This is a genomic window from Citrobacter sp. Cm046, from assembly GCF_030333065.1.
GTDB lineage: Bacteria > Pseudomonadota > Gammaproteobacteria > Enterobacterales > Enterobacteriaceae > Citrobacter > Citrobacter murliniae.
The window spans coordinates 114,404-171,084 of record NZ_JAOWGP010000032.1 but is presented as its reverse complement, the minus strand read 5'-3'; the positions used below and the strand labels follow the sequence as shown (position 1 = coordinate 171,084).

Genomic DNA, 56,681 nt, shown 5'->3' with positions numbered 1-56,681 from the left:
TTGGTATTGACGGCAGACAGCGGTACAGATAATCAGATGACTATTTCAGTATCTGGCGACAGTAAGCTGAATGATTTACTGGCCTTTGACAGCACTGCTGGCAGCGGCAGTATGAAACAGTTGGTGGGTGCCAAAAATGCGCAGTTAACAGTCAACGGCATCGATATTGAACGCCCCAGTAACACCATTACCGATGCCCCACAAGGTGTGACGCTGAATCTGACCAAAGAAGTGACCGATGCGCGCATTACTGTCACCAAGAGCAACGATAAAGCCACTGAAGCGATTAAAGGCTGGGTTGATGCCTATAACTCACTGCTGGATACCTTCTCTACGCTGACCAAATACACTGAGGTGGATCCAGGTGCCGAAACCCAAGATACGAATAATGGCGCACTGCTTGGCGACAGCGCCGTACGTACTATCCAGACAGGGATCCGCGCGCAGTTTTCTAACGGTGCCAATGACGGTGCGTTCAAAACGTTGGGTGAAATCGGTATTACCACCGACGGTACCTCAGGCAAGTTGAAAATTGACGACGCCAAGCTGAAAAAAGCGCTGGAGGATAACACGGCTGCCACTCGTCAGTTGCTGGTTGGCGATGGCAAAGAAACCGGAATTACCACCAAAATCGCTACCGAAGTGAAAAGCTATCTGGCTGATGACGGCATCATCGACAGCGCCCAGGACAATATCAACGCCACGCTGAAAAAACTGACCAAACAGTATCTGGCAGTGAGTAATAGCATTGACGATACCGTCGCACGCTATAAAGCACAGTTTACGCAACTGGACTCAATGATGAGCAAACTGAACAATACCAGTACCTACCTGGGCCAACAATTTACTGCAATGAGTAACTCCTGATAACACGAGGTAAGTATGTATACCGCGAGCGGTACCAAAGCCTATGCACAGGTCAGCGTGGAAAGCGCCGTAATGAGCGCCAGTCCGCATCAGCTGATTGAAATGTTGTTTGACGGCGCAAACAGCGCCCTGGTGCGCGCTCGCCTGTTTATGCAGCAGGGCGATATTGTCGCCAAAGGCGAGGCACTCAGTAAAGCCATTAATATTATTGATAATGGTCTGAAAGCTGGTCTGGATCAGGACAATGGCGGCGAAGTGGCAACTAATCTGTCTGCGCTGTACGACTACATGATCCGCCGTTTGCTGCAAGCTAATTTGCGCAATGATTGCCAGGCCATTGAAGAAGTCGAAGGGTTACTCGGCAACATCGCGGAAGCCTGGAAGCAGATCTCACCAAAAGCGTCGTCCCAGGAGTCCCGTTAATGACCTCAGCCGTGGAGTTTATCAACCGTTGGCAGCGCATCGCGCTACTCAGTCACTCGCTGCTGGAACTGGCGCAGCGCGGTGAATGGGACCTTTTACTGGAACAGGAAGTTAGCTATCTGCAAAGTATTGAAGTGGTCATGGAAGAAAAAACTCCACCAGGCATTACGCGAAGCGTTCAGGATCTGGTTGCCGGGTATATTAAGCAGACGCTGGATAACGAACAGTTACTCAAAGCATTGCTGCAACAGCGGCTGGATGAACTCAGCGGTCTGATCGGTCAGTCAACCCGTCAGAAGACGCTGAATAACGCCTATGGTCGTCTTTCTGGCATGCTGTTGGTTCCCGACGCTCCAACCACCCCATAATAATTTCCCGTCTCGCCTGAATAATCTTCCATACTCCAGAGGTCGGCCAATCGACTTCTGGAGCACGGAAGATGAAAAATCCCACGTTATTGCAGTACTTCCACTGGTATTACCCTGATGGTGGTCACCTGTGGTCCGAACTTGCCGCACGCGCTGGCGGACTCAATGATATCGGCATCAATATGGTATGGCTTCCGCCCGCCTATAAAGGCGCTTCAGGCGGGTATTCTGTCGGTTACGACTCTTACGATCTGTTTGATCTGGGCGAGTTCGATCAAAAAGGCACCATCGCCACTAAATACGGCGATAAAAACCAACTGCTGGCGGCAATAGATGCGCTGAAACACAACGATATTGCCGTCCTGCTGGACGTGGTGGTAAACCACAAAATGGGCGCGGATGAGAAAGAAGCAATCCGTGTCCAGCGCGTTAACGCCGAGGACCGCACGCAAATTGACGACGAGATCGTCGAATGTGAAGGCTGGACACGCTACACCTTCCCTGCCCGCGCGGGTCAGTATTCTCAATTCATCTGGGACTTTAAATGCTTCAGCGGCATCGATCACATCGAAAACCCGACCGAGGATGGCATTTTCAAAATCGTTAATGATTACACCGGTGAAGGCTGGAACGATCAGGTTGATGATGAATTAGGCAATTTTGACTATCTGATGGGCGAGAATATCGATTTCCGTAACCATGCCGTGACCGAAGAGCTCAAATACTGGGCACGTTGGGTGATGGATCAAACACATTGTGACGGCTTTCGCCTCGATGCGGTGAAGCACATTCCAGCCTGGTTTTATAAGGAGTGGATCGAACACGTGCAAGAGGTTGCGCCAAAGCCGCTGTTTATCGTAGCTGAATACTGGTCTCACGAAGTGGACAAACTACAAACCTATATCAACCAGGTGGAGGGGAAAACCATGCTTTTCGATGCCCCTTTGCAAATGAAGTTTCATGAAGCGTCCCGTCAGGGCCGCGATTATGATATGAGCCAGATATTCACCGACACGCTGGTTGAGGCCGACCCATTCCATGCGGTGACGTTAGTCGCCAATCACGATACCCAGCCGTTACAGGCGCTGGAAGCCCCCGTAGAGCCCTGGTTTAAACCGTTGGCCTACGCGCTGATCCTGTTGCGAGAAAATGGTGTACCGTCGGTTTTCTATCCCGATTTATACGGCGCGCACTACGAAGATACCGGAGGCGATGGCGAAACCTATCCTATCGACATGCCAATCATTGAACAGCTTGATGAGCTAATCCTGGCCCGCCAGCGCTTCGCCCATGGCATACAAACGTTGTATTTTGATCACCCCAACTGTATTGCTTTTAGCCGGAGCGGCACAGACGATGATCCGGGCTGCGTGGTAGTGCTGTCCAACGGTGATGACGGTGAAAAGACCATCGCGCTCGGCGTGAATTACGCCAATAAAATCTGGCGTGACTATCTTGGCAATCGAGAAGAAAGTGTGGTGACAGACGAAAATGGCGAGGCGACGTTTTTCTGCAATGGCGGCAGCGTTAGCGTATGGGTGATTGAAGAGGTGTTGTAATGCACAACCCCGGTGGCGCGGGCTACCGGGGCACAAAGCTTATGGCAGCGGTGTAGCCAGTGGCGTTTTCTTTAACACCTCAGCACACTCCTGCGTTGGGCGATCAACTCGTTGCAGCGTCATGCCGTCGTATTCCAGCGTATTGCCTTCGCGGTCAATTTCATACAGCTCGCGCTTCGCCGTCACGTTGGTGAGATCGCCGGAGATCATTGTCAATTTCCCCGGAACGGCAATCACCCGCTGCCACTGGCGACAATCCAGCGTATCCCCCTCTTTAGTAACCACCAGACTGGCGATGGCTTCCGGACTCACCAGCGCACGCTGCGGACCTTTTGACTGCCAGTACCCTTCCAGACCGGCGGGTGCTGGCGTTTTCACCACGTCGTTATAATTTTCTACCTCGGCGCATCCGGCAAGGGCCAGCAACGCACCAATGATTGCTAATTTTTTCATCATTCATCCTGCATGCGAAGAAAGTGGGATTGTGGCATTAAACCCCTGATGTCGCCAGCCTTTCGGGTGTGCGGATAAATATTGATCCAGGCAATAATACTTCTTATTACTAATAGTCAAAAATTCTGAACGGTGTACTATCCACAACTCTTGTTAAATACCTTCTGAGTTCAGAGGCAAAACGCATGTCATGGCAACACTTCAAACAGGCCTGGTTAATTAAATTTTGGGCCCCTGCCCCTGCGGTCATCGCGGCGGGTATTCTCTCCACTTACTATTTCGGCATTACGGGTACCTTCTGGGCCGTTACCGGTGAATTCACCCGCTGGGGTGGTCAAATCCTGCAACTGTTTGGCATTCACGCCGAAGAGTGGGGATACTACAAACTGATCCACCTCGAAGGCTCTCCGCTGACCCGCATCGACGGGATGATGATCCTCGGTATGTTCGGTGGCTGCTTTGCCGCCGCGCTGTGGGCCAACAACGTTAAATTACGCATGCCTCGTAGCCGGGTACGTATTATGCAGGCGATTATCGGTGGGATGATTGCCGGTTTCGGCGCACGTCTGGCCATGGGTTGTAACCTTGCTGCGTTTTTCACCGGTATTCCGCAGTTCTCACTGCATGCCTGGTTCTTCGCACTGGCTACGGCGATTGGTTCATGGTTCGGCGCGCGCTTTACCCTGTTACCAATGTTTCGTATTCCGGTCAAAATGCAGAAAGTGTCCGCGGCATCACCGTTAACGCAAAAACCAGAGCAGGCTCGTCGCCGCTTTCGCCTTGGTATGCTGGTGTTTATCGGCATGATCGGTTGGGCGCTGCTGACGGCAATGGATAAACCCAAGCTCGGGCTTGCCATGCTGTTCGGTGTTGGTTTTGGCCTGCTGATTGAACGGGCGCAAATCTGTTTTACCTCGGCCTTCCGCGATCTGTGGATTTCCGGGCGCACCCATATGGCAAAAGCGATCATCTTCGGGATGGCGGTCAGCGCCATCGGTATTTTCAGCTATGTACAACTGGGCGTCGAGCCGAAGATCATGTGGGCCGGTCCCAACGCAGTGATCGGCGGCTTACTGTTTGGCTTTGGGATCGTGCTGGCTGGCGGCTGTGAAACTGGCTGGATGTACCGAGCAGTTGAGGGTCAGGTGCACTACTGGTGGGTCGGTGTGGGTAACGTTATCGGCTCTACCATTCTGGCGTACTACTGGGATGACTTTGCTCCTGCACTTGCCACCAGTTGGGATAAAGTGAATCTGCTTAATACCTTTGGTCCACTCGGTGGCCTGCTGGTGACTTATCTGCTGTTGTTTGCCGCGCTGATGCTGATCATTGGCTGGGAAAAACGCTTCTTCCGCCGTGCCGGGCTGACGCCGGCTAAGGAATCCGCATGAAAAATATCGTCCCTGATTACCGCCTCGACATGGTTGGTGAACCGTGCCCATACCCGGCCGTTGCAACGCTGGAGGCGATGCCACAGTTGAAGAAAGGTGAAATTCTGGAAGTGGTGAGCGATTGCCCGCAGTCGATCAACAATATCCCACTGGATGCCCGTAATCACGGATACACAGTGCTGGATATTCAGCAGGATGGCCCAACGATTCGCTATCTGATTCAGAAGTAGATAGACACTCCCGTTGCGTCGTGCAGCGGGAGATTTTTCAGCTCACTACACCTGCATGCTCATCACTTCCTGGTACGCCGATACCAGTTTGTTTCGCACCTGAATGCCCATTTGCATTGAGACCGACGCTTTTTGCATATCGGTCATCACATCATTCAACGCAATACCGGGTTCGCCCAGAGTAAATTTTTCTGCCTGCACGCGAGAGGCAGTTTGCACATCGCTGATTCGGTCTAACGCCGCATGCAGCTGACCGGCAAAGCTCACGGTTGGTTGTGGCTGCATATCCTGCATTTTCGCTGACGTCGCCGTAGCCTGTAGCTGGCTGATGACCCCTTCAATCCCCTGTATTGCCGACATACTGATCCCCTGGATGTTTTTTTACTTAGCAGAGATTACCAGCTCGTCAATAAGATAAAGGCGCTAAATAACGATAAAAAACCTCGGTTTTTGGCGCATAGAAAAATGAGAAACCGCAAATAATGAGACCGTCAATTTTTCGAGTTTGCTGACCCGGGAGTGAGTCTTGTTCCACTTTGCAAAAAACGCCGTCCACGATAATCCACGAGGTGCGAGATGAGTGCGACAGCATCGACTGCAACCCAACTTAAACCTCTCGAGTGGTTAAATCGCCTGCGCGCGAATCCCAGAATTCCTCTGATTGTGGCGGGTGCTGCCGCCGTCGCTATTATTGTGGCGATGGTCCTGTGGGCCAAAGCGCCTGATTACCGCACACTGTTCAGCAACCTTTCCGATCAGGACGGCGGCGCAATCGTCACCCAACTGACGCAGATGAACGTTCCCTATCGTTTCACCGAGGGAAGCGGCGCTATTGAAGTCCCTGCTGATAAAGTCCATGAACTGCGTTTGCGCCTGGCGCAGCAAGGCCTGCCGAAAGGTGGCGCGGTGGGCTTTGAGCTGCTGGATCAGGAAAAATTTGGCATCAGCCAGTTTAGCGAGCAAGTGAACTACCAGCGTGCGCTGGAAGGCGAGCTGGCCCGTACCATTGAAACTTTGGGACCGGTCAAACGCGCCCGTGTTCACCTGGCGATGCCAAAACCTTCGCTGTTCGTACGTGAGCAAAAATCACCTTCTGCCTCTGTCACCGTGAATCTTGAACCGGGACGGGCGCTTGATGAAGGTCAAATTAGCGCGGTAACACACCTGGTTTCCAGTGCCGTCGCGGGTTTGCCGCCTGGCAACGTCACGCTGGTCGATCAGGCGGGTCATCTGTTAACCCAGTCGAATACCAGCAGCCGCGATCTGAACGATGCGCAGTTGAAATATGCCAGCGATGTTGAAAGTCGTGTTCAGCGTCGCATTGAATCGATCCTGTCCCCTATCGTCGGTAACGGTAACGTCCACGCGCAGGTTACCGCACAGCTGGATTTTGCCAGCAAAGAGCAAACCGAAGAGCAGTACAGTCCGAACGGCGATGAGTCGCAGGCGGTACTGCGTTCACGTCAGTTGAACGTCAGCGAGCAGATAGGTAGTGGGTATCCTGGCGGAGTTCCAGGAGCGTTGTCTAATCAGCCAGCCCCGGCTAATACCGCACCAATCGCTACGCCACCGGCTAATCAGCAAAATGCACAGAATGCACAAACGACGCAGACGGCCAATAACGCCAACACTAGCCCGCGTAATACCCAGCGCAATGAGACCAGCAACTACGAAGTCGACCGTACCATTCGTCACACCAAGATGAATGTGGGCGATGTGCAACGCCTCTCCGTAGCGGTCGTGGTCAACTATAAAACGTTGCCGGATGGCAAGCCCCTGCCGTTAACCGCTGATCAGATGAAACAAATTGAGGACCTGACCCGCGAAGCTATGGGCTTCTCCGATAAACGCGGCGATACCCTCAACGTGGTGAATTCACCCTTCACGGCGACAGACGAAACAGGCGGAGAGTTACCGTTCTGGCAGCAGCAGTCCTTTATTGAACAGCTGATGGTTGCCGGACGTTGGTTACTGGTTCTGCTGGTTGCCTGGATCCTGTGGCGTAAAGCAGTACGTCCGCAACTCCTGCGTCGCAGCGAAGAGGCGAAAGCCGCGAACGAGCAGACGCGAGTCCGTCAGGAAACCGAAGAAGCGGTAGAAGTTCGTCTCAGCAAAGATGAGCAGACCCAGCAACGTCGTACGAATCAGCGTCTGGGTGCAGAAGTCATGAGCCAGCGTATTCGCGAAATGTCAGATAACGATCCGCGCGTCGTGGCGCTGGTCATCCGCCAGTGGATAAATAACGAACATGAGTAATCTTAGCGGCACCGATAAAAGCGTCATTTTACTGATGACCATTGGCGAAGATCGCGCGGCTGAGGTGTTTAAGCACCTTTCCACGCGCGAAGTTCAGGCACTCAGTACGGCGATGGCCAATGTCCGGCAGATCTCCAATAAGCAATTGACGGATGTACTGGCCGAGTTTGAGCAAGAAGCAGAACAGTTCGCGGCGCTGAACATCAACGCTAACGAATACCTGCGTTCTGTCCTGGTGAAAGCGCTGGGCGAAGAACGTGCCTCCAGCCTGCTGGAAGATATTCTGGAAACTCGCGATACCACCAGCGGCATTGAAACGCTCAACTTTATGGAGCCACAAAGCGCCGCCGACCTTATCCGCGACGAACACCCGCAGATCATTGCCACTATTCTGGTACACCTCAAACGTGGTCAGGCTGCCGATATTCTGGCGCTGTTTGACGAACGTTTACGCCACGATGTGATGCTGCGTATTGCCACCTTCGGCGGCGTGCAACCTGCCGCACTGGCTGAGCTGACCGAAGTACTGAACGGCCTGCTCGACGGTCAGAACCTCAAACGCAGCAAAATGGGCGGCGTGAGAACAGCAGCAGAAATTATCAACCTGATGAAAACACAGCAGGAAGAAGCAGTTATTACCGCCGTACGCGAATTCGACGGCGAGCTGGCGCAGAAAATTATCGACGAGATGTTCCTGTTCGAAAACCTGGTGGATGTCGACGATCGCAGCATCCAGCGTCTGCTGCAGGAAGTGGATTCCGAATCGCTGTTGATCGCCCTGAAAGGTGCCGAACAGCCGCTGCGCGAGAAGTTCCTGCGCAATATGTCGCAGCGTGCCGCCGATATCCTGCGCGACGACCTCGCCAACCGCGGTCCGGTACGTTTGTCTCAGGTGGAAAACGAACAGAAAGCTATTCTGCTTATTGTGCGTCGCCTGGCAGAAACCGGCGAAATGGTGATCGGCAGCGGCGAGGATACCTATGTCTAACGAACTGCCATGGAAAGTCTGGACACCGGACGATCTCGCACCGCCAATGGCGGAGTTTGTACTGGCCGAACACAGCGATGATCCGCTGTCCGAAGAGGCAGAAGAGCCACAGCTATCTGCTGAGCAGCAGCTTGAACAACAGCTGGCGCAGATGCAGCTCCAGGCCCATGAGCAGGGGTATAACGCCGGTCTGGCTGAAGGTCGACAGAAAGGGCATGAGCAGGGTTATCAGGATGGTTTAGCACAGGGTCTGGAACAAGGTCAGAACCAGGCCCGCGCTCAGCATGCGCCGATTCATGCCCGCATGCAGCAACTGGTGAGCGAGTTTCAAAATACGCTGGATGCGCTGGACAGCGTGATCGCCTCACGCCTGATGCAGATGGCGCTGGAGGCAGCACGTCAGGTTATTGGTCAGACACCGATTGTCGATAACGCCGCGCTGATTAAACAAATCCAGCAGTTGTTACAACAAGAGCCGCTGTTCAGCGGTAAACCGCAGTTACGCGTACACCCGGACGATCTCCAGCGTGTAGAAGAGATGCTGGGCGCGACCCTTAGCCTGCACGGTTGGCGGCTACGCGGCGACCCTACTTTGCACCATGGCGGGTGCAAAGTGTCGGCCGACGAAGGCGATCTTGACGCCAGCGTTGCTACACGCTGGCAAGAACTTTGCCGCCTGGCAGCACCAGGAGTCGTGTAATGACAACGCGCCTGACTCGCTGGCTCAATACGCTGGATAACTTCGAAGAGAAAATGTCGCTGCTACCGTCTGTGCGTCGCTACGGACGCCTGACCCGTGCAACGGGGCTGGTACTGGAGGCTACAGGCTTACAACTGCCGCTGGGCGCAACCTGCGTCATTGAGCGTCAGGAAGGTACTGAAACTCAGGAAGTTGAAAGCGAGGTAGTGGGCTTTAACGGCCAACGGCTGTTTCTGATGCCGCTCGAAGAAGTTGAAGGCGTTCTGCCCGGTGCACGCGTTTACGCGAAAAACATTGCAGGTGAAGGACTGCAAAGCGGAAAACAATTGCCGCTTGGCCCGGCCCTGTTGGGGCGTGTTCTCGACGGAAGCGGTAAACCGCTCGATGGCCTGCCCGCTCCCGATACTACGGAAACCGGTGCGTTAATCACGCCACCGTTTAACCCGCTGCAACGTACCGCGATTGAACACGTGCTGGATACCGGAGTGCGACCAATCAATGCGCTGTTAACCGTTGGACGAGGTCAGCGTATGGGACTTTTCGCCGGTTCCGGCGTCGGTAAAAGTGTCCTGCTCGGCATGATGGCACGTTACACCCAAGCCGATGTTATCGTCGTTGGCCTGATCGGCGAACGTGGTCGCGAAGTTAAAGACTTTATCGAAAATATTCTCGGGGCTGACGGTCGCGCACGCTCCGTGGTGATTGCTGCTCCGGCGGATGTGTCCCCGCTGTTGCGTATGCAGGGTGCCGCTTATGCCACACGCATTGCCGAAGATTTTCGCGATCGCGGTCAGCACGTGCTGCTGATTATGGATTCCCTCACCCGCTACGCGATGGCGCAGCGTGAGATTGCTCTGGCTATCGGCGAACCGCCCGCGACCAAAGGCTATCCGCCATCGGTGTTTGCGAAATTGCCTGCGCTGGTGGAACGTGCCGGGAACGGTATTCACGGCGGCGGTTCAGTTACCGCATTTTATACCGTACTGACCGAGGGTGATGACCAGCAGGATCCGATAGCCGACTCCGCCCGTGCGATCCTTGACGGACACATTGTCCTGTCTCGTCATCTGGCTGAAGCTGGCCACTATCCGGCAATAGATATCGAGGCGTCAATCAGCCGCGCAATGACCGCGCTCATCAGTGAAAAACACTATGCGCGGGTGCGTAACTTTAAACAGCTACTGTCCAGTTTCCAGCGTAACCGCGATTTAGTCAGCGTGGGCGCGTATGCCAAAGGCAGCGATCCGATGCTGGATAAAGCCATCGCCTTGTGGCCGCAACTGGAAGCATTTTTACAGCAAGGCATCTTTGAACGAGCCGACTGGGAAGACTCCCTGCAGGCTTTGGATCTGATTTTCCCTGGGGTGTGATAAAGCAGGAGAACATAGGTCATGGCACAACATGGTGCGCTGGCAACGCTGAAAGACCTGGCTGAAAAAGAGGTAGATGACGCCGCGATTCTTTTGGGAGAAATGCGTCGTGGATGTCAGCAGGCGGAAGAACAGTTGAAGATGCTGATCGATTATCAGCATGAGTACCGTACCAATCTTAATAGCGATATGGGTCAGGGTATTACCAGTAACCGCTGGATTAACTACCAGCAATTTATTCAAACGCTGGAAAAAGCGATTGAACAGCATCGCCAACAGCTTAATCAGTGGACGCAGAAAGTTGACCAGGCGCTCAACAGCTGGCGCGATAAAAAGCAACGGCTTCAGGCATGGCAGACTCTGCAGGACAGACAGACCACGGCGGCCTTACTGGCTGAAAACCGACTGGATCAGAAGAAAATGGATGAATTTGCTCAGCGTGCAGCTATGAGGAAACCCGAATGATTACTTTGCCCCAACTGATCACCACCGACACCGACGTAGCCGCAGGTCTTCAGTCAGGAAAAGCGGTAGATTCACCCGAGGATTTTTTAGCTCTGCTGGCTGGCGCACTAGGCGCGGGCGACGCGCAGGGTAAAGATGCGCCACTGTCCCTTGCGGATTTACAGGCGGCAGGAAGCAAACTGCAAAAGGGATTGCTGCAAAAAAATGGCGACACCACGCAAACAGCAAAGCTAGCCGACCTCCTGGCACAAAAAGAGGTGCAGACAGATGCCACGCTGGGCGATTTGACTGACGCACAGCAACTGCTGTCAGCACTTACCCCGTCGCTGAAAGTCAATGCCCTGTCAACGTTGAGCAAGGCCGCCCAACAGGACGAAAAAACGACAACGCTGAGCGATGAAGATCTCGCCAAGCTGAGTGCGCTGTTCGCCATGCTGCCAGGTCAACCAGCCGTTACGCCAGCCGCTGACACACCGACTGCACCGGCCGATACCGCCCTGACCACCCTGTTACGCGGCAATGCGAACGGTGCTAATGTTGATAATACCGCGGCGCTCGCAGCAGGTGACATGAAAAAAGGTAAAACGGATACCGCAGTACACACCAGTGGCGTTGATCAGGCCAGTAATCCGACATTAACACCGTTGGCGGCTGCCGCTGCTGCCAGAACTGAGATCGAGAGCGCCCCCTCGCCAACGACCGCGAGTGTAGCAATAGCACCGCCAGTTGGCAGCCAAACACACGCGCAGCCACTGCCCACAGCCGCACCGGTATTGAGCGCGCCATTGGGTAGCCACGAATGGCAGCAATCGCTGAGCCAGCACGTTACGTTGTTCACTCGTCAGGGCCAGCAAAGCGCCGAACTGCGTCTGCATCCGCAGGATTTGGGTCAGGTACAAATTTCTCTCAAGCTCGATGACAACATGGCGCAGTTGCAAATGATGTCGCCTCATAGCCATGTTCGAGCGGCACTCGAAGCGGCATTACCGATGCTGCGCACTCAGTTGGCTGAAAGCGGGATCCAGTTGGGGCAAAGTAGCATCAGCAGCGAAAGTTTTGCCGGTCAACAGCAGTCATCTGCCCAGCAGCAACAGACTGGTCGTGCCCACGGGCAAGATCTTTTTGCCTCCGAAGATGAAGCAATGATGGCAGCACCGGCCTCGTTGCAAGCCATTGCGCGCGGTGATGGCGCAGTAGACATCTTCGCCTAACGCCAGAGGTAGCATGATTATCCGCGTCTTTTCCACGCTTTGTCGTGGACAGGACACGGGATAATCAGCCCATAAGCTGTACCGAAACAGGAAGCCCGTATCTGATGACTGACTCCGCGATTAACAAAAAGAGTAAACGCGCTATTTGGATCCCTCTGCTGGTGTTAATTACCCTCGCCGCCTGCGCAACTGCGGGATATAGCTACTGGCGCATGCAGCAGCAGCCGTCCGCCAGCGTCAAAGCGGAACCAGCCCCACCGCCGGCCCCGGTATTTTTTGCACTGGATACGTTTACCGTCAATCTGGGCGATGCGGATCGCGTGTTGTATATCGGCGTTACGCTACGCATGAAAGACGAAGCTACGCGCGCACGTCTTAACGAATATCTACCGGAAGTACGCAGCCGTTTACTGCTGCTGTTTTCTCGTCAGAATGCCGCCACGCTCTCCACTGAGGAAGGCAAGCAACAACTGATTGCCGCCATCAAAGAGACACTCGCGACTCCGCTCGTTGTCGGGCAACCAAAACAGGTTGTCACCGACGTTCTTTATACAGCTTTTATTCTGCGGTAAAGACATGGGCGACAGTATTCTTTCTCAGGCTGAAATTGACGCATTGCTTAACGGCGATAGCGAAACTAAAGACGAACCCATTTCCGGTATTGCAAACGAAAGCAATATTCGTCCGTATGATCCCAATACGCAACGCCGCGTAGTACGTGAGCGTTTGCAAGCGCTGGAGATTATTAACGAACGTTTTGCGCGCCAGTTCCGGATGGGGTTATTTAACCTGCTACGCCGTAGCCCGGATATTACCGTGGGTGCGATCCGTATCCAGCCATATCACGAGTTTGCGCGTAACTTACCGGTTCCGACCAACCTGAACTTAATCCACCTGAAACCACTACGCGGTACGGGTCTGGTGGTGTTCTCGCCAAGTCTGGTGTTTATCGCCGTCGATAACCTGTTCGGCGGTGATGGCCGTTTCCCGACAAAAGTGGAAGGGCGCGAGTTTACCCATACTGAACAGCGCGTGATCAATCGCATGCTGAAGCTGGCGCTGGAAAGCTACAGCGACGCATGGAAAGCGATCAACCCGTTGGAAGTGGAGTACGTTCGTTCCGAGATGCAGGTGAAGTTTACCAATATCACCACATCACCCAATGACATCGTCGTGAATACGCCCTTCCATGTTGAGATTGGCAACCTGACCGGTGAATTTAACATCTGTCTGCCATTCAGCATGATTGAACCTTTACGCGAACTACTGGTTAACCCGCCGCTGGAAAACTCGCGTAATGAAGATCAGAACTGGCGCAATAATCTGGTGCGTCAGGTTCAGCATTCTGAGCTGGAGCTGGTGGCAAACTTTGCCGACATTCCGCTGCGGCTATCCCAGATTTTAAAGCTGAAACCCGGCGATGTACTGCCGATTGAAAAACCCGACCGCATTATTGCTCATGTGGACGGCGTGCCTGTGCTGACCAGCCAATATGGCACCGTAAACGGTCAGTATGCGTTACGCGTAGAACATTTGATAAACCCGATTTTGAATTCGCTGAATGAGGAACAGCCCAAATGAGTGATATGAATAATCCGTCCGATGAGAACACTGGCGCATTGGACGATCTGTGGGCTGACGCGTTAAACGAGCAAAAAACAACCACAACTAAAAGTGCGGCCGATGCAGTATTTCAGCAGCTAGGCGGTGGCGACGTCAGCGGTGCTCTGCAGGATATCGATCTGATCATGGATATTCCGGTCAAACTGACCGTCGAACTGGGGCGCACGCGCATGACCATTAAAGAGCTGCTGCGTCTGACGCAGGGTTCCGTCGTTGCACTGGACGGCCTGGCGGGGGAACCGCTGGATATTCTGATCAACGGTTATCTAATTGCCCAGGGCGAAGTCGTCGTTGTCGCGGATAAATACGGTGTACGTATCACCGATATTATTACGCCGTCTGAACGTATGCGCCGTCTGAGTCGTTAATGATGAATACCCAGGCCACTGTTTCTCAGCCAGCCGCTGTATCCGGATCTCCGTTGGTACAGGTAAGTGGCGCGCTGCTCGGGATCATCGTGTTGATCCTGGCGGCAGCCTGGGTCATTAAACGTCTGGGATTTGCACCGAAAGGGACCGGTACGCGAGGGCTAAAAGTCTCGGCCAGCACTTCATTAGGTCCGCGCGAGCGCGTGGTCATTGTTGAGGTCGAGGATGCGCGCCTGGTGCTGGGCGTCACTGCATCACAGATAAACGTACTGCACACCCTCCCCCCTGCGCCCATTATTGCAGAAGAAAAACCGGCCTCCCCTGCGGATTTCCAGGCCATGATGAAGAGTTTGCTCAAGCGTCCCGGGAGATCCTGATGCGCCGTTTGTTTTCCCTCACGCTGGTAGGCTTGTGGCTGATCAGTCCTGCCGCCTTCGCCCAGCTTCCTGGCCTTGTCAGCCAACCGTTGCCCGGCGGAGGTCAGAGCTGGTCTTTGCCTGTACAAACGCTGGTGTTTATCACCTCCCTGACGTTCCTGCCCGCTATTTTACTGATGATGACCAGCTTCACCCGCATCATCATCGTATTCGGTCTTTTGCGTAACGCGCTGGGAACACCGTCCGCCCCACCCAACCAGGTTCTGCTCGGACTGGCGCTGTTTCTGACTTTTTTCATCATGTCTCCGGTGATCGACAAAATCTACGTTGACGCGTATCAACCGTTCAGCGAAGAGAAGATCTCCATGCAGGAAGCAATGGAGAAAGGTGCTCAGCCGTTGCGTGAATTTATGCTACGCCAGACCCGTGAAGCTGACCTGGCGTTATTTGCGCGCCTGGCAAACAGCGGACCGTTACAGGGACCGGAAGCGGTTTCCATGCGTATTTTGCTTCCCGCTTACGTCACCAGTGAACTGAAAACAGCATTTCAGATAGGTTTTACTATTTTCATTCCCTTCCTGATCATCGATCTGGTTATCGCCAGCGTACTGATGGCGCTCGGGATGATGATGGTGCCACCTGCCACCATTGCGCTGCCATTTAAGCTGATGTTGTTTGTGCTGGTTGATGGCTGGCAGTTGCTTGTCGGCTCGCTTGCACAAAGCTTTTACAGTTAGAGGCGCGAAATGACTCCTGAATCGGTCATGATGATGGGCACAGAGGCAATGAAAGTTGCCCTTGCCCTCGCCGCACCTTTGCTGCTGGTGGCTCTCGTCACGGGGCTTATCATCAGTATTCTGCAAGCAGCAACCCAGATTAACGAAATGACGCTGTCCTTCATTCCCAAAATCGTCGCCGTCTTTATTGCCATCATCGTTGCCGGCCCGTGGATGCTTAACCTGTTGCTCGACTACGTACGTACGTTGTTCGGCAATATCCCCTATATCATCGGGTAGACAACACTATGCTGCAGGTGACCAGCGTTGAGTGGCTCCACTGGCTGAATCTTTACTTCTGGCCACTGCTGCGCGTGCTGGCGCTCATTTCTACAGCACCAATTCTCAGTGAGCGTGCGATACCCAAACGGGTGAAACTGGGGTTGGGACTGATGATAACCATTGTTATCGCCCCGTCACTTCCCTCGATTGACGTCCCCATTTTTTCCGCCGGGGCGTTATGGCTGGCGATGCAGCAAATCCTGATCGGTATCGCGTTAGGATTCACTATGCAGTTTGCATTTGCCGCGGTTCGTACAGCCGGTGAATTAATCGGCCTGCAAATGGGCCTTTCCTTCGCCACCTTCTTCGACCCAGGAAGTCGTCTGAATATGCCTGTGCTGGCAAGACTGATGGATATGCTCGCAATGTTGCTGTTTTTGACCTTTAACGGTCACTTATGGCTGATCTCACTGCTGGTGGATACCTTTCATACCCTGCCCATAGGGGGCAATCCGGTTAACAGTAATGCGTTTCTCGCCCTCGCCCGCGCAGGCAGCTTAATCTTCCTCAACGGACTGATGCTTGCCCTGCCGGTAATGACCTTGTTGCTTACCCTCAACCTCGCACTCGGATTACTAAATCGTATGGCGCCACAGTTGTCGGTATTTGTGATTGGCTTTCCGCTGACCCTGACCGTGGGTATTTCATTAATGGCCGCCCTGATGCCATTAATTGCACCATTTTGTGAGCGATTATTCAGTGAAATTTTTAATTTGTTGGCAGATATCGTCAGCGAAATGCCTGTAAATAATAGTCCATAACTTTTATCCTGTTTTACTAAGGATTGTCCTAAATTTATAAACCAACAACATCCACCAGGATATATCTGTCGCGGTTTATTTGTTTTAGCCTCACTCACATATCGCAACATTTACTTTACTTTAAGATGTTTCCTGGCAAATTATACTCAACTTTACGGGATAGTAATTTCGCCTGAAAAACAGCGAAAGCGTCATCTTGGGTAGTTATTATTCCGTTTAGTTGTGATGCAATAATCAGGTAAGGGGAATTATCGTTACGCATTGAGTGAGGGTATGCCATGTCAACGATTATTATGGATCTATGCAGTTACACCCGGTTAGGGTTGACCGGGTATCTGGTAAGTCGAGGGGTGAGGAAAAGGGAAATCAACGATATTTCAACCGTTGACGAACTCCGCATCGCCTGCGAATCACTGCACCCTGCTGTGGTGTTTATTAATGAGGACTGTTTCATCCACGATCCAGATAACAGTCAGCAAATAAAGCAAATCATTAATCAACATCCCAGTACATTATTTATTGTGTTTATGGCAATTGCCAACGTACATTTTGATGAGTATCTCTTAGTAAGAAAAAATTTATTGATTAGTTCTAAATCGATTAAGCCCGATTCACTGGATGAACTTCTTGGCGATATTCTGAAAAAGGAAGTCGATATTGTCGTTGATGTAAAACTGCCGACATTATCATTAAGTCGCACCGAATCCAGTATGCTACGTATGTGGATGGCGGGTCAGGGAACAATTCAGATTTCCGATCAAATGAATATCAAGGCAAAGACGGTGTCATCCCATAAGGGGAATATAAAAAGGAAGATTAAGACGCATAATAAGCAGGTTATCTATCACGTCGTTCGACTCACCGATAACGTCACCAACGGGATCTTTGTGAATATGCGGTAAAACGTTCTGACTGGTGGGTCTTCCACCAGTCAGAATAAACCCGAAAGACTTACATCACTCCAGTTTTTCCACAAAGATACCATCCTGATGTCCTGACTCATTAAAGAACCAGATACCGAGCGGGTAGTCTTCCAGCGAAACCAGGTACATTGTGCCTTCACTAAACTCTTCGATTGCCAGTACCACGCCCGGTCGACGAGGTCCGCCGTCCGTTTTGACTGTAACCCGATCATTCACCTTCATAGTTTTCCTCCTGTGGCTTTGTGCCAGTGTAGAACAAATTCCTTTTTCTGGCAGCGCCTGGCGCGTGTGATTGCGGGTTTTCTCGACGGTCTATACTTAAGTAGCGTGCATCAGAGGTTTTGCGGCGCGCGCCCGATATCCGTAACGGTTGAGAGGTATGAGGATGAAAACCGCGAAAGAGTACAGCGATACGGCCAAACGCGAAGTCGGCGTCGATGTGGACGCTTTGCTGAAGGCAATCAACGAAATCTGCGAGAGCGAAATTCACCGAAGCCACGATGACCCGGAACGCGTTAGCGTTGACGGTCGTGATTACCACACATGGCATGAACTGGCTGAAGCGTTCGAGCTTGATATCCATGATTTCAGCGTGTCTGAGATCAATCGCTGACTATGGGCGAAAAAAATCCCGGCCCTTATCGGGTCGGGATCAAGCTTGCTTATGCAAGAAGCACTTGAAAATTCGTTACACCAGGAAATCTGATGTGTTGGCAACCTTATCTGCAATTTTTTTGTCTGACAAGTAAATAATTCTCACCAAAATGATAAATATAACTAATGATTGAGATATCACCGGGTTACGTTTGAGCGATATATTCAGATTTCCTGGCTAAGCGGTCTTCGTTCACCGGACACCAGTTCATCTTCGCGGAACGCCTCCCGCTTGACGCCAAAGCCGTCGTACCAGCGACACTCCACCATACCGCTGGCATACCCGGTAACGATCATACGTGGGCCGCCCTCTTTCGCGGTAACTTCCTCACTGACAGAAAAGACCATACCTGCCCCCTGTATCAAGAGAAACCTTTTCACCTTAGACGACAAAGAGCAGTTTTGCGTAACCAGCCACAGAACATTTAGTGCGAAACACCGCGCAATTTTGCCACCATTTTCACCAACAGCACCACGATACCGCCAATGATGAAACCGAGGACGAGGTTAAGCAGGGTCGGAAGCATCAGCGCGATAAATGCGCTTTGCTGCTGCGAAAAATGTTCAATCGCATGATGTAACGGCGCAATGCCGTGCACCACAATTCCGCCACCCACCAGAAACATCGCCAGAGTACCGACTACGGACAACGTTTTCATAAGCCAGGGCGCGACTACCAGCAGCCCTTTACCTGTTAACTGCGCGAGCGTACTGGTCTTTTCTACCAGCCAGTATCCGATGTCATCAAGCTTGACGATAATGCCAACCAGGCCGTACACGCCAATAGTCACCGCTAAGGCGATACCAGAAAGTACCAGCACCTGATTCAGCAAAGGTGCATCCGCCACAATACCTAAAGTAATCGCGACAATCTCAGCAGATAAAATAAAGTCGGTACGCACGGCCCCTTTGATTTTATCTTTCTCAAAAGTCAGTGGATCCTGCGCCGCAAGGGTGGCAAGACGTTGCTGACGTTCCACAGGGGTTTCCTGGTGCTTGCGGGCTTCCAGAGTATGAAGGACTTTCTCCACTCCTTCGAAGCAGAGAAACGCCCCGCCAATCATAAGTAACGGCGTGATAGCCCAGGGTATGAAAGCACTGATCAACAACGCCAACGGCACGAGGATAACTTTGTTGACGAAAGATCCTTTTGCCACGCTCCATACAACCGGAAGCTCGCGGTTAGCGCGTACCCCCGACACTTGCTGCGCATTGAGCGACAGGTCGTCCCCCAACACTCCCGCTGTTTTTTTCGCGGCCAGTTTTCCCATCATGGAGATATCGTCGAGAAGCGTGGCGATATCATCAAGTAAAGTGAGTAAGCTACTTCCTGCCAAAATTTTTACCCTCAATATTATTTTTTTGCAGTCGTAAGTATGAAGTAAAACACGTAATGCTGAAACCGGCCTTTCTGGTCAACAATTATTTAACAACAGCGGACAATTATAAATCTCGCCAGCAAGATAGTTTTGACGTTTACTATGTTGCACCTTTTTATTTCCACCGTGAGGGATTATGCGTTTCAGGCAATTGTTACCACTTTTCAGTGCGCTGTTCGCGCTGTATATCATTTGGGGTTCCACGTACTTCGTTATCCGTATCGGTGTTGAAAGCTGGCCGCCGTTGATGATGGCTGGCGTGCGTTTTCTCTCTGCGGGAATTCTATTAACTGCGTTTTTACTTATTCGCGGTCATAAGCTGCCGCCTTTACGCCCGCTCCTTAATGCCGCGCTGATCGGTATTCTGCTGCTGGCAGTGGGTAATGGTCTGGTTACCGTCGCAGAACACCAAAATGTCCCTTCCGGCATCGCTGCCGTGGTAGTCGCCACGGTTCCACTGTTTACTCTTTGCTTTAGTTATTTTTTTGGTATCAAAACGCGCAAACTGGAATGGGTGGGGATTGCTATCGGACTGGCAGGGATCATCATGCTCAACAGCGGGGGAAATCTGAGTGGCAATCCGTGGGGGGCCGTGTTAATTCTAATCGGCTCGATGAGCTGGGCATTTGGCTCCGTATACGGCTCACGCATAACCTTACCCGTCGGCATGATGGCTGGTGCGATTGAAATGTTAGCTGCGGGTATTGTGCTGATGTGCGCATCGCTTCTCAGCGGAGAAAAATTAACCACTATGCCATCACTTTCCGGCTTTATGGCGGTGGCTTACCTGGCCCTGTTTGGCTCTATCATCGCCATCAACGCTTATATGTACCTTATCCGCAATGTTAGCCCAGCCCTGGCGACCAGTTACGCTTACGTCAATCCTGTGGTGGCTGTGTTGCTAGGAACAGGTCTGGGCGGTGAAAGCCTGGCGCTCATCGAGTGGTTGGCTCTGGGCGTGATAGTTTTCGCGGTAATACTAGTGACACTGGGTAAATACCTTTTTCCCGCCAGGGCCGACGTTGTCGCGGCTCCATCGGAAAAGTCCTTACAGTAAATGAATGCCAAGAGTGTCAATCTGCGCGGTGGAGCCACCGCCGCAGATCCACTCAATAACGCGTTCCGACAGTGCCTCATCCGCGAGTTTTTTTCGTCCCCGTAACGCGCATTCCCAGACAATCAGTACACGCCAGCCAAGCGCCTGTAGCTTTTCGCGATCCCGTCCGTCACGCTCGACATTCTTGCTTATTTTATCCAGCCAGAAGGCTGTTCGGGTGGCTGGCATCTTAAACAAATAACAGTTGTGGTGATGCCAGAAACAGCCATGGGTGAAAATCACGCACTGATAGTCATCCACGACAAAATCAGGGCGACCCGGTAACGCAGCATCCTGAACGCGAAAAGTAACTCCCTGCTCTGTCAACACGCTGGCCAGTCTTTTTTCAATAGCCGTATCGCGGGTGGCGATTGCCCGCATATTTTTACTGCGTGTTGCTTTATCGTGAACGTCTGCCATGCAGATTCTCTTTTTCTCGCATCGCAACGGCCTGTTTGATTTTTGGCTCCAGCAGTCTGGCAACCGCTGCGAATGCAGGGACGACCACCGAGTTACCAAACTGACGATAGGCCTGGGTATCTGACACCGGAATTCTGAACTGATATCCCTGAGGTGATTCAAATCCCATCAGACGCGCGCACTCTCTGGGCGTTAGTCTGCGTGGACGGTGCAACTGATTCTTGGGATCGTCGAAATCTTTTTCCCCCAGCGCCATGTCCCAGCCACGATCAATCAGGATTTCCGCCCCGTCTTTGTAATAGCGTGCAGATAGTGTGCGCGTCACGGAATCCGGGTTGTCGGGATACACCATGCCGTAACCAAACCCATTTCCGCGCGCCTGATGCTTTTTCGCATAACGATAGAGATATTTCCACAGCACTGGCGTCAGTACATATTTCGCATCAACCGTCGGCTCAAGTAGTTCCGCCAGCGTAAGACGTCGCTGCGGGTAGCGGGTAACAATATTGCGCAGCGTAAAGTCTGTTTTCAAATTCAGACAGCGTCGAAAACCAACGAGCACAATACGTTCACGATGCTGGGGCAAAAAATGTTTTCCATCGATGATTTTGGGGTCATCTGGTCCGTTATCCGCCGCATCCGCTACGTCATAACCCAGTTCATCCAGCGTCTGCATAATGATACGAAACGTTTTTCCCTGGTCATGACTCTTCAAGTTTTTGACATTTTCGAGAACAAATATAGCCGGACGTCGCGCATCAATAATTCGGACGACATCAAAAAATAGCGTGCCTTGTGTATCGCAGGCAAAACCGTGAGCACGACCTAACGCATTTTTCTTTGATACGCCAGCCAGAGAGAATGGCTGACAAGGAAAACCCGCCAGCAGCACATCATGCTCAGGAACATGCTGGCGAATATGTTCTGCCACCTGTTGATCACTCACCCCTTCATGGTGACTGAGCGTGATATCGCGAATATCTTCATTAAAGTAATGTTGATTTGGATCGCAATAGTTGTTCGCTTTGTAAGTTCGTACCGCATGCTTGTTCCACTCGCTGGTAAAAACACACTGTCCGCCTATTGCTTCAAAACCTCGGCGAATGCCACCAATTCCGGCAAAAAGATCGATAAAACGAAAAGCATAATGTGGATGATGCGCGGGCGGCGTGGGAAGCAAAGTCTTCAGATGAGCAAGTTCATTATCGCTAAGGCGATGCCATGTCTCATTCGCAACTACGCGCTTAAAGATTGCCGGGCTCCAGTGATTCTCGCCAATCCCATTAAGATGAGCGACCAGCGTTTTTACGTCGTAGATCTCAAGCAACTTCACCAAAATCGCCTGCGCGGCGGTCCCGGTATCATCTGTCATCAGGTTCATGGTGCCTGCTACTGAAAATTTTTCCTGCATACGTTTAACCGGCCGAAATGGATGGTCGACAGGTTAACATAAAATAGAGGTGTTGACGTTTTGACTGTTATGTCTACTGATTTGATGTAAAGGGTTGAATAGCAGCGAGATCCAGCATTTCATATTCCCCTTTCAGCTCTGCGCTTAATTTCGCCATATAGGTCAGCAAAAAGTCAGCATTATGTTGTGCCAGATGTCGTCCTTGCTCAGTTTGCATCGTCATCGGTAACGTCAGCAATTTGGTCTGAAAATGGTCAAGCGCATATTGCTTATCGTCTGGAGTCCGGTGTCGGGCAAAAGGATCTTCCGCGTCAAACAATGCTACGCCCAATGCGCCCGAAACAGCAAACACACGTGCTAAACCGATGGCCCCTAAAGCTTCAAGTCTGTCAGCATCCTGGACAATTTTAGCTTCAATAGTCTCAGGCGTGATTTTTGCGCTAAAGCTGTGCGCTTCAATGGCGTGACTCACCGCTGGTAAATGGTCTTCAGGAAAATCAGGAAAGTCTTGAACCAACACACGGCGCGTCTCCTGTGCGGCCAACACTGACGAACGATGACGGTCAGGATGGTTTTTCGGCAAGCTGACAAGATCATGGAAATAGCAGGCTGTCAGAACCACCAACCAGTCAATCTCTGCACCATTACCCAGCTTTTGCGACGTCATCCACACGCGTCGAAAATGAAAAATGTCATGCGCAGCATCTTGTCCCAAGTGATTTTTGCGTAACCACGCTTCAAACTGCGACTGCCAGTATTGTAAATCCACGTTAACGCTCTCAGCAGAAAGAAAACTACCTTAACAATAAAAGTCATCACAGACCACATACAGTTGTGTTCTTTATAAGAAGTAATTACTACATAGCATCAAAGAATGAATACAACCAAGTTTACAATATGACATGGCAACAATATGCGATTAAAGAAATCATTCCTTACGCACATAATATATAAAATCACCATGATTAAAATATAACCCATAACATCATGAAAACATACATTTAAATATTTAATAAAACAATAAGGCACATATTAAATAGTTATCAAAAAACCAAACGGAAACATATTGAAATATTTAAAATATATTTGTTACATGTTATCTTTTAAATCAATCGAACTTAATAGAATAGTATCTAAATGTAGTTACTGGATAGAGCTACATATTCTTATCAATTATTATTAAAGGAAATATATAATGAAAAGAAAAGTTTTGGCATTACTTCTTCCTGCGTTATTAGCTGCCGGCGCAGCAAATGCTGCTGAAATCTATAATAAGAATGGCAATAAACTCGACGTGTACGGCAAAGTTGATGGTCTGCGTTATTTTTCTAATGATGCAGGCAGTGACGGTGATCAGACCTATGCGCGTCTTGGCTTTAAAGGTGAAACCCAGATCAACGATATGATGACGGGCTACGGTCAGTGGGAATACCACATTCAGGCCAACGGCCCCGAAAGCGATCACGGTGATTCCTGGACTCGTCTGGCCTTTGCCGGTTTAGGCTTCGGTCAGAATGGTACCTTCGACTATGGTCGTAATTACGGTGTAGTCTACGACGTTGAAGCGTGGACCGATATGCTGCCAGAGTTTGGTGGTGATACCTACGCCCAGACCGATGTTTACATGACAGGGCGTACCAACGGCGTTGCAACCTACCGTAACAATGGCTTCTTTGGTCAGGTTGATGGTCTGAACTTTGCGCTGCAATATCAGGGTAATAATGAAGGGCACAGCGCAAATCAGGAAGGTTCTGGTAATGGCAATAGTCGTAAACTGGCTAAACAAAATGGCGATGGTTATGGCATGTCCGCCTCTTATGACTTTGACTTCGGTTTAAGCATGGGTGCTGCCTATTCCAGTTCAGATCGTACAAATGATCAGGTTGCAAAAAGCAACCGCAATGACAAATCCAGCATTACTGCGGGCGGCGATACAGCTGACGCATGGACTGTTGGTACTAAATACGATGCGAATGATGTTTACCTGGCGGCAATGTATGCTGAAACTCGCAATATGACCTCATATGGCAACAGTGACGGGATCGCGAATAAAACGCAGAACTTTGAAATCACAGCCCAGTATCAGTTTGACTTTGGTCTGCGCCCTTCCGTTTCCTACCTGTTGTCTAAAGGTAAGGACTTAGGTGGTCAGGGCGTTTATAATAACCGTGGTATCGCTCAGTACACCGACAAAGATCTGGTGAAATATGTCGACGTCGGTGCGACTTACTACTTCAACAAAAATATGTCCACCTACGTTGATTATAAAATCAACCTGCTGGATGAAGACGATCAGTTCTACGCCGATAACGGGATCGCGACTGACGACATCGTTGCAGTTGGTTTAGTCTATCAGTTCTAATCTGCTCATTAATACGCAAGCCCGCTTTATATAAAGCGGGCTATTTTATTTATGCTGACCCGTCCTGAATGACGTTTTTAAATTGCGAGGAAGTATCAGGTATTTCCTCGCCGAAAGTACTCAGTTAACGTCCACCCAAATTCGATTAAAATCTGGCCATCCCTGGGGAAATACAGTTACGTCGCAGAGCCCCTTGCTTGCCCGCACTTCAAACTTCAGGGTGAATAGCGGAGACACGCAGCCAGTCCTGATCAGTAAGTCCATTATCCTGCGTATACGCTCAGGATAGCGTGCTTCATCCCGTCCAAGGCGAATCAGGAGCTGACTAAGCCTGCTATAAAATGTCGGTGGCGTGAATTGCCGGATCATAACCGAATGACAGAAGCGAGTTTCTGGTGCGAACCACCATGGGGTTTGAAAGCGCAGATCCGACACACCTATATCGCAGTCATCCCATTTTTCAGGCAGGAACCACAAATTGGCATCAATGGGGCGTATCGTCAGTTTACATCCCCAGTAACGCATCTGACGCTGAAGATTTTTCATCAATGCTTCCGTCTCAGGCGCCCAAAAGTAGCCGAGCGTCACCGCTGGCGGCAGCAAAACGACTTCCGCATTCTCAGACAATGCAGGTACTGACCATTGCTCACTGACAGGTGATACATTCTCACGCCCAATAAGCGATCTCAGAGCAACGCCAGCCAGTGCCTGAATAAAACGTTGCTGCGATGGGTTCAGACTCCCACTGCGATTATTAAATGCAAGGTAGACAAAACCAGCATCATCTTTCGGGAGATACTGAAACGTCGCTCCCTCCGGCTCCTCATCCGGGTGTAGCAGGACCACTGTGGTCCACTGCCTGCCAGGCAAACGGGCCTCAATACTGTACTCGATGGTCTGTATCCGCGGTTTCGTACCGTGATAACAATAAGATGCCTCAAGCTGCAATTGATGATCGTTATGCACCCGGATCGCGAAAGGCCCTAACCCCGTTTCCCCCGACTGCGGGTGAGCAAGCCGGTGTACCGGATCGGCCAATCGGTATGCCAGCATCGCATCAGGTCGGGACAGTGACAAAATCAGGGTATCTATACCGCGGTCTTTTTCCAGCTCGACGGAAGTCACATGAGAAAATGCAGGACGAGCAAGGTGAATCTGCAACGACTGTAACAACTGGTCGGCATGAACAGGCTCCCCATTGTGCCAGGTCAGGCCTTGTCGTAAAGGAAATCGCCAGGTCTGTAAATTCTGGCTTTTTTTTGCAGCCATCGCCACGTCCGGCACTGCAACACCTTGATCGTTGATGGAAGTCAGTCCGGCATGAACCATATTCAACAGATGGCGTTCAACCCTCCCGGTATGGTCAGAGGGCACAATGGCATCAATTGGACGGTAGAAACGAATACACACACGGTTACTGCTAACATCCTCTGGGGGAGAACTTTCATATTCTGAATCTAACGTCGCGCTCACTTCGAGGAAAATTTTCTCTTTTTCCTGCATAGAGACATCTTTCACACGGCAGTGTAAACGCCCCCTGGCTCCCTGGCCACGCTGTCCGGTCCAAGATAGCCACTGACGTGCCATCATCGACTGGAGTAACACCCGCGTATAGCGACGGCAGCATCCCAGTTCTTCAGCAATTTCCTGTAGCGTCACCGCCGCGGCAGTCGTCTGCCAGCGAGCAACTAATCGTTGATAGTGAGATTCCAGACGGGATGTCTTGGGGGTGTATTTTCTATCCCGATTCATTACTGACATCATCCATTCCTTTATTTTTACAACCTTTCCTGATACCGCGAGTGGTGCAGAATATTTTCAGTTAATAGAGCATAGAAAAACAATCAGTGTTATGCCCCCAAAAAAACTTAAATAGAGGTATAACACCACTTATTCTCGCAGGGTTTATTCAGTCACTTTCAGTCGTATGCGTGGTTTTTCGTCCCTGTCAGATTTTGCTGTAAAAAAAGGCGTGATGCACTGACGGTTATTCATGCCCATTTTAGGCAGAGTACTGGCGATAGCTGTTACAGGTGAAACTGTTGCCTTAAGCCTGCGAGTTGGCTCATAACGCTTCCACCACAGAATAAAATCCATCAGCTCGACATTGTTGCTCAAGCTAAATTTGCGCATGAGACTGTGTTTCTGTGAACTTACCGTCTTCGGACTTAGAGCCAGCCTGTCCACCAACTCTGATAACGACGTTCCCTGGCTTAAATAGTCGATAACTCGTTCCTCAGATTTAGTTAATAGCAACGGACGACAGGCATGACAACTAACCTCTTTCGTCTGAAACCGGCGATGCCAGGCCAGTATTATCTGACGCCGAATTTCCGCAAGAGTATCTGTTCTGTGCAGAAACACACAGTTATGCTGACACGGAAGAATTGTGTTCTGCGAAATCTCTCCGCGTGCCGAGCTGATCACAATCAGCAGGCTGCACTGCTTACGTAATCTGTATTCAGGGCGACACATTGCCTGCACACCTGCAGCACAATGATCAACATAGATATCCGCAACACGGATGGAGGAATTGCCAGGCGCCCCAGTCATTCGGGACAATGAAATCCCCATTCCATGGGTAAAAATATCTTCCAGTAAAGACAACATTCCCTGGCTGTAAATCTGGTTATCATCATTAAACGCTACCAGTAATGTTGAAGATTTAAATTTCATTCATGTATTCCTGCTGCTCACTTGTGAAGCTTTGGTTTATCGCCCGGTTAAATATTTGGCAATAACCGAAGACGACATCAATTCGTAATAATGACTGAAATATACGATCGTTAATCACTCATATTTTTTACGATATATTTAGCTAGCTGTTAATAGCAGCCAAATGAATACCCCCTCTGTGAGATATATTGTGTATAAATGCGGATTCTAAATCACTAACAGAAAAAATGACTCATGTTGTATTTTTGGCAACACCCAGCGACATAAAAAACCAAGCCCCCAGGACATACAGATAAATATACATCAACGTTACCAGTGTGATGCTTCACAAGCTGGAAAAGAACACTAAAACATCATAACGGACGAATTTGAAAATCATCCACTTAAAAAAACGGATAAAATTATTAGTGATTTCCTTTTGCAATTTACAAAAAATAATTTCAATTCAAATAATCACAAACTCCAGTCAGATAGAGAACCTAAAAAACATTATACCTAATAATAAGTTACTATAAAATAACGCGACGGCCGTAAAAGTTATTTTTGCAGTTAAACACTCCGCGCAAACAAAAAAAACACAATTTAATTCGTTCGTAATCAAACTAATCCCATTAAAGCAGTGTAAAACTCTACGCGAGCACAAAAACACACCCAATAAAAAATAACATGCAACATAATAGCAACCAAAACCAAACCATACAGCCACAACAAATAATAAAAATTCACTTTACCAGTAATTGAGACCTAAAAATTGTTAGCGCAAATCTATAACAGGTGCTCTTATTTTTTGTGCACGGAATTATCAAACCTGGCGTAAAAAACATTAAAGGGAACGGGCTTGCTAAATAGATACCCTTGCCCAAGAGCAACCCCCATCTGCTGGAGTTTCTCCTGTTGTTTTTTATTTTCAATACCTTCAGCAACCAAAGGAATCTGTACCAGTTGAGAGAGATGAACAATGTTGCTGACGATGGACTCTTCAACGCCTCCTCTGCCCAGTGAATCAATAAACATCTTATCTATTTTCAGATATTGAGGAGAAATTCTCTGCAACGCCGCATGGTTTGAATAACCAGTACCAAAATCATCCAGAGCCAGCGATGCACCGGCGTCTTTCAATCGGTTAAGTACATTTTCCTGGATTAGATTCAGCTGCCTTTCAGTGATTTCCAGCATCACACCGATATCAATCAGACTCATGCGTTGAATAAATCGAATACAGGCGTCTGTAAATTTATTGCACTCCAGGGATTCAGGCGGGATGTTAATACCGATATGAAACGATGTCTCTCCGCGATTACCTATTTGTTGCATATCCACTTCTACCCGCTCCAGTAAACTGAGCGTCATTGCATTAATCAGCCCATTTTTTTCCGCATCATGAATAAACTCATTAGGTGGAACAATCCCCCGCTCCGGATGGTTCCATCGGGCAAGAACTTCAGCTCCTACAATTTTTCCGGACATGAGTTCTACGACAGGTTGATAATATGGAATAAATTCGTCGTTATCGATCGCCCGTGCAAGCGTTTCAATCGATGACAATCGCTGTATATGACGCAGGTGAACACATGATTTTATCAACAGAATCAAAAATAAAATAATGATATAGCGATTATTTTGTAAATAATCACCGACCTGCCGATTGGATTTATCCACAATCCAGAAAGGATAATTATGTGAAGCCACCCGGGTCATAGATTTGCTATCGGGGTGCAGTAAGAACAACGCATCTATTTTTTATCATGGGAAAATTTTTGTAAAATATTATCGATGACTGCCTTATAGACCGCAACCGCAACCACTTGCCCCGCTGCAGGGAAATAAACCATATACATATCCGTCTTTTGACGATGAACCAACTCAATCATCAAAGAGTGAGTGGTTGTACCTGACGAATGAATTCCCAGCGATTCCCTGCCTTCAAGAGATGAGCAAGTCCATTCGCCGTTTTCGATAATATTGAGTGAGCGGATGCTGTCTTCTGATGCCGTCAGACGGTTCAGTGTTCGCAACAACTCGTCCGTACAGGCTTCGTGGATATGTGTACTGGCAAGTGCTGCCAGTGTCCGTGCGCCATTAAAAACACGATTAATTTCTTCTACCAGATTACCTATTGCGTGTTCCCTGATGAGTTCTTCCTCTTTATTCCATTGCAGCCATGAGGCCAGCATTCCGGTCAGAAGAAAAAGCAACACCATCACTGTGGGCGCAGCTTTCTTGGTTATAGACATAATTAACTCGTATTATCGGACAAAGCACCCACCGGGGTGCTTCCGGTATAGTTAAGAAATTCAGGCGAAAGTCTTACATGCTGCATCAATCCAACGGCATCAGAAATTCCATTTCACACCGACCATTGCGGCGCTGTCGTTATAGCCTTTATCGCCAACCTGAACGCCAACGTTACCCCACAGATTCAGACGGGAAGTTACCTGACCTTCCACACCAACCTTAACTTCACCGATGTTTTTCGCACCATTCTGACGTACATTCACGCCATCCATCGTTGCACTAAAATCTCGGCTATTGTGGATCCAGTTAATCTCAGCAAAAGGCTGGAATTCTCGCGATTTACCGTTATCCATCTGATGATGGCTGTTAATCCAGGTTTTCATGCCCAGACGCGTCTGTAAGTTACTGCTGCCGTTGCTGCTGACTCGCGTCCCGTTGCTTTCAAGATGATCGTCAGCGTCCACTCCCATCCACACAGCCTGCGCCTGAGGCTGTACATACCATTCGTTCAGTGTCCCTTTGCTACCATTGAACACACCCAGTTTCTGGGTGTAGCCCGTTTCCAGTGAGGCCGTTACTCCGCTGGATTTATACGACTCGCCCTGCAGGTCATCGCCCTTCACATGGTTATTGAACCAGTTGTACTGTACCCAACTGTCCAGATACGCGCCGTTGTGTGACTCATCATTGGCATACCATGTCGCATATACGCCGGCACTATAGCCATTCACCGATCCCTTAGCATCGTATCCGGTTCGTGAAGACCGGGTGTTGTTGTGTTCATTGCCATAGCCCGCCATCACGCCAAGATGCCAGCGATCAACCTCGTTCTGACTCCACTGAGCAATATCTCCCCCCAGCTGCAGCACATAGCGATTGCTCTGGGTTTTCAACTGCCCGCTGCCATCACGCCAGCTATTGTGTCCTCCGACATGGCGCATCCACATACTGGTAATTTTCTGCTCCCCGGTAAGTGCATCCGTGTACCGGATCTCACCCTGGCGATCGTGAAGTCGCGTGACGAACATATTGTTCGCTGCTGCCAGGTTTGCGGTGTAGCTACTACCTTCCGGACGCAGGTCCTTCTCGGTATCTGGATTGGGTTTCGGATCGGGATCCGGATTGGTTTTACCGCTGGTGAGGTACCAGTTGCCGCTGTTCTCATCCAGACCACGCCCCAGGGTATAATCGTAGGCACCCGCGACGATACGTCCCGCCTGGGTAAATTCACCGTTTGACTGTCCATCAACGTGAATCACCTCTATTCCGTCGACAGTCGCAGCCCCTTTGCCACCCGTATTCGTCACACTGACAGACGTTTTGCCGCTCGTATCGCCATTAATCACCAGCTTATCCGTAACGGAACTGTCGTCACCCAACGCCGCATTTAATGAAAGATGGCCACCGTTACCAGTGTAGTTACCCTTAACGACCAGTTGATTACCCGCCAGTTGACCATGAATACCAGTAACAAGGTCACCGCTGTTCGACAAATCACCACCTACAGTAAACAGCTGAGGGTTGTCGCTCACCACCGACCCGACCAGTAACATACCGTCGTTATCGATGTTGCCTGCTACTCCACCAGAGCCGGAGAGCACCGCCCCGTCATGAATAGTGACCTGCGTACTGGCAAGTACCACCGGAGAGTCTGCTTGTCCCAGTTCCAGTCTACCTTGTTCGATAACAGTCTGGCCGGTCCAGGCCGCGTTATCACCTACGGTAATGGTCCCGGTGCCTGTTTTGGTTACGCTTCCCTGACCGTAGATCTCGTTGTCGAGTTGCCATGTGCTCTCACTGTTTAGTACCAGTGAACCGACATTACTGACTTGCGCATCGCCCAGATTTTCCGCCATCGAAGCCGTAAGCCGGGAGTCCGCATCAATGGTGAACTGCCCGGAGAAATCACTGTTATTCCCTGCCAGCACCACATCGCTGCCGCTCAGTTCTACCAACCCAGCGTCACTGATATTGTTATATAGCGTGCCTACGGATTTGCTCAGAGACAGCGTGCCCGCTGTGACGATATTTCCCACACCCAGCCCAAGGGTATTATTCATCAACACACTTGCATCTTCTGCGATGGTTGTTTTAGCCGTCAGCGCACTGTTTTCACCGGTTACCGTCAACGTGTCGCCGATAATCTTCAGCTCGCCGCTGCCAGCCAGCGCACCGTCAACAGAACCACCATGTTGCAGCGTCAGGCTTCCGCCGTTGATATTCAGCAACGAATCCGCCGCAGCAGACAGTTGATCAATTGTCTGGCTGTGACCATTCATATCAAAACCGGTTTCTGCTGCCAGACGAAGTTCACTCGTTTGCCCAAGAACGTTGTCGTTTTGCATCAGCAAATTACCACCACGAACATCGGTGACCCCGGTGTAATCATTATCAGTATTTGACAACGAAACGGTCTGCCCTTGCTGACTGTCAATTGCCAGATCGCCATTACCCGTTACACGGGCACTGAGGTCTGCCGCATTTCCGCTATTACCATTCGCACCCAGGGCCAGCGCATTATCGCCAGACGCAAGAAGTTCCACCTGCGTCAGCCCGTAACTGATATACAACCCGTCATTATTCTCACCGCTGGTAAGACGGTAATCATAGGTCCCTTCAGCTACAACCTCGCCGTTCTGACTGATAGAGGATTCAACGGCATCACTGATAACCTTTCCGTTCTGGTCCGTCAGTATCAAATTTCCTGCGCTGCCGATAGTGTCCCCATCACTGGAAACGAGTTGAATCAGGCTGTTTCCATCATCCTGCTCCAGAAGAGTAATATGGGTATTCGGTGTGGGAGTATCGTTATTTATCATTCCCCCCGTGGTTACCTGTATCGTTCCCTTTCCTGAAACATCCAGATCTCCGGTGGTATGAACTGTTTCCGTGCTTTCTGTCTGACCTGGGATAACATCTCCGAACACCAGCTTGCCACCATCAAACGCAAGCTCGTCAATAACCTGTTGACCATTCCCAACACTGACCACACTTCCTTCACCTAAACTCAGCAACATATTTTTCAGCGCAGCAGTATTCGTACCTGCCAGAGAAAATAATGTGTCTTTAAGCGCCAGCGTGCCGTTGAAATTCTCAGTCACTTCGGAGGAGTTAAAATCAAATGTATTTCCCGCTGCATTAATCTGAAGTACGCCCTGCCCAGTAAGCGTGTTAATAAACTGCCAGTCGTGAGCTGCGTCAATCTCCAGTAAGCCTCCGGTCATGGTAATTTCATTTGTGCCGATATTTTGTTGTTCTGAAATAACCAGTGTGGCAGGAGAGGAAATATTAAAACGCCCCTGAAAAGCGGAGTTATCACCGGACAAGGTAGAAACCCCACTCTCAGCATTTACTGAACCTGTACCGCTTATATCCGCATCAAGGACAAAATCCGTGTTGGTATGATTAAGTGTTAATACACCATCACCAACACCAAAAATAATTTTCTTAGTATCAATAATGCCGGCAACCGCCGCATCAGCACCCGCTCTGGCACCTACTGCCAGTTCACCGCTGGCCCCGGAATCTTGCGCGATAACAATCTCTGGAGCACTGAGTATTCCACTATCGGAAGCAACCGCCGTCCCCTTACCCTGAAGTCCAACAGTCATTTTATCATTCGACGATATTATTGAATCAGCACCCTTTACGCTCATCAGATTATCGTAGGCTTTCGTCTCATCCATATTGCCTACCGAGATTGTGGCTTCACTATGGGTATGTCCACCATTTGACGTGGTGAGGCTTCCGGAGCCGTATGTTCCGACATGAATACTGCCCACACTCCATAATTCACTGTCTGTACCATCAACACTCACAACACCTGACGTTTCTCCGGATGAAGATGCCCTGCCGCCGATCCATATACCACCGGATTGATGGCGAACTTTTCCGCCATCAGAAATATTCATAAACCCATTTCCGTCCCCGGCCCCCACCTGGAGAGCTGCAGCATTTGTAGAGGATATGGTGACGAGACTTCCCTGCCCGGAAACATTAAGAGTGCCAGTCCCTTTATGGTTTTGACCATCGATAGACCCGCCAATATCAAAGGGATAACTCATTGATTCTGCGCTAACTGTCAATTTCCCGCCATCAATGACATTTACTGTACCGGTAGAATCTTCCTGGCCAATATGGAAGTATTTAGTTAAAACGTCACCACCTTGAACAATATTCAGAGCACCGTCTGTTTCATACCCAACCCTGATGCGACTCGGGTTGTTTGAGGTCTCATCCCATACGGAATCAATTGTAACTTCCTGGTTATTATTGATATCATTAGCCATTGCACTTGTAGTACACAGCGCAGATATAACAGCAATAAACACTTTGCTTAATTGCATAAACACAGCCTTACATTAGAATAGATACAGCAACGGATAATGACCATCAGTTATATTGATCACTATTTTCGTCACATATGAATGATGATCTAACCATTAGTCTGGCTAGCAAACCTGGGCAAAAAATACCTAAGCGATACCATTAATCAGGCATTTGATTATTATGATTAAATATATTTTAAGATTAATGCGTACACTGAAGTTTCTTTAGGCTCTATTTTTAAGATAATAGTAAAGACATTCCTCTTTCCTGAACCAGCAAGGTCAAATCCAGCCCGTCATTATTCAACGATAATTTTATCGTTTCTGAATTAATCGATCTTCACTTTTACTTTGATGTGAAAGATCAGCCTAAAACACCTTCAGACACACCTGGGTTGAATCAGGGAAAATATCTCAGAGCACAGGCATCTTATCGACACCCAAAATCAAATTCAACAATATTTGAAAACAATATTTTTGTTGAATTTAAGAGTCGCAAGATTTACCATTTAGAAACAATGGCATAGAAAAAACCAACGCAATTAAAAATAGGATTTATCTGCTTAAAAACGCTATAAACCAATTATCACCTGGAAAATAATCATACAAGAAAATTATTCACTTGCTTACTTTTACACCAACACGTTGCTTGTTTCCTGTGATCTGTAAACAAGATTTTACGACAAAAACAAACATTTGTTGAAAAATACAATTTCGTTTAATTCAGGGCGGAGCTGTGGTAACGTTATGGCATATCCCCCCCGATGAGTAAGACTAAAGTATGAGTATTAAGCGCTATGCCACCAGTAAGCCCTTCCCTTTTTCCGATGCAGTTCAAGGGAATGGCATGGTATTTCTTTCAGGTCAGGTATCTATGACAGAGGAGGGTGAACCCGTGTATGGCTCTGTGACTGAACAAACGCAGAGGATCATGCATACCATTGTTGAAACGCTGAAACGTACAGGTATTTCGCAAGATAATGTCGTCAAAGTACAGGTATGGTTAAGTGATATGAAATATTTTGCTGAGTTTAACGCAGCATATTGCACGTGGTTCCCAAATGGTTACCCTGCAAGGACAGTAACAACCAGCCGCCTTGCCTTTGAATTGGATGTTGAGATAGAGGTACAGGCAGTCGCCTCGTAAAGAGACCATAATGAAAAACGAACGTGATCACTTAATAACTGTGCTGAGCGCTTCACTGGAAGCTCTGCGTACAACTCTCCCCTCAAATACTGAAGCCGTGTTACACGATCTTACACAGCCGGAAAAATCAGTTATCAGTATTGTCAACGGGCATATAAGTGGTCGGAAAATTGGAGATGCGCTGCTATCGGGACCGGATGATGACGCCGGCTTTTTAGGGCTACTCGATGCTTCACAGCCCGTCCCTACCCGTGTATTCAGTGGATATACAACAACAACGGTCGCAGGAACAAAGCTGAATAGTGCATCAACAATTTACTACAGCAAATCAGGTAGTCCTCTGGTGGCCTTCTGTATAAATGTTGATATTGAGGCCGTGGTACGGTTAAAGCGTGAGCTTGATTATCTTCTGCCAACACCTGTCGAGACAGAAAGCGCTGACAGTATCCCCAGAGATATTCAGGATAAGTCACTGGACGAAGTTCTTGCTCAATATCGACCAACAGGCTCAGAAAGCAAAACAGACTTTAGAAAGCGGGTCGTATCTGAAATACATGCAATGGGATTTTTTAAAATTAAAGGCAGCGTTAACCATGTAGCAAGAGCATTAGGCGTAACGCGATATACAATCTATAACTATCTGGACAAAATCAATGATAAATAATATCACAACCAGCCTCCCCTTTTACCAGGTGGATGCTTTTACGTCGCTCCCCTTTGGAGGCAATCCCGCTGCTGTATGCCCATTAACGGCATGGCTGGATGATGATATTTTGCAATCGATCGCCGCAGAAAATAATCTCTCAGAAACCGCGTTTTTCGTACCTGTTGAAGATGGATATCATCTCCGCTGGTTTACACCGGCGACAGAAGTTGATTTATGCGGTCACGCAACGCTGGCAACATCATGGGTAATGTTCAATAAACTAAATCATCCTGGCAAATCTATTCGCTTCCATACGCGCAGTGGCATTCTGACTGTGACTCAGCAAGGTCATGAATATTGCATGGATTTTCCGGCAAAGTCTGCCACAGAAGTTGAAGCGCCTGCAGGGTTACTTGAAGCACTCGGTATCACCACCGGTGTGATTAGTGTATGGCAATCAGACGATCTGATTGTGCTGGTGGACGATAAAGCAATCATTGATAAATTAGCGCCGGACTTCAACAAATTGGCTTTATTTGATACCCGTGGCGTCATTGTTACTGCCGGGGATAAAGAGTTTGATTTTGTCTCTCGCTGGTTTGGACCGCAAGTTGGCGTAAATGAAGATCCCGTTACCGGATCGGCGCATACTTTTCTTGCTCCGTTTTGGGCATCACGGTTAGGCAAAACAGAACTGACGGTGCAACAAGGCGGAGCGCGAAAGGGCACATTGCGTTGCGTTGTAGGTGATAATAAGCGTGTAGAATTATACGGCACCGCCCGCTTGATGATTGAAGGGATGTTTCAGTTGTAATATTACAGCCCTGATTTGTAATGGTGAATATTTTCACCATTACTCATGCTCAGAAAATCATACTTTACCCCTCCAGTGATATTGATAACACAATCAATAAATATGGCAATATCATAAATGCGAGTTTATAAATGACAGCGAACACAAAACTATCCTTGCCAGAAACTATGGCACTTGGCGGAATGACGCTAGCTCTTTTTCTCGGTGCCGGCAATATCATATTCCCACCGTTGGTTGGTCTGCAAGCCGGTACAAACACGTTTAACGCTGGTTTTGGTTTTATTATTACAGCTGTGTTATTTCCTGCATTAGCAATAATTTCACTTGCGATTAATGAAGGTAGTATCAATGAACTCACCAGGCCATTAGGAAAATGGGTTAGTTTTATATTCATCGGCATTTGTTTTTTAACGCTTGGTATGTTATTTGGTACTCCACGCACAGCTACCATTAGTTATGAAGTAATAACTAATGGAGCAGCAGATATATGGTGGAAAAAACTTATTTTTTCTGCTGTTTTTTTCGGACTGGCAGGCGCAATTTTAGCAAAGCCAGGTAAGATGCTTGAAGTCGTCGGCTTTGTCCTGTCACCGGTAAAAATTGGTGTGCTGATTTTCATTGGCGTATGCGCATGGTTTCATCCCATAGGCGAGATCACTACGGCGACAACTATATATGAAACACAAGCTTTCAGAGCAGGGTTTGTAAATGGTTACCAAACATTAGACGTGATCAGCGCACTATGTTTTGGGGCTATTATCTCACACACGCTTAAGCAACGTGGGGTTACACATACTAAAGGCATTTTCCGATATTCTGCTTCATCAGCATTTATTGCTGCCACCGGACTAACTCTGATTTACATTTGCTACATATCGATGGGCGCACACACTCCAGAGATTGGTGCGACAAACGGTATGCAAATCATGAGTGCATATGTAGAGACTGTTTTTGGAACATATGGCAGAGAATTGCTGGCAGCCATTATTACTCTGGCCTGCCTTGTCACCGCAATAGGACTCACGAGCGGTACAGCACAATTTTTCAAGCAGAATACAGGTATTTCTTACGGCGTATTTGTGACTCTGTCTCTTATATTCTCAGCAGCAATTGCTATTCTGGGCTTGAATTCGCTGACAACACTGGCGATACCGGTTCTTTGCTCTATCTATCCGGCTGTTCTGGTTGTAGTAATATTAGGCATATTTCGTAGATGGTTTGATATTCCGGATAATTTATACAGAGTCTTTTTTTATAGTGCGCTGGGAGTCGGCATTCTCAGTCTGTTTGTGAAAGGATAAATTAGTCCCTAATGGCAACCTCTCTCCGATTATACGATGAGGGTTTTGTGTAATCTTAAGCCTGCGCTATCTCCTGATTTCTGTGAAACGCCAGAGAGATGGCGCCGCCTCCGTCTTTTCAGGAAAATTTATTAAAAATGATACTTCACGCCTGACGCCATTGCCCGTCTGGGCAACATAGCTGTTACTCTGAACAACCGTCACATCTGTAAACAGGGACCCGTCGATGGGTATCGGTCAGATTGTCGAAAACCTCAGTCTCTGATGTTGAAATCGCCATACCAGCCTTCCGAAGCCTTAGCACATCGGCAGCAATCCTCTGGATCCCAAACCAAAAAAGTCCATCCAGCGCAGTAACCGGTAACCCAGCCTCAAGTGCCATTCTCAGTCGTTCGCGCGGAGACTTCACTGTTTTTGCTATTTGCTGGTAAGGTGCGGCCGTGATCCCGGATACATCCACCCGCCGAATGCGATTGGACAGATGATAGTGAAACTCATCTGGTATCCCGCTCAAATCCGCCTTCAGACTCCAGACACAACCAAAACGTTTCCCGTTGAAAACCACATTCTTTTGGTTGAGTTGCCATTCATCACGCACACTGGCTATTAGCTGTGGAGTGCGTACCAGCAACAACCGAAAAGGTAGCTCAAAGCTGGTCACATAATCCACGTTAAGCAACGCAATACGCAGGCGCTCCTCTGCCCCTGCTTTTTTATCCTGACATTCAGCAATAACATCCGCCCACTGACGGGTTAACCTGGGGGACTCCCCTCTTTCCGTTAAACAGTACTTTTCAATCTGGTAGTCAATGGATGAGGACACTCCGATTCCCTTCAGTATGCAGTTAAGTATTGAGTTGCTTATTTTACCAGCAGCCAGATGTAACGGGAAGCATACTATTAAACGGAAACCTGCCGTTTCAGCGATAAATATTTCACTACGAAACGCTGCGTAACGTCTCAAGGGCATGAGCTTATATCAGAAGCAAAACGACAGAAATTTAGTATTGATATAGTAAGGCGCATCCGGATATTCCTGAGTGAATATCCGGTATTTGGGCTGAGGAACAACCTTATTAAAGTGCAACACTTCGACTGAAGTCACAAAATGAATGACATGCTGGTAAAGCTCTACCTGGAATGCTGGCTAAGTGATAACTTGTGTAGCTGCGAGTTTGCCCAATGCATACCAGGACAATACCCAGCAAACCAGTTATGAATGGCATACTGAACAAATAAAGTTTTAGCTGAAAGAGATATAAATCGATTGGGTTGAGGCGGTGTTTTGGCGGAGAGAGGGGGATTTGAACCCCCGGTAGAGTTGCCCCTACTCCGGTTTTCGAGACCGGTCCATTCAGCCGCTCTGGCATCTCTCCGTTCTGGCGGTTGCCATGATGCCAGGTAATTTGGCATTTTAACAGACCCAGTTCCGTCAATTTCGTTCAAGTGACGAGTTTGCGAGCAAAACGATGATTAAGTGGCCCTGGAAAGAACAAGAAACAGTCCGTAATGATGAGTGGCCCTGGGATGATGCCCTGGCAATTCCTCTTCTGGTGAATCTCACTGAACAAGAACAAGCCAGACTGATCGCCCTGGCCGAACGCTTTTTACAACAAAAAAGGTTAGTTGCCCTTCAGGGATTTGAACTGGACCCACTGAAAAGTGCGCGTATAGCTTTGCTTTTCTGTTTGCCCATACTGGAATTGGGTATTGAGTGGCTTGATGGTTTTCACGAAGTGCTCATCTACCCTGCCCCATTTGTCGTGGATGACGAGTGGGAAGATGATATTGGGTTGGTGCATAATCAACGCGTAGTTCAGTCCGGACAAAGCTGGCAGCAAGGTCCGATCATCCTGAACTGGCTCGATATCCAGGATTCCTTCGATGCCTCCGGCTTTAATCTGATTATCCATGAAGTGGCGCATAAACTTGATATGCGTAATGGTGATCGCGCCAGCGGCGTCCCGGCAATCCCTTTGCGAGAAATTGCAAACTGGGAACACGATCTGCATGCGGCAATGAACAACATTCAGGACGAAATCGATCTGGTGGGTGAAACCGCATGCAGTATAGATGCATATGCTGCGACCGATCCTGCCGAATGTTTTGCCGTATTATCCGAGTATTTTTTCAGCGCTCCCGAATTGTTTGCGCCGCGTTTTCCCGCATTATGGCAGAGGTTCTTCCAGTTCTATCGGCAAAACCCAATGCTACGGTTGCGCGATAGCCGGGAAGATGACGATTATCGCTCATCGAATGTGCATTAATACTACGTTTTGAGGATTAATTAACCAATTGATATGGCGTGCTAATTTTACTGTTGACACGATATAGTGAGGTCAGTAATATGCGCCTCGTTCACACGATTCCTCTGTAGTTCAGTCGGTAGAACGGCGGACTGTTAATCCGTATGTCACTGGTTCGAGTCCAGTCAGAGGAGCCAAATTTAGAAAAGCCCGCTTTTTAGCGGGCTTTTTGCTTTAGATCTGATAATCAATCATCACTTCATCTGGCTCCATAGCCTGTCGTTTGATCTCATCCACCGATAAGCCCGCATTACATAACTCAATGAATCGCCAGACGTAATTACGCTGTAACTGACCTCGTTTCAGGCCAAGCCAGACGGTATTCGCATCAAATAAATGCCGGGTATCCAGACGGATCAACGTGCCCTCTTCCTGCTCACCGCTGGATTGCTCCGCCACCAGTCCAATCCCCAGTCCCAATGCCACATAGGTTTTAATCACATCCGAGTCCTGAGCGCTAAGGATAATATCGGGCACCAGTCCTTTACGCGCAAATGCCTCATCAATGCGGGAACGTCCCGTAATACCTTGTCGATATGTAATTAGTGGCCAGTGAGCAATAGACTCTAACGTCAATGGAGAAGCCTGAACTAACGGATGATCATGAGGAACAAGCAGGCTGTGATGCCAACGGAACCAGGGAAAGGCCACCAGCAGTGGATCGCTACTTAACCGTTCGCTGGCAATCCCGATATCTGCCCCGCCATTTTGCAATAGCACGTCAATTTCTTGCGGCGTCCCCTGTACTAACTCAAGACGGACTTCAGGAAAGAGTTCGCGAAATGCCTTAATCACCGCCGGCAGGCTGTAGCGAGCCTGTGTGTGCGTGGTAGCAATCGTCAGAACACCGGACGTGTCATTTGTAAACAAATCCGCCAGTCGGCGAACATTACTGGCTTCATTAAGAATACGTTCGGCGATAACCAGCAATGCTTTGCCCGGCTCAGTCATGCCCAGCAGGCGTTTACCGCGCCGGATAAATATTTCAATACCGAGTTCATCTTCAAGCTCGCGAATATGGCGGCTTACGCCCGACTGCGAGGTATAAAGAATGTTCGCGACTTCCGTCAGGTTGTAATCCTGACGGGCCGCCTCGCGGATAATTTTAAGTTGCTGGAAATTCACGCTTCGCTCCGGGTACATCAGACATTACGCTATTGTTAAAGTCTGACGCCCGGCATAACAAATAATAAAAACCTGCATCTTATTCCTGTCGGGAATAAGGTTTAGCTGACCAGCTGCAATTCGCGGTTTTCCAGCGCCGGACGGCTGACCAGTGATAACAGAATTTCTTTTACCGCTTGTGCCTGCGGCGACAAACTCCCTCTGGCCGATACATTCAGCGATAATGGCAAGCTCATCGACGGCGTTGTAATCCGGGCCATCCAGCCATTTGCGGCATTACATAATGAACGAGCGGCCGACTCAGGCAAAACAGTCACCCCCATACCGCTGGCAATAGCTGCAGTTAATGTGGAGATGGACTCGATTTCCCCGATTACTTTGGCCGTTAAGCGACGTAGCGAAAAGGCTTCGTCCACACGTAAACGTACCGCACTATAATCTCGCGGAAGAAACAGATTCATTTGAGCTACTGCGATTAAATCAACACTTTGACCCGGACAGTCACGCGTGCCAACAAGGAAAAGATCTTCTTTTAGCAATGGTTGACTGGAAATCCCAGCCACCGGCGAACGCTCATAGAGCACAGCCATATCAAGTTGACCACTGAGCAGTTTGTCGTTGAGCACTGCGCCACTGTTTTCATGCAGGTAAACCAAAACATCCGGCAGTTCGGCACGTACAGTTTGTAATAACGGCATCGTTATTGAGGATGCGGCAGTTCCAGGTGCGAGCCCAATAGACACCTGCCCGCTCAACGTCTGCCCGACATTATTGACCGCGAGCTGCGCCTGTTCACACTGACGCAAGATAGTCCGGGCGTGAGTATAAAGAACCTTTCCGGCCTCAGTTGGCGTCACGCCGCGCTTGGTACGAATCAACAATTGCTGATCCAGTTCACCTTCCAGCGTAGCAACCTGCTGACTCAGCGCAGGTTGCGCAATGTGCAACACCTCCGCGGCCTGGGTCAGGCTACCAATATCGACGATTTTTACGAAGTATTTCAGTCGTCTGAAGTTCATTTTGCCTCCTGTCGGAATACCAGAACCCGTGCTGGCAGTCATATTTATCAGGTTGCAAGATGCTTGCCAGTTTCGTCTGGCTGCGGTTAATCGCGCTAACCACCCGAAAAATAAGGGCCGATGGTGAATAATAACTATTCTCGATGCTTTGCGCAGTTTTCTGCCTGCCCCAACACGGGTAGGCGCGCACCAGAATGGAGCAAAAACATAAAAAGATTGAAAGATCGTCGCTTTGTTGATTTTGTCAGCAAACAAACACACATTTGCATTTACCCCTTTGACAACCCCTACGACCCTCGCTAATATGCGCCTCGTTCACACGATTCCTCTGTAGTTCAGTCGGTAGAACGGCGGACTGTTAATCCGTATGTCACTGGTTCGAGTCCAGTCAGAGGAGCCAAATTTAAGAAGCCTGCTCAGGAAACTAAGCAGGCTTTTTGCTTTTTTACTGCCATTAAAAACCTCGTTCCTTAAGCACCCTTCCCAACAGTTTTTCACCTGCCGGATGCCACATCACACCAATGATTAAAGTTGTGTAAATGTAAATCGTTTCAACTTTGCAATTATTGTAAGTGCTAGTGATTATCATTTATTGTACGACTGCCGAAAGGACGAGCGCTCGCTCGTTCACTGAACGTTCCAATTACTCTGGGATATAAACGATGAATGCTCTGCCTCGCACTGGACTGCGCCGTATCACGCTTGCATCAGCCCTGGTACTCTCCGTTAGCCTGCCGGCTTTCGCCCAGGATACGTTAACACTCTATACCACCCGCGAACCGGGTCTGATTCAGCCCCTGCTTGATAGCTGGACGCAATCCAGCGGTATAAAAGTAAGCACCGTTTATATCAAGGATGGCATGCTTGAGCGTGTAAAAGCAGAAGGTAAAAACTCCCCTGCAGATCTGCTGATGACCGTCGATGCCGGAAATCTCATCGATTTAGTTGAAGCTGGCGTGACACAACCGGTGCAATCCGAAACGTTGAAGACTGCAATCCCGGCCAATCTGCGAGGTGAAGATAACCAGTGGTTTGCGCTTTCTATGCGAGCACGCGTACTTTACGCTGAGAAGTCTCTGCCAATTGATAACTGGCATTACGAACAACTCGCAAGCCCTGAATACAAAGGTAAAGTGTGTATCCGTTCCGGACAGCACCCGTATAACACGGCGCTGATTGCCGCCATGATTGCGCATCACGGTGAAGCAAAAACAGAAGAGTGGCTACGCGGTGTGAAAGCTAACCTGGCACGTAAAGCCACCGGCGGCGACCGTGACGTAGCTCGCGATATCCTCGGTGGTATTTGTGATATTGGCCTGGCTAACTCCTATTACGTCGGCCATATGAAAAATGCCAAACAAGGCAGCGATGCCCGTCAGTGGGGCGATGCGATTAAAGTCGTTAAGCCAACCTTTGAAAATGGTGGCACGCACGTCAATATCAGCGGTGCAGCCGTAGCCCGCTATGCACCTAATAAAGCAGATGCTATTAAACTGATGGAATACCTGGTTTCCGCACCCGCTCAGCAGCAATACGCGAAAGCAAACTTTGAGTATCCGGTACTGAAAGGCGTTACGCTCGATCCGGTTATTAGTGCCACTATCGGTGAAATCGACGTAGATAAAATTCCGTTAACCGAAATCGTGAAGTACCGTAAGCAAGCTAGCCTCCTGGTAGATAAAGTTGGATTCGATCAATAAATCGCTACAGTTTCCGACGTTACGCGGCCTGGTTTCCGGGCCGCAGTCATTATTAACACCATTGCATCTTAGCGCGTTATGCATTGCGCTAGGTGTCCTGACACCCATAGTTGCGCTTATCTGGCAGGCTACACAGGCTGATTTATCTCACTGGGATAATCTCATCGCGTTTGTATTGCCCTCAGCGTTAAAAAACACAGTACTTCTGCTGGCGGGAGTCGCTGTGATGGTGGGCGTGATTGGCGTTGGTAGCGCGTGGGCCGTAACGGCGTGGGACTTCCCAGGCCGCAAAATTCTCAGTTGGGCACTGCTGTTGCCACTGGCGATGCCGACTTATATCGTCGCCTTCGCCTGGCTCGATTTACTGCATCCAATCGGCCCACTGCAGACATTCATCCGTTTTTTACTGGGCTTTGACAGCCCACGACAGTTCCGCCTGCCAGATCTACGTTCACTTTCCGGTGCCATTATTTTGCTCGGTTTAGTACTTTACCCTTACGTTTATCTGACGACCCGGGCCATGTTCATAAGCCAGCCCGCCCATTTACTGGAAGCTGCCCGTACGCTTGGGTGCAGCGCAACCGGGACTTTCTTTCGCGTAGCTCTGCCAATGGCGCGTCCGGCGCTGGCAGTCGGTGTCAGTCTGGCACTTCTGGAAACGCTTAACGATATTGGCGCGTCGGAGTTTCTCGGGGTACAAACATTAACGGTCACTGTGTACACCACATGGATCTCCCGTTCTGATTTATCCGCTGCTGCACAAATCGCCTGCATGATGCTGATGTTTATCTTCTTCATTCTGACGCTGGAGTTTTATGGTCGCAGAAAGCAAGGATTCAGCAGCCGCAGCCTGCGAGAAATTCAACCCACACGCGTGCACGGCTGGCGGGGATGGCTCCTCGGCTCAGTGATTGCGCTGCCAGTTATTTTGGGATTCCTTGCCCCGGTACTGTTTTTAATGTGGGAGAGCGTCAAACGTTTAGGTGAAAAGAACCCGCTTTCCGCCTCGTTGCTCTCCGCATTGCAAAATACACTATTGCTGGCGGCGGGAACCACGCTGGTAGTGGTTTGCGTCAGTTTACTGGTGGCCTGGAGCGCGCGTCATAGTGCCGCAGACAACGCCATGCCAGGCTTTCGTCGCGGCGTGATGCGTCTAGCCTCTTTGGGCTATGCGGTGCCCGGCACTATTCTGGCAATTGGTTTTCTGCCGCCGGCTATGGCGGTAGACCGCTGGCTGGCCGATATACTGGATATTCGTGGTTTGCCGCTCATGTCTGCCGGTATCCTGCTGATTATTTGCTGTGCGATGCGCTTTCAGGCGATCGCCATCGGAGCGCTGGATTCCGGACTGGGTCGTATCCCCCCGTCCCTTGAACAGGCTTCGCGTTTGCTGGGTGAAAATGGCGCAGGTACATTTGCACGAGTCCATTTACCGCTACTACGACCAGCAATAGTAAGCAGTGCATTGCTGGTCTTTGCCGATGCGATGAAAGAGCTGCCCACGACTCTACTTTTACGCCCTGTCAATTTCGAAACGCTGGCAACGCTACTGTATGCAGAAGCCGCTCGCGGAACCTATGAAGAAGGGGCAATTGCCGCGCTGATGATTGTTTTAGCAGGCACGTTACCGGTTATTTTACTGGTGCGTCACCAGATGACACGCCGTGGTTAAGAGAGTACCAATGTCAGAAATTGCATTACGACTCCAGGATGTGCATGTTGCATATGGCAACAGTCAGCAACCGGTGCTGAGCGGATTTTCTATGTCTGTGCGCAAAGGCGAAATCGCCTGTCTGCTGGGCGCTTCAGGCTGTGGGAAAACCACGGTACTTCGTGCTGTTGCCGGGTTTGAACGCCTGCAACGCGGAGATATTTATGTTTCTCAGAGGCACGTTGCCGGCCCTGGCGTACATCTGCCGCCGGAAAAACGGCATGTCGGCATGGTTTTTCAGGAATATGCATTATTCCCTCATTTGACGGCACAACAAAACGTGGCATTTGGCTTACGACGTATGCCGCATGAAGAACAGCAGGCCAGAGTGGCAGATCTGTTAAACATGGTGGAATTGCATAGCCATGCCAGCCGTTATCCCCATGAGCTTTCAGGTGGGCAGCAACAGCGTATTGCACTGGCTCGCGCACTGGCGCCACATCCTGAAATCCTGCTGCTGGATGAACCCTTTTCCAGTCTTGATAAGCGAACCCGTGAACGTCTGGGGGGTGAGGTTCGGGATATTTTGCGTGCAGCCGGACAAACAGCGCTGCTGGTTACGCACAGTGAACATGAAGCCCGGTTGATGGCAGACCATATCGGTTTCGTAAAAATGGGGCAGTATCACATTAAACAAGCGGCCAGTCTTACTTGATCACGAAAAACAGGCCGCCTGTTACTCATTAATATTTATGAATCAGGCCGATATTCACTGGCATCCCGGAGCGTCGTTCAAGTGTTGCATTCGCGCGATTAACATCCACATCACTGCCAGTGATAAAACTACGCAATGCAGACGTTACCGGTAGTGGGATCTTTTTATCTGACTCATATTCAGCGCGATTTCGGGACAATGGCTCATGAACCTCAACCCAGCGGCTACCGTCTGGCTCTGCGCTATATTTCACCGGTCTGTCGATAAGTTGAACGCGCGTTCCAACCGGAACGGTATCAAAAAGGTATTTGATATCGTCATTACGCAGACGGATACAGCCCTGGCTCACCCGCAGCCCAATACCAAAATTGGCATTTGTTCCATGAATGGCATATAGCCTGCCGATATAAATGGCATACAACCCCATCGGATTATCTGGCCCGGCCGGAACAAAAGCAGGTAAGCTCTCCCCACGAGCGGCATATTCTCGCCGGGTATTCGCCGTTGGCGTCCAGCCCGGTGCTTCCTGCTTCCGCTCTACTGCTGTCACCCAGTTACGTGGCGTTTCTCTCCCCGCCTGACCGATGCCGATCGGCAAAACGTCAACTGTATTTGTGCCCTGAGGGTAATAGTAAAGGCGCATTTCTGCGACATTGATGACAATTCCCTCACGTACGGTATCTGGCAAAATAATCTGCTGCGGTACAACCAGCGTTGAACCCGATTTAGGCAAATAGACATCCACGCCCGGGTTGGCCTCAAGCATATTGCTTAGCCCCTGCCCGTACTGCGCGGCAAATGCCTCCAGCGGCTGAGTATTTCCTTGCGGAACCGTAATTGTCAAAGGACTTCCCACCAGACGACTTCCCTCGGGTGGCAGCGGATAGCTTACAGCCTGTGTTCCCTGACTCGCGAACAGCATGATAAGCGAACATAGCAGTTTTACACGACGCATCATTGTCCTTTCCTTCGTCGCAACAGATATCCGTTAATTATAGCTTTTTTATCTGTTTTTCGGATTTACGACGTACACCATAAGAAAGAAACCCCGCCATTCAGCGGGGCACGGAGGACTACGCTTCCTTGCCGTCTGGTAGCACAATATTGCTGGCAGCTAAATGCCCCATATTGCTGTACATCGCACAGGCGGCTTCGACAATCGGCATCGCCAGCGCGGCACCACTTCCTTCACCTAAACGCATCCCCATGTTGAGATACGGCTCCAGTTCCAGATGTGCCAACGCGGTCCTGGCTCCCTTCTCGGCAGAGAAGTGTGAAGGGATCAAATATGGCTTAATCTCAGGCGCTATCCGGCAGGCGGCAAGTGCAGCTGAATAAGAGAGGAACCCATCCAGCAGCACCGGCAGACCGCAGGAGGCAGCACCTAACATCACGCCTGCCATACCGACAAGATCAAAGCCGCCGACTTTTGCCAGCACATCGATACCATCACTGGGGTCAGGTTGGTTGACGGCAATTGCCCGGCGGACAACCGCCACCTTATTACCAACGCGGGAAAGTGGAAGGTTAGCGCCAATACCAACCACATCCTCAGCATCGCTACCGGTCAACACGCTGACAATCGCTGCTGCGGGCGTAGTGTTTGCCATACCAAGCTCACCAACGCCAAACAGTGTCACGCCCTCATCCGCCAGTTCACGGATATAGCGGATGACTTCCAGCAGCAGTTCTTCAGCCTGAGAGCGGCTCATAGCCGGACCTTCAGCAATATTGCCGCAACCACGCGCCACACGCATATTGACTACGCCGGGGATAAGATCAGCATCAATCCCCACATCAATCACATGAACCTTTGCACCCGCCTGAGCCGCCAGCACACAGACCCCGGTTGTCCCGCGCGTCATATTTGCCGCCTGAATAGCCGTGACCACTTTGGGTGAAACAGCAACGCCCTCATCCCATACGCCGTGATCGGCACACATCACCAGCATCGCTTTTCCCCCGACATGCGGCACACCCTTAAGGCCCGGCATACCAGCCAGTTGCACGGCAAGAGATTCAAGTCGACCAAGACTACCCGGTGGTTTGAGTAATCCGTCAATATGCTTCTGCGCACTCAACATCGCAGCACTATCGGGTGAAGGGATCGCCTGGAGTAAAGAGGATAAAGTCTGCATAAGGGTTCTCAATGTGTAGGCTGACTCAAAGCAGAGCCAGCAAGAAGATCAGCTCGCCAAGTTCGATGGCCGCACCCAGCGTATCGCCGGTTTGTCCACCCAACGTGCGTTTCAGTAATTGCCCAAGAATGAAAATTGCCACCATCGTGACGACCAGAGCCGCCACGCCACGCATGCCAGGAAGCAGTACTGCGGCAAGGATTGCCGCAAACCCCAACGTTACGCAGGTTTGTCGTCCGGTTACTTTGCCAATAAAGACGTTTCCCAGCCCCTCTTCTCGGGCATAACGATGCCGGTACATCAGCAGAACAGCGGTTCCCCGCCCCGCCACACAGGCCGCCGCCAGTGCCGCGAGCATCGGTGTTCCGCGCAAAGCCAGTTCGCTCACCACCAGCACTTTAGCCAGCAGAACGAAAATCAGCGCCAGCCCACCGTGCGTCCCCAGGCGACTGTCACGCATGATTTCCAGCATGCGTTCGCGCCGACGAGCAGAAAAAATGCCGTCACAGGTGTCCGCCAGGCCATCAAGATGAAAACCACCGGTCAGCAGCGCCAGAGCCAACACGCTAAACAGTGCGCCCAGTGGAATACCGCACCAGGGTTGCAACGCCATAAACACCAGACCAGAGAGTCCCCCTAGCACTACGCCGATAAGGGGAAACATGACGATTCCGCGCGAATACTGTTCGAAATCGAGTCCTTGCGACCACCGTGTCGGAACAGGCAAGCGACTGATAAAAGAGAGCATTGCCCAGAACAACTTACTCATTTAATTTTGACTCCAATTCCAGATACCACCAGCCAGACCTCATCCGCTGCCGCTGCCAGGCGCTGGTTAACTCGTCCGGCAATATCACGAAAATGCCGCGCCAGACGATTCTCCGGAACAATCCCCATCCCCACTTCGTTGGTAACCAGAACGATTTTTGCCGGACAACGCTGACAAGCTTCGATCAGCATATGCATCTCTGCCTCAATGGATTTCTCCATTGCCGCGTAATCCCAGTTGTCGGGATCGCTATCACCGCCCAGTGAAAAGAGCATATTGGTCACCATCGTGGTGATGCACTCCAGTAAAATCGCCTCTTGTGGATCGTTCGTCGCCGTTATCAGCTCATCAAGATGTTGCCAACGCTCAGCGGTACGCCAGTGCGCGGGACGACCATCGCGATGATGCTGAATTCGTGCAGCCATCTCGTCATCAAAAATCTGTGAAGTCGCGATGTACAGCACGTTCGGAGAATCAGCAATTAGCGCCTCAGCATGCCGACTTTTGCCGCTGCGTGCTCCGCCGGTAACCAGAATCATCATACTGGCTCCCGATGTTGCTGCATGATGGTATAAATTTTCTCAATATCGATGTGTTGCCGCATCGCATCCGCCAGCAGATCAAACTGCTGCGATTTATATTGCGCGTAATGGAAGGTGGAATCCAGCGGCGCTAACCCTTTCCGTACACGCAGACCATTAACCAGCGCACGAGTGAATTCATCGCTGTCGAACAGACCATGAAGATAGGTGCCAAACGCCAGACCATCGGGGGTTACCGCGCCATCAGCCACATTACCGCCGTCTTTGTGCAACATCATCACCGACTGGCATTGCGTGGTTAATTCCGTTTCACCCATATGAATTTCATAACCGCGAACGGATAAGCCCGCCGCGTCCGCCAGCCAGTCAGGCAAAGAGGAGGACATCTGCCCCTCAACCAGGGTCGTTGTTTTGTTCTGGGCAAAATGGGTTACGGTATTGAGCAACCCCAGCCCCGGCAGCGTACCGAGTCCTGACTCCACCTCATCAATGATGGTATCGCCGAGCATCTGGTAACCACCGCAAATGCCCACCACCGGAACGTGCTGGCGATGTAGTTGCAACACGCCGTGCGCCATACCACTTTCACGCAGCCAGACCAGATCGCCCAACGTATTTTTACTGCCGGGCAGGATCACCAGGTCAACACCCGCCAGTTCCTCCGGGTGACGCACATAGCGAACGCGAACGTCCGGTTGTGCCGCCAGTGCGTTGAAATCAGTAAAGTTGGAAATATGTGGTAGTTGAACGACAGCAATCTCTATATCTCGTTTATCGGTGCGCAAATATTTGCCTTTTTGCAACGCGACACCATCCTCATCTTCCAGATCAACATCCAGCCACGGCATCACGCCGAGCACTGGAACGCCGGTCAGCGCTTCAATTTGTTCAATACCGGAATAGAGCAACGCCACATCACCACGAAATTTATTGATGATTACGCCTTTTACTCTGGCGCGTTCGTGATCGTGCAGCAGCGCCAACGTACCGTAAATTGAGGCAAACACCCCACCACGATCGATATCGGCAACCAGAACAACCGGACACTGCGCCATTTCCGCCATGCCCATATTGACGATATCGCGATCGCGTAGGTTAATCTCAGCCGGGCTTCCCGCCCCTTCCAGCACCAGCACATCAAACTCCTGAGCCAGGCTGTTATAAACCGAAATAATCTGTTCCCGCAGGCGCGGTTTGTATTCGTGGTAACTCACCGCATCCATATCGGTGGCGACTTTGCCCATTAACACGACCTGGGCTTTACGGTCACTGGTCGGTTTAAGCAGCACCGGATTCATACGCACATCCGGTGTGATCCCTGCGGCTTCCGCCTGAAAAATTTGCGCGCGCCCCATCTCTTTACCCTCTGGGGTTATTCCAGAGTTAAGCGCCATGTTCTGCGATTTAAACGGTGCAGTCCGCAATCCATCCTGGTGAAAAATACGACACAGTCCGGCAACCAGTACGCTTTTGCCCACATCAGATGCCGTTCCCTGCAACATTATTGCCTGCGTCATGACGCCTCCTTCAGTGCGTTCTCTCGCATACAGCTAAAAAATTCAGCCTCTGTTTTACACAGCGGGAAGCCTAACTGTGTATGCAGCTTCACCAGCCAGGGCTGAGTTAATCCTGCTTGTTCAATAAGATCCGTGCGGGCAAATACCTCACCCGGTGTGCCGTGCGTCAGCACTTCCCCTCGGCGTAAAACGTAAACTGCATCGCTAACTTCATAAATAAGATCGATATCATGACTGGAAATGACCACATGATTTCCTTGCGCCACAATGCGTTTAATAATCTCAATCATCTGCGCACGACCCGATGGATCAAGGCCCGCAGTGGGTTCATCCAGTAACAGATACTGCGCCTGCAACACCAGCGCCCCTGCAATCGCAACACGTTTCTTTTGCCCGTGGCTTAAGCATTGAATGGGCTGATGGCGGAAATGTTGCGCATCTACCAGCGTCAATGCATCGTCAACCCGTCGGGCAATTTCAGCCTCATCCACACCCAGATTGCGCAAACTGAATGCGATGTCACTGTCAATGTCGGTATAAAAGATTTGCTGATCGGGATCCTGAAATACGGTTGCCACCTGCTGGCGCAGCGCCAGCAGACCACGCTTGCTGTAATCCAGCGGTTTTCCTTGCCACATCACCGCCCCCTGCTGCGGACGTAGTAAACCACTCAGATTCATAAACAGCGTAGATTTCCCGCAGCCGTTCGCTCCCACCAGTCCGGTGACAGCATGCGGAGAAAAGTCCAGCGTTAGCCCTTTAAGGATGGGGTCATCCTGATAGCGAAACCAAAGCGCTGAGGTGGCAAGCATACTTTTCCTTACAGGTGAAAATCACCCTGATACAGTTTGATATCCAGTGTGGTGGTCATTTGTTGATAGCGGATCAACACGCGCGTAAACAACAATCCCACCAGCATCGCCAGCGAACGATAGCTCAACGGCAAACTACGATAACCAAAACGCAGCGTTTGTGCGCGATGAATGGCGAGCGCTTCGTCTAACAGAATAAAAATAAAGCGCCAGGTCAGCAGGATCTGTTCAGTGAGCAGTCGTGGAACATGCGCACGTTTGAGCAGAATGATTAACTGCGGAAATGGCAAGTTAAGCACCAGCCAGAATGTTGCCGCCAGTGCCGCCAGACTACGCCAGAACGTCTCATTGGCGGTATGTAAGCCCGAGGAGGTGATCCCCAGCCAGTAGCTCCCCACCGGAAGGCTGGCCAGTAAGGTCTGCGGATCGCGACTGACGCTAAATAAAATCGTCACAACACCAACTACCAGAAACCCAAAGGGCAATGCCATCCAGCGGCACCAGCGCCAGAAAGAAATGCGCAGCAACCAGCAACTCAGAGCGGCAATAAGTAACAGCTCAATACCCTGCCCCATCGGGGGCAGAGTAAAGGCCAGGATCATCATCAGCAGCCAGAGCAGGAATTTCCGCTGTGGTGAGACATGAAACCACCGGCTCTGGTAGCTAAGCCTGTCAAGCCCGGTCATCACGACGTTGTCTGCCCTTGGTGTAACCCAGAATGTAGAAAATGACCGCTGCACCAAGAGATCCCTGAAGCGTAAACAGCAGGCTTTCAATCTCTCCGCTGGCGGGTTCATACAACGGCTGGAACCATGGCTCATAATGAGGGGCGATAGCCTGAATCTGGCTTTCTGCTTCGCCATCCGAGCCACCGTATTCTCCGCCGTGGTTAATAAAGAACGGCAGGATCACCAGCGCCACCACCATCCCTAACAGAATCAGCGTCTTTTTCATCGTTAATGTCCTTGTGCCGTAATCAACTGACGTTTGGTTAACTGGTCGTAGATCATCACGGTCAGCAAGCCTTCCGCGATAGCAATTGGGATCTGCGTCAGACAGAAAATCCCCATAAATTTGATAATTGACCCCATCGCGCCTGCCCCCGGATCCGGGAAGGCGACACCCAACTGGACCGAGGTAACAAAATAGGTCACAAGATCCGCCAGCATAGCGCACAGGAAGACGCAGACATCACGACGGAACCCCGCGCGACAGGCCATCTTCCACACCATGTAACCCACTACCGGGCCAATAACCGCCATCGACATGCCGTTCGCGCCCAGCGTTGTCAAACCGCCATGAGCCAGCAGCAACGCCTGGAATAACAAGACGATCGCGCCAAGAATCGCCACGACGCCCGGCCCAAACAGAATAACGGCCAGACCGACCCCAGTCGGATGCGAGCAACTGCCTGTCACAGAAGGAATTTTTAGCGCCGACAGAACGAAAATAAACGCCCCACACAGTGCCAACAGAACTTTCTGGTGGTTATCTTCCTGCACGATTTGACGCAGGCGTACCAGTCCATACCACAGACAAGGTAAAAACAGCAGCCACCAGGCCAGCGCCCACATCGGCGGTAAAAAACCTTCCATAATGTGCATCGCGAACGCTTTTTCAGGGACAATCATCAGTAATAGCGCCGCGGCCAACCCGCTGAAAGACAGCTGTTTTAGCTGTTGTTCAAGCTTCATTGTGCATACTCCCACTGTTTGTTGACCAGAATGGTCGAGAAATAAGGCAGCGGCTGATCGTCACTCACTTCATTGAGATGACGCCAGCACTGCTCACCCGGCAGCGTGGCTTCTGACATCATTAACGCGCAGTCCAGCAGACCCTCTTGTTGTAGCAATGCCTTGATGCGCGCAAAACGACCATACACTTTCATCAGTACCAGACTGTCATGTTGCTTTAACGCCTGCAGGATTTCTGTTTCCGGTGCGGTACAGGAGACAACTGCCAGCGACTGCTGCTCCATAGCAAGCGGCGTTTTTGAGCGGGCGGCAATAGCGGCAAAAGAAGTCACACCAGGGACGATCTCTAACCAGTCAGGGCAGCCAATCCGCTGGAGTAAAAAGACCCAGGTACTAAACAGCATGGCGTCGCCGAGGGTGATAAAACCTACCTGCTTACCGGCATTCACTTCCTGTACCAACGCGGCAGCGACCTCGTCCCAGACGGCTTCTTTTTCCGCGCTGTCAGCACTCATAGGAAAATGGCAGCAGCGCACTTCAGTCTGTTCACCAATGTATTCACGCACGATCGACAGCGCCAGGCTATCCCCACCTTTACGCCCGGCTGGCGCATAGAGAATATCCAGTGCGCCAAGAGTGCGCGCTGCACGCACGGTGATCAGATCGGAAGCACCTGGTCCGGTGCTTAGTGCATACAATTTACCGCTCATGCTGCTTCCTCCAGCGCCACGTTCAGCGCCTGCTGTAAATGTGCCACGAACATGGCACGTACCGCCGGGTTCTCACCCAAACCACTTAACCACGGCGTGGCCGGAATTCCCGCAGCGTTGAATAACGTCTTCCACGAGTCATCTTCATCGGAAGCCATATCATTGATGGCGTGGTCGCCAGCAACTAACATCAGCGGCATCAGATGCACCGCCGTTACACCTTCCTGACGCAAACTTTCAATAATCACTTCCACTTCCGGATAGCTCTCCACTGCCCCTACACGGGCCGGAAAACGCTGCGCCGTCATCATGTGATCGAGACAGGCGTAGGCGGCAAACGCATGGTGACTAGCTCCGTGTCCCATAAACACCACTTTTTCACTCTCTTTAAGCGGCGGCATCTGTTGTTGCAGCGCCAGCATCAACTGCGCGTAATCATCGTGGCTACTCAGTAGCGGTACACCCAGCGTCAGGCGCGAAAACAGCGGGCGCATGCTCTGAACTTCACGGACAATTTTTTCGTATTCGTCACCGTTGATGATGTGCAGCGACTGAATAGCCACATCCTGATAGCCCTGCTCCGCCAGCTTTTGCAGTGCCTGCAGCGGCGTGTCGATATCGATGCCATCACGCTGTTTGAGCTTGCGGATGATCATCCCGGAGGTAAACGCCCGAAACAGATCGCGGTCAGGGCAACTGGCTGCAAGATCACGCTCACAGGCCACAATATTTTTCTCACAGGTGTCGTGGTAGCTGGTGCCAAAGCTGACCACCAGAAGCGCTTTCTTCATCTCTTACTCCTTAAGCAGCGGCCAGCCAGCGCGCTAAACGCGCCCCAAATGCGGCCTGACTTTCCAGTAACTCTTCTCCCGTCACCAAAGGTGCCGGACGTGTAATCACGATGCAGGGGATACCGGCATCCAGACAAGGTTGTACTTTTTCCTGATAACCGCCTTCCGCACCCGATGCTTTAGTGATAACCACATCAGCCAGACACTGGCGGTAGAACGCAGCATTAAACTCGGCGCTAAAAGGACCGCACAGTGCGAAAATTTCACCCACGCCAAAGCCCAAATCCGCACATTGCTGGATAACCTCAGGTACCGGCAGTACGCGAGCCAGCAGCGTTTTATCCGGCAATCCCGTACGCCAGATAGCCAGATCTTTACTACCGGTCGTCAGCAGTACGCGCTCACCGAAGCGTCGCGCTACATCGCAGGCTTGTTGAATACTCTGCACGGTGTACAAATGCGGGTGCGTTAAATCACTCAGTTGCTCAGGGCGCTGATAGCGGCTCAGCAGTACGCCTGCCGCTTCACATGCGCTCATGATGTTACGGCTCACCACTTCGGCATAAGGATGTGAAGCATCGATCACCCAGCGCGTACCATTTTCTTGCAGCCAGGCAATCATCTGCTCCCGCTCCAGGCGTCCACAGCGCACCTGACCTTTGATGTCGCCCGCCAGCTGTTTCCCTGTCGGTGTTGCAACCGACAGGGTATAGGCCACGTTTGCTGCATCCAGTTGCTGGCACAGCATGCGTGCATCGCTGGTGCCACCCATGACCAGTACATCTCCGTAATTCACAGCACATAACCCCGTGGCGTGATCATCAGGCCATCCTGAACATAGGTCGTTTTATTACCAACAATCACCAGACTGGTCATATCAACCGGTTCAAAGTCCATTTCACCCAGCGTGGTCAGCCATTTCTCCTGTTTTTTACGCCCCGCCGACTTCACGATCCCCACCGGCGTTTGCGCGCTTTTACTGGTCGAAAGCAGTTCAAAAGCACGCGCCAGGTGCCCTTCACGGCCGCGGCTGCGCGGGTTGTAGAAACAGATAACGAAGTCAGCTTCACCTGCGGCAACAATGCGTTTTTCAATCACCGGCCATGGTGTTAACAGATCGCTGAGACTGATATGGCAAAAGTCGTGCATCAACGGTGCGCCCAGCAAAGACGCCGCAGCAATACTGGCCGTCATCCCTGGAACCAGCTTGACCTCAACATCCAGCTTCTGCTTGCTGACCAGTTCGAGTACCAACCCGGCCATGCCATAAATCCCGGCGTCGCCACTGCTGATCAACGCCACGTTGTGCCCAGCCTGCGCCAGTTCAATTGC

60 protein-coding genes and 3 tRNA genes (2 of these 63 running past the window's edge) are annotated in these 56,681 nt (G+C 50.3%); 33 read left to right on the top strand and 30 right to left on the bottom strand.

The annotated features are described in order from the left end of the window. The 4 genes from fliD to amyA all read left to right on the top strand — a co-directional run. Positions 1-867: the 3' portion of a flagellar filament capping protein FliD gene (gene fliD / locus OGX98_RS04660; RefSeq protein ID WP_200012804.1), read on the top strand. The gene continues 540 nt to the left of window position 1, outside the view; the window shows 867 of its 1,407 coding nt (coding positions 541-1,407); its start codon lies beyond the left edge, outside the window; its stop codon occupies positions 865-867. 15 nt (positions 868-882) lie between these two features. Then, entirely contained in the window at positions 883-1,290 is a 408-nt protein-coding gene (gene fliS / locus OGX98_RS04655; RefSeq protein WP_200012803.1) for a flagellar export chaperone FliS, read from the top strand. After that, on the top strand, positions 1,290-1,658 hold the full coding sequence (fliT, locus tag OGX98_RS04650; RefSeq protein WP_045444309.1) for a flagella biosynthesis regulatory protein FliT: 369 nt from the start codon (positions 1,290-1,292) through the stop codon (positions 1,656-1,658). The genes fliS and fliT overlap by 1 nt, the downstream gene beginning before the upstream one ends. A gap of 71 nt (positions 1,659-1,729) precedes the next feature. Beyond that, positions 1,730-3,217 carry an alpha-amylase gene (gene amyA / locus OGX98_RS04645; RefSeq protein ID WP_225761100.1) on the top strand — a complete coding sequence of 496 codons (1,488 nt, stop codon included), beginning with the start codon at positions 1,730-1,732 and terminating at the stop codon, positions 3,215-3,217. 39 nt (positions 3,218-3,256) lie between these two features. Here amyA and yedD read toward each other — a convergent pair whose 3' ends face one another. Continuing rightward, positions 3,257-3,670: a lipoprotein YedD gene (yedD, locus tag OGX98_RS04640; protein ID WP_045444315.1), complete on the bottom strand. Its 414-nt coding sequence runs from the start codon at positions 3,668-3,670 to the stop codon at positions 3,257-3,259. 185 nt (positions 3,671-3,855) lie between these two features. On the opposite strand from yedD, the gene yedE reads away from it, so the two are divergent. After that, entirely contained in the window at positions 3,856-5,061 is a 1,206-nt protein-coding gene (gene yedE / locus OGX98_RS04635) for a selenium metabolism membrane protein YedE/FdhT (RefSeq protein WP_225761101.1), read from the top strand. Then, entirely contained in the window at positions 5,058-5,291 is a 234-nt protein-coding gene (yedF, locus tag OGX98_RS04630; RefSeq protein WP_000790504.1) for a sulfurtransferase-like selenium metabolism protein YedF, read from the top strand. The genes yedE and yedF overlap by 4 nt, the downstream gene beginning before the upstream one ends. Before the next feature lie 45 nt (positions 5,292-5,336). Here the strand turns inward: yedF and fliE are convergent, their stop codons facing one another. Beyond that, positions 5,337-5,651: a flagellar hook-basal body complex protein FliE gene (fliE, locus tag OGX98_RS04625; RefSeq protein WP_045444321.1), complete on the bottom strand. Its 315-nt coding sequence runs from the start codon at positions 5,649-5,651 to the stop codon at positions 5,337-5,339. Between the two features lie 216 nt (positions 5,652-5,867). On the opposite strand from fliE, the gene fliF reads away from it, so the two are divergent. From fliF to rcsA, 14 genes are all read left to right on the top strand, one after another. Further along, a complete protein-coding gene (gene fliF, locus OGX98_RS04620; protein ID WP_045444324.1) occupies positions 5,868-7,547 on the top strand; it encodes a flagellar basal-body MS-ring/collar protein FliF in 1,680 nt (559 codons plus the stop codon). Beyond that, the gene (gene fliG, locus OGX98_RS04615; RefSeq protein ID WP_045444327.1) at positions 7,540-8,535 is read left to right on the top strand and encodes a flagellar motor switch protein FliG; all 996 of its coding nucleotides are present in this window, start codon (positions 7,540-7,542) and stop codon (positions 8,533-8,535) included. The genes fliF and fliG overlap by 8 nt, the downstream gene beginning before the upstream one ends. Continuing rightward, on the top strand, positions 8,528-9,235 hold the full coding sequence (gene fliH, locus OGX98_RS04610; protein ID WP_045444329.1) for a flagellar assembly protein FliH: 708 nt from the start codon (positions 8,528-8,530) through the stop codon (positions 9,233-9,235). The genes fliG and fliH overlap by 8 nt, the downstream gene beginning before the upstream one ends. After that, positions 9,235-10,605 carry a flagellar protein export ATPase FliI gene (gene fliI / locus OGX98_RS04605; RefSeq protein ID WP_045444331.1) on the top strand — a complete coding sequence of 457 codons (1,371 nt, stop codon included), beginning with the start codon at positions 9,235-9,237 and terminating at the stop codon, positions 10,603-10,605. The genes fliH and fliI overlap by 1 nt, the downstream gene beginning before the upstream one ends. Positions 10,606-10,626: 21 nt before the next feature. After that, positions 10,627-11,070 (top strand): flagellar export protein FliJ, encoded by a 444-nt coding sequence (gene fliJ / locus OGX98_RS04600; RefSeq protein WP_045444334.1) that lies wholly within the window; start codon positions 10,627-10,629, stop codon positions 11,068-11,070. Continuing rightward, positions 11,067-12,281: a flagellar hook length control protein FliK gene (gene fliK / locus OGX98_RS04595; protein ID WP_286594897.1), complete on the top strand. Its 1,215-nt coding sequence runs from the start codon at positions 11,067-11,069 to the stop codon at positions 12,279-12,281. The genes fliJ and fliK overlap by 4 nt, the downstream gene beginning before the upstream one ends. Positions 12,282-12,385: 104 nt before the next feature. After that, positions 12,386-12,853, top strand: coding sequence for a flagellar basal body-associated protein FliL (gene fliL, locus OGX98_RS04590; protein ID WP_045444339.1), 468 nt, complete (start codon positions 12,386-12,388; stop codon positions 12,851-12,853). Positions 12,854-12,857: 4 nt separating this feature from the next. Continuing rightward, entirely contained in the window at positions 12,858-13,862 is a 1,005-nt protein-coding gene (gene fliM / locus OGX98_RS04585) for a flagellar motor switch protein FliM (protein WP_045444342.1), read from the top strand. Continuing rightward, complete coding sequence (fliN, locus tag OGX98_RS04580; RefSeq protein ID WP_005127761.1) at positions 13,859-14,272, top strand: flagellar motor switch protein FliN; 414 nt, start codon at positions 13,859-13,861, stop codon at positions 14,270-14,272. Before fliM ends, fliN begins: the two co-directional genes overlap by 4 nt. Next, entirely contained in the window at positions 14,272-14,649 is a 378-nt protein-coding gene (gene fliO / locus OGX98_RS04575; protein ID WP_136345466.1) for a flagellar biosynthetic protein FliO, read from the top strand. Before fliN ends, fliO begins: the two co-directional genes overlap by 1 nt. After that, positions 14,649-15,386: a flagellar type III secretion system pore protein FliP gene (fliP, locus tag OGX98_RS04570; protein WP_045444346.1), complete on the top strand. Its 738-nt coding sequence runs from the start codon at positions 14,649-14,651 to the stop codon at positions 15,384-15,386. Before fliO ends, fliP begins: the two co-directional genes overlap by 1 nt. A 9-nt stretch (positions 15,387-15,395) precedes the next feature. Next, the gene (gene fliQ / locus OGX98_RS04565; protein ID WP_045444349.1) at positions 15,396-15,665 is read left to right on the top strand and encodes a flagellar biosynthesis protein FliQ; all 270 of its coding nucleotides are present in this window, start codon (positions 15,396-15,398) and stop codon (positions 15,663-15,665) included. An 8-nt stretch (positions 15,666-15,673) separates the two neighbouring features. Beyond that, on the top strand, positions 15,674-16,468 hold the full coding sequence (gene fliR / locus OGX98_RS04560; protein ID WP_045444352.1) for a flagellar biosynthetic protein FliR: 795 nt from the start codon (positions 15,674-15,676) through the stop codon (positions 16,466-16,468). A gap of 278 nt (positions 16,469-16,746) precedes the next feature. Then, on the top strand, positions 16,747-17,370 hold the full coding sequence (gene rcsA, locus OGX98_RS04555; protein WP_045444355.1) for a transcriptional regulator RcsA: 624 nt from the start codon (positions 16,747-16,749) through the stop codon (positions 17,368-17,370). Positions 17,371-17,424: 54 nt separating this feature from the next. On the opposite strand, the gene dsrB is transcribed toward rcsA, so the two are convergent. After that, a complete protein-coding gene (dsrB, locus tag OGX98_RS04550) occupies positions 17,425-17,613 on the bottom strand; it encodes a protein DsrB (protein ID WP_045444358.1) in 189 nt (62 codons plus the stop codon). Between the two features lie 163 nt (positions 17,614-17,776). On the opposite strand from dsrB, the gene yodD reads away from it, so the two are divergent. After that, positions 17,777-18,004 carry a YodD family peroxide/acid resistance protein gene (gene yodD, locus OGX98_RS04545; protein ID WP_045444359.1) on the top strand — a complete coding sequence of 76 codons (228 nt, stop codon included), beginning with the start codon at positions 17,777-17,779 and terminating at the stop codon, positions 18,002-18,004. A 206-nt stretch (positions 18,005-18,210) separates the two neighbouring features. On the opposite strand, the gene OGX98_RS04540 is transcribed toward yodD, so the two are convergent. Both OGX98_RS04540 and OGX98_RS04535 read right to left on the bottom strand, forming a co-directional pair. Further along, positions 18,211-18,393, bottom strand: a complete 183-nt coding sequence (locus OGX98_RS04540; RefSeq protein WP_045444360.1) for a YodC family protein — start codon at positions 18,391-18,393, stop codon at positions 18,211-18,213. A gap of 77 nt (positions 18,394-18,470) precedes the next feature. Next, complete coding sequence (locus OGX98_RS04535; protein ID WP_200012797.1) at positions 18,471-19,382, bottom strand: DUF808 domain-containing protein; 912 nt, start codon at positions 19,380-19,382, stop codon at positions 18,471-18,473. 178 nt (positions 19,383-19,560) lie between these two features. On the opposite strand from OGX98_RS04535, the gene yedA reads away from it, so the two are divergent. Next, entirely contained in the window at positions 19,561-20,481 is a 921-nt protein-coding gene (gene yedA, locus OGX98_RS04530) for a drug/metabolite exporter YedA (protein WP_048221220.1), read from the top strand. Here yedA and OGX98_RS04525 read toward each other — a convergent pair. From OGX98_RS04525 to OGX98_RS04515, 3 genes are all read right to left on the bottom strand, one after another. Next, entirely contained in the window at positions 20,473-20,940 is a 468-nt protein-coding gene (locus OGX98_RS04525) for a very short patch repair endonuclease (protein ID WP_286594894.1), read from the bottom strand. The genes yedA and OGX98_RS04525 overlap by 9 nt on opposite strands. Beyond that, positions 20,921-22,351 (bottom strand): DNA cytosine methyltransferase, encoded by a 1,431-nt coding sequence (locus OGX98_RS04520; protein ID WP_286594893.1) that lies wholly within the window; start codon positions 22,349-22,351, stop codon positions 20,921-20,923. Before OGX98_RS04520 ends, OGX98_RS04525 begins: the two co-directional genes overlap by 20 nt. 73 nt (positions 22,352-22,424) lie before the next feature. Further along, positions 22,425-23,120: a phosphohydrolase gene (locus OGX98_RS04515; protein ID WP_286594892.1), complete on the bottom strand. Its 696-nt coding sequence runs from the start codon at positions 23,118-23,120 to the stop codon at positions 22,425-22,427. A gap of 426 nt (positions 23,121-23,546) precedes the next feature. On the opposite strand from OGX98_RS04515, the gene ompC reads away from it, so the two are divergent. Further along, entirely contained in the window at positions 23,547-24,713 is a 1,167-nt protein-coding gene (gene ompC, locus OGX98_RS04510) for a porin OmpC (protein WP_286492537.1), read from the top strand. Between the two features lie 120 nt (positions 24,714-24,833). Here ompC and OGX98_RS04505 read toward each other — a convergent pair whose 3' ends face one another. From OGX98_RS04505 to OGX98_RS04485, 5 genes are all read right to left on the bottom strand, one after another. Then, positions 24,834-26,465: an SgrR family transcriptional regulator gene (locus OGX98_RS04505; protein ID WP_286594891.1), complete on the bottom strand. Its 1,632-nt coding sequence runs from the start codon at positions 26,463-26,465 to the stop codon at positions 24,834-24,836. A gap of 153 nt (positions 26,466-26,618) precedes the next feature. Beyond that, on the bottom strand, positions 26,619-27,389 hold the full coding sequence (locus tag OGX98_RS04500; RefSeq protein WP_286594890.1) for a response regulator transcription factor: 771 nt from the start codon (positions 27,387-27,389) through the stop codon (positions 26,619-26,621). A 780-nt stretch (positions 27,390-28,169) separates the two neighbouring features. After that, entirely contained in the window at positions 28,170-29,087 is a 918-nt protein-coding gene (locus OGX98_RS04495; RefSeq protein ID WP_286594889.1) for an EAL domain-containing protein, read from the bottom strand. 35 nt (positions 29,088-29,122) lie between these two features. Then, a complete protein-coding gene (locus tag OGX98_RS04490) occupies positions 29,123-29,623 on the bottom strand; it encodes a CSS-motif domain-containing protein (protein WP_286594888.1) in 501 nt (166 codons plus the stop codon). Between the two features lie 99 nt (positions 29,624-29,722). Continuing rightward, positions 29,723-33,970: an autotransporter outer membrane beta-barrel domain-containing protein gene (locus OGX98_RS04485; RefSeq protein WP_286594887.1), complete on the bottom strand. Its 4,248-nt coding sequence runs from the start codon at positions 33,968-33,970 to the stop codon at positions 29,723-29,725. Positions 33,971-34,733: 763 nt separating this feature from the next. On the opposite strand from OGX98_RS04485, the gene OGX98_RS04480 reads away from it, so the two are divergent. The 4 genes from OGX98_RS04480 (at position 34,734) to brnQ (ending at position 37,860) form a co-directional block, all read left to right on the top strand. After that, a complete protein-coding gene (locus tag OGX98_RS04480) occupies positions 34,734-35,099 on the top strand; it encodes a RidA family protein (protein ID WP_045444382.1) in 366 nt (121 codons plus the stop codon). Positions 35,100-35,109: 10 nt separating this feature from the next. Next, positions 35,110-35,763, top strand: coding sequence for a helix-turn-helix transcriptional regulator (locus OGX98_RS04475; protein WP_045444385.1), 654 nt, complete (start codon positions 35,110-35,112; stop codon positions 35,761-35,763). Further along, positions 35,753-36,559 carry a PhzF family phenazine biosynthesis protein gene (locus OGX98_RS04470; RefSeq protein WP_286594886.1) on the top strand — a complete coding sequence of 269 codons (807 nt, stop codon included), beginning with the start codon at positions 35,753-35,755 and terminating at the stop codon, positions 36,557-36,559. Before OGX98_RS04475 ends, OGX98_RS04470 begins: the two co-directional genes overlap by 11 nt. Before the next feature lie 131 nt (positions 36,560-36,690). Further along, positions 36,691-37,860, top strand: coding sequence for a branched-chain amino acid transport system II carrier protein (gene brnQ / locus OGX98_RS04465; RefSeq protein ID WP_225761108.1), 1,170 nt, complete (start codon positions 36,691-36,693; stop codon positions 37,858-37,860). Positions 37,861-38,044: 184 nt separating this feature from the next. Here the strand turns inward: brnQ and OGX98_RS04460 are convergent, their stop codons facing one another. Both OGX98_RS04460 and OGX98_RS04455 read right to left on the bottom strand, forming a co-directional pair. Further along, positions 38,045-38,683 carry an ECs1377 family protein gene (locus OGX98_RS04460; protein ID WP_045449685.1) on the bottom strand — a complete coding sequence of 213 codons (639 nt, stop codon included), beginning with the start codon at positions 38,681-38,683 and terminating at the stop codon, positions 38,045-38,047. A 463-nt stretch (positions 38,684-39,146) separates the two neighbouring features. Further along, a tRNA-Ser gene (locus tag OGX98_RS04455) sits at positions 39,147-39,236 on the bottom strand. A gap of 93 nt (positions 39,237-39,329) precedes the next feature. Between OGX98_RS04455 and mtfA the strand changes: the two genes are divergently transcribed. Together mtfA and OGX98_RS04445 are read left to right on the top strand one after the other, a co-directional pair. Next, positions 39,330-40,127 carry a DgsA anti-repressor MtfA gene (gene mtfA, locus OGX98_RS04450; RefSeq protein ID WP_045444392.1) on the top strand — a complete coding sequence of 266 codons (798 nt, stop codon included), beginning with the start codon at positions 39,330-39,332 and terminating at the stop codon, positions 40,125-40,127. Positions 40,128-40,227: 100 nt separating this feature from the next. Further along, positions 40,228-40,303: transfer RNA gene (locus OGX98_RS04445), tRNA-Asn, on the top strand. 37 nt (positions 40,304-40,340) lie between these two features. On the opposite strand, the gene cbl is transcribed toward OGX98_RS04445, so the two are convergent. Together cbl and nac are read right to left on the bottom strand one after the other, a co-directional pair. Next, positions 40,341-41,291, bottom strand: coding sequence for an HTH-type transcriptional regulator Cbl (gene cbl, locus OGX98_RS04440; RefSeq protein ID WP_225761109.1), 951 nt, complete (start codon positions 41,289-41,291; stop codon positions 40,341-40,343). A 101-nt stretch (positions 41,292-41,392) separates the two neighbouring features. Then, on the bottom strand, positions 41,393-42,310 hold the full coding sequence (gene nac / locus OGX98_RS04435; protein WP_045444396.1) for a nitrogen assimilation transcriptional regulator NAC: 918 nt from the start codon (positions 42,308-42,310) through the stop codon (positions 41,393-41,395). 324 nt (positions 42,311-42,634) lie between these two features. Here nac and OGX98_RS04430 point away from each other — a divergent pair. The 4 genes from OGX98_RS04430 (at position 42,635) to OGX98_RS04415 (ending at position 46,376) form a co-directional block, all read left to right on the top strand. Then, positions 42,635-42,710 (top strand) — tRNA-Asn (locus tag OGX98_RS04430). A 262-nt stretch (positions 42,711-42,972) separates the two neighbouring features. After that, positions 42,973-44,010, top strand: a complete 1,038-nt coding sequence (locus tag OGX98_RS04425; RefSeq protein ID WP_048221163.1) for an extracellular solute-binding protein — start codon at positions 42,973-42,975, stop codon at positions 44,008-44,010. Beyond that, positions 43,994-45,682, top strand: a complete 1,689-nt coding sequence (locus OGX98_RS04420; RefSeq protein WP_045444400.1) for an ABC transporter permease — start codon at positions 43,994-43,996, stop codon at positions 45,680-45,682. Before OGX98_RS04425 ends, OGX98_RS04420 begins: the two co-directional genes overlap by 17 nt. Before the next feature lie 10 nt (positions 45,683-45,692). After that, positions 45,693-46,376 carry an ABC transporter ATP-binding protein gene (locus OGX98_RS04415; protein ID WP_048221162.1) on the top strand — a complete coding sequence of 228 codons (684 nt, stop codon included), beginning with the start codon at positions 45,693-45,695 and terminating at the stop codon, positions 46,374-46,376. Positions 46,377-46,404: 28 nt separating this feature from the next. On the opposite strand, the gene ldtA is transcribed toward OGX98_RS04415, so the two are convergent. The 13 genes from ldtA to OGX98_RS04350 all read right to left on the bottom strand — a co-directional run. After that, on the bottom strand, positions 46,405-47,331 hold the full coding sequence (ldtA, locus tag OGX98_RS04410) for a L,D-transpeptidase (protein WP_286594906.1): 927 nt from the start codon (positions 47,329-47,331) through the stop codon (positions 46,405-46,407). 118 nt (positions 47,332-47,449) lie between these two features. Then, positions 47,450-48,514 carry a nicotinate-nucleotide--dimethylbenzimidazole phosphoribosyltransferase gene (gene cobT / locus OGX98_RS04405; RefSeq protein WP_048221161.1) on the bottom strand — a complete coding sequence of 355 codons (1,065 nt, stop codon included), beginning with the start codon at positions 48,512-48,514 and terminating at the stop codon, positions 47,450-47,452. A 25-nt stretch (positions 48,515-48,539) separates the two neighbouring features. Then, complete coding sequence (cobS, locus tag OGX98_RS04400) at positions 48,540-49,283, bottom strand: adenosylcobinamide-GDP ribazoletransferase (RefSeq protein ID WP_286594885.1); 744 nt, start codon at positions 49,281-49,283, stop codon at positions 48,540-48,542. Continuing rightward, positions 49,280-49,825 carry a bifunctional adenosylcobinamide kinase/adenosylcobinamide-phosphate guanylyltransferase gene (cobU, locus tag OGX98_RS04395; protein WP_286594884.1) on the bottom strand — a complete coding sequence of 182 codons (546 nt, stop codon included), beginning with the start codon at positions 49,823-49,825 and terminating at the stop codon, positions 49,280-49,282. The genes cobS and cobU overlap by 4 nt, the downstream gene beginning before the upstream one ends. Next, positions 49,822-51,342, bottom strand: coding sequence for a cobyric acid synthase (locus tag OGX98_RS04390; protein ID WP_286594883.1), 1,521 nt, complete (start codon positions 51,340-51,342; stop codon positions 49,822-49,824). Before OGX98_RS04390 ends, cobU begins: the two co-directional genes overlap by 4 nt. Further along, positions 51,339-52,154: an energy-coupling factor ABC transporter ATP-binding protein gene (locus OGX98_RS04385; protein ID WP_048221159.1), complete on the bottom strand. Its 816-nt coding sequence runs from the start codon at positions 52,152-52,154 to the stop codon at positions 51,339-51,341. Before OGX98_RS04385 ends, OGX98_RS04390 begins: the two co-directional genes overlap by 4 nt. Positions 52,155-52,162: 8 nt before the next feature. After that, a complete protein-coding gene (locus tag OGX98_RS04380; RefSeq protein ID WP_045444423.1) occupies positions 52,163-52,840 on the bottom strand; it encodes an energy-coupling factor ABC transporter transmembrane protein in 678 nt (225 codons plus the stop codon). Next, positions 52,827-53,108 carry an energy-coupling factor ABC transporter substrate-binding protein gene (locus OGX98_RS04375; protein ID WP_006683999.1) on the bottom strand — a complete coding sequence of 94 codons (282 nt, stop codon included), beginning with the start codon at positions 53,106-53,108 and terminating at the stop codon, positions 52,827-52,829. The genes OGX98_RS04380 and OGX98_RS04375 overlap by 14 nt, the downstream gene beginning before the upstream one ends. Positions 53,109-53,110: 2 nt before the next feature. Further along, positions 53,111-53,848, bottom strand: a complete 738-nt coding sequence (gene cbiM, locus OGX98_RS04370) for a cobalt ECF transporter S component CbiM (protein WP_045444427.1) — start codon at positions 53,846-53,848, stop codon at positions 53,111-53,113. After that, positions 53,845-54,558, bottom strand: coding sequence for a cobalt-factor II C(20)-methyltransferase (locus tag OGX98_RS04365; RefSeq protein ID WP_286594882.1), 714 nt, complete (start codon positions 54,556-54,558; stop codon positions 53,845-53,847). The genes cbiM and OGX98_RS04365 overlap by 4 nt, the downstream gene beginning before the upstream one ends. Further along, positions 54,555-55,349, bottom strand: coding sequence for a sirohydrochlorin cobaltochelatase (cbiK, locus tag OGX98_RS04360; protein ID WP_045444434.1), 795 nt, complete (start codon positions 55,347-55,349; stop codon positions 54,555-54,557). Before cbiK ends, OGX98_RS04365 begins: the two co-directional genes overlap by 4 nt. Positions 55,350-55,359: 10 nt before the next feature. Then, entirely contained in the window at positions 55,360-56,145 is a 786-nt protein-coding gene (locus OGX98_RS04355; protein ID WP_045444437.1) for a cobalt-precorrin-6A reductase, read from the bottom strand. Next, positions 56,142-56,681 carry the 3' portion of a precorrin-3B C(17)-methyltransferase gene (locus OGX98_RS04350; RefSeq protein WP_045444439.1) on the bottom strand. Its footprint extends 186 nt past the window's final position, so only the last 540 of its 726 coding nucleotides appear in the window; its start codon lies off the right edge, out of view; it ends in the stop codon at positions 56,142-56,144. Before OGX98_RS04350 ends, OGX98_RS04355 begins: the two co-directional genes overlap by 4 nt.

Excerpts from the sequence above, each read along its gene's own strand:
- fliS (WP_200012803.1), top strand. The coding sequence starts at position 883 with ATGTATACCGCGAGCGGTACCAAAGCCTATGCACAGGTCAGCGTGGAA.
- fliT (WP_045444309.1), top strand. The coding sequence starts at position 1,290 with ATGACCTCAGCCGTGGAGTTTATCAACCGTTGGCAGCGCATCGCGCTA.
- amyA (WP_225761100.1), top strand. The coding sequence starts at position 1,730 with ATGAAAAATCCCACGTTATTGCAGTACTTCCACTGGTATTACCCTGAT.
- yedD (WP_045444315.1), bottom strand. The coding sequence starts at position 3,670 with ATGAAAAAATTAGCAATCATTGGTGCGTTGCTGGCCCTTGCCGGATGC.
- yedE (WP_225761101.1), top strand. The coding sequence starts at position 3,856 with ATGTCATGGCAACACTTCAAACAGGCCTGGTTAATTAAATTTTGGGCC.
- yedF (WP_000790504.1), top strand. The coding sequence starts at position 5,058 with ATGAAAAATATCGTCCCTGATTACCGCCTCGACATGGTTGGTGAACCG.
- fliE (WP_045444321.1), bottom strand. The coding sequence starts at position 5,651 with ATGTCGGCAATACAGGGGATTGAAGGGGTCATCAGCCAGCTACAGGCT.
- fliF (WP_045444324.1), top strand. The coding sequence starts at position 5,868 with ATGAGTGCGACAGCATCGACTGCAACCCAACTTAAACCTCTCGAGTGG.
- fliG (WP_045444327.1), top strand. The coding sequence starts at position 7,540 with ATGAGTAATCTTAGCGGCACCGATAAAAGCGTCATTTTACTGATGACC.
- fliH (WP_045444329.1), top strand. The coding sequence starts at position 8,528 with ATGTCTAACGAACTGCCATGGAAAGTCTGGACACCGGACGATCTCGCA.
- fliI (WP_045444331.1), top strand. The coding sequence starts at position 9,235 with ATGACAACGCGCCTGACTCGCTGGCTCAATACGCTGGATAACTTCGAA.
- fliJ (WP_045444334.1), top strand. The coding sequence starts at position 10,627 with ATGGCACAACATGGTGCGCTGGCAACGCTGAAAGACCTGGCTGAAAAA.
- fliK (WP_286594897.1), top strand. The coding sequence starts at position 11,067 with ATGATTACTTTGCCCCAACTGATCACCACCGACACCGACGTAGCCGCA.
- fliL (WP_045444339.1), top strand. The coding sequence starts at position 12,386 with ATGACTGACTCCGCGATTAACAAAAAGAGTAAACGCGCTATTTGGATC.
- fliM (WP_045444342.1), top strand. The coding sequence starts at position 12,858 with ATGGGCGACAGTATTCTTTCTCAGGCTGAAATTGACGCATTGCTTAAC.
- fliN (WP_005127761.1), top strand. The coding sequence starts at position 13,859 with ATGAGTGATATGAATAATCCGTCCGATGAGAACACTGGCGCATTGGAC.
- fliO (WP_136345466.1), top strand. The coding sequence starts at position 14,272 with ATGATGAATACCCAGGCCACTGTTTCTCAGCCAGCCGCTGTATCCGGA.
- fliP (WP_045444346.1), top strand. The coding sequence starts at position 14,649 with ATGCGCCGTTTGTTTTCCCTCACGCTGGTAGGCTTGTGGCTGATCAGT.
- fliQ (WP_045444349.1), top strand. The coding sequence starts at position 15,396 with ATGACTCCTGAATCGGTCATGATGATGGGCACAGAGGCAATGAAAGTT.
- fliR (WP_045444352.1), top strand. The coding sequence starts at position 15,674 with ATGCTGCAGGTGACCAGCGTTGAGTGGCTCCACTGGCTGAATCTTTAC.
- rcsA (WP_045444355.1), top strand. The coding sequence starts at position 16,747 with ATGTCAACGATTATTATGGATCTATGCAGTTACACCCGGTTAGGGTTG.
- dsrB (WP_045444358.1), bottom strand. The coding sequence starts at position 17,613 with ATGAAGGTGAATGATCGGGTTACAGTCAAAACGGACGGCGGACCTCGT.
- yodD (WP_045444359.1), top strand. The coding sequence starts at position 17,777 with ATGAAAACCGCGAAAGAGTACAGCGATACGGCCAAACGCGAAGTCGGC.
- OGX98_RS04540 (WP_045444360.1), bottom strand. The coding sequence starts at position 18,393 with ATGGTCTTTTCTGTCAGTGAGGAAGTTACCGCGAAAGAGGGCGGCCCA.
- yedA (WP_048221220.1), top strand. The coding sequence starts at position 19,561 with ATGCGTTTCAGGCAATTGTTACCACTTTTCAGTGCGCTGTTCGCGCTG.
- OGX98_RS04525 (WP_286594894.1), bottom strand. The coding sequence starts at position 20,940 with ATGGCAGACGTTCACGATAAAGCAACACGCAGTAAAAATATGCGGGCA.
- OGX98_RS04520 (WP_286594893.1), bottom strand. The coding sequence starts at position 22,351 with ATGCAGGAAAAATTTTCAGTAGCAGGCACCATGAACCTGATGACAGAT.
- ompC (WP_286492537.1), top strand. The coding sequence starts at position 23,547 with ATGAAAAGAAAAGTTTTGGCATTACTTCTTCCTGCGTTATTAGCTGCC.
- OGX98_RS04505 (WP_286594891.1), bottom strand. The coding sequence starts at position 26,465 with ATGAATCGGGATAGAAAATACACCCCCAAGACATCCCGTCTGGAATCT.
- OGX98_RS04500 (WP_286594890.1), bottom strand. The coding sequence starts at position 27,389 with ATGAAATTTAAATCTTCAACATTACTGGTAGCGTTTAATGATGATAAC.
- OGX98_RS04495 (WP_286594889.1), bottom strand. The coding sequence starts at position 29,087 with ATGACCCGGGTGGCTTCACATAATTATCCTTTCTGGATTGTGGATAAA.
- OGX98_RS04490 (WP_286594888.1), bottom strand. The coding sequence starts at position 29,623 with ATGTCTATAACCAAGAAAGCTGCGCCCACAGTGATGGTGTTGCTTTTT.
- OGX98_RS04485 (WP_286594887.1), bottom strand. The coding sequence starts at position 33,970 with ATGCAATTAAGCAAAGTGTTTATTGCTGTTATATCTGCGCTGTGTACT.
- OGX98_RS04480 (WP_045444382.1), top strand. The coding sequence starts at position 34,734 with ATGAGTATTAAGCGCTATGCCACCAGTAAGCCCTTCCCTTTTTCCGAT.
- OGX98_RS04475 (WP_045444385.1), top strand. The coding sequence starts at position 35,110 with ATGAAAAACGAACGTGATCACTTAATAACTGTGCTGAGCGCTTCACTG.
- OGX98_RS04470 (WP_286594886.1), top strand. The coding sequence starts at position 35,753 with ATGATAAATAATATCACAACCAGCCTCCCCTTTTACCAGGTGGATGCT.
- brnQ (WP_225761108.1), top strand. The coding sequence starts at position 36,691 with ATGACAGCGAACACAAAACTATCCTTGCCAGAAACTATGGCACTTGGC.
- mtfA (WP_045444392.1), top strand. The coding sequence starts at position 39,330 with ATGATTAAGTGGCCCTGGAAAGAACAAGAAACAGTCCGTAATGATGAG.
- nac (WP_045444396.1), bottom strand. The coding sequence starts at position 42,310 with ATGAACTTCAGACGACTGAAATACTTCGTAAAAATCGTCGATATTGGT.
- OGX98_RS04425 (WP_048221163.1), top strand. The coding sequence starts at position 42,973 with ATGAATGCTCTGCCTCGCACTGGACTGCGCCGTATCACGCTTGCATCA.
- OGX98_RS04415 (WP_048221162.1), top strand. The coding sequence starts at position 45,693 with ATGTCAGAAATTGCATTACGACTCCAGGATGTGCATGTTGCATATGGC.
- ldtA (WP_286594906.1), bottom strand. The coding sequence starts at position 47,331 with ATGCGTCGTGTAAAACTGCTATGTTCGCTTATCATGCTGTTCGCGAGT.
- cobT (WP_048221161.1), bottom strand. The coding sequence starts at position 48,514 with ATGCAGACTTTATCCTCTTTACTCCAGGCGATCCCTTCACCCGATAGT.
- cobS (WP_286594885.1), bottom strand. The coding sequence starts at position 49,283 with ATGAGTAAGTTGTTCTGGGCAATGCTCTCTTTTATCAGTCGCTTGCCT.
- cobU (WP_286594884.1), bottom strand. The coding sequence starts at position 49,825 with ATGATGATTCTGGTTACCGGCGGAGCACGCAGCGGCAAAAGTCGGCAT.
- OGX98_RS04390 (WP_286594883.1), bottom strand. The coding sequence starts at position 51,342 with ATGACGCAGGCAATAATGTTGCAGGGAACGGCATCTGATGTGGGCAAA.
- OGX98_RS04385 (WP_048221159.1), bottom strand. The coding sequence starts at position 52,154 with ATGCTTGCCACCTCAGCGCTTTGGTTTCGCTATCAGGATGACCCCATC.
- OGX98_RS04380 (WP_045444423.1), bottom strand. The coding sequence starts at position 52,840 with ATGACCGGGCTTGACAGGCTTAGCTACCAGAGCCGGTGGTTTCATGTC.
- OGX98_RS04375 (WP_006683999.1), bottom strand. The coding sequence starts at position 53,108 with ATGAAAAAGACGCTGATTCTGTTAGGGATGGTGGTGGCGCTGGTGATC.
- cbiM (WP_045444427.1), bottom strand. The coding sequence starts at position 53,848 with ATGAAGCTTGAACAACAGCTAAAACAGCTGTCTTTCAGCGGGTTGGCC.
- OGX98_RS04365 (WP_286594882.1), bottom strand. The coding sequence starts at position 54,558 with ATGAGCGGTAAATTGTATGCACTAAGCACCGGACCAGGTGCTTCCGAT.
- cbiK (WP_045444434.1), bottom strand. The coding sequence starts at position 55,349 with ATGAAGAAAGCGCTTCTGGTGGTCAGCTTTGGCACCAGCTACCACGAC.